At 33.4% G+C, this 57,671-nt stretch carries 39 protein-coding genes (1 of these 39 cut by a window edge); 23 read left to right on the forward strand and 16 right to left on the reverse strand.

All coding sequences use genetic code 11. The features are described from left to right. The first annotated feature begins 130 nt into the window (after positions 1 to 130). The 10 genes from ASE40_RS18505 to ASE40_RS18550 all read left to right on the forward strand — a co-directional run bounded on the left by ASE40_RS18505 (position 131) and on the right by ASE40_RS18550 (position 27,094). Positions 131 to 844, forward strand: a complete 714-nt coding sequence (locus tag ASE40_RS18505; protein WP_012024626.1) for a YebC/PmpR family DNA-binding transcriptional regulator — start codon at positions 131 to 133, stop codon at positions 842 to 844. A gap of 291 nt (positions 845 to 1,135) precedes the next feature. Beyond that, a complete protein-coding gene (locus ASE40_RS18510) occupies positions 1,136 to 5,860 on the forward strand; it encodes a hypothetical protein (protein WP_057118602.1) in 4,725 nt (1,574 codons plus the stop codon). 2 nt (positions 5,861 to 5,862) lie between these two features. Next, the gene (locus tag ASE40_RS18515) at positions 5,863 to 7,938 is read left to right on the forward strand and encodes a hypothetical protein (RefSeq protein ID WP_057118603.1); all 2,076 of its coding nucleotides are present in this window, start codon (positions 5,863 to 5,865) and stop codon (positions 7,936 to 7,938) included. A gap of 4 nt (positions 7,939 to 7,942) precedes the next feature. Then, positions 7,943 to 9,241, forward strand: a complete 1,299-nt coding sequence (locus tag ASE40_RS18520; protein ID WP_057118604.1) for a SprB repeat-containing protein — start codon at positions 7,943 to 7,945, stop codon at positions 9,239 to 9,241. Between the two features lie 123 nt (positions 9,242 to 9,364). After that, a complete protein-coding gene (locus ASE40_RS18525) occupies positions 9,365 to 10,528 on the forward strand; it encodes a hypothetical protein (protein WP_057118605.1) in 1,164 nt (387 codons plus the stop codon). Positions 10,529 to 10,533: 5 nt separating this feature from the next. After that, on the forward strand, positions 10,534 to 11,535 hold the full coding sequence (locus ASE40_RS18530) for a SprB repeat-containing protein (protein ID WP_057118606.1): 1,002 nt from the start codon (positions 10,534 to 10,536) through the stop codon (positions 11,533 to 11,535). Between the two features lie 4 nt (positions 11,536 to 11,539). Further along, positions 11,540 to 17,914: a T9SS type A sorting domain-containing protein gene (locus ASE40_RS18535; protein WP_198530128.1), complete on the forward strand. Its 6,375-nt coding sequence runs from the start codon at positions 11,540 to 11,542 to the stop codon at positions 17,912 to 17,914. Between the two features lie 93 nt (positions 17,915 to 18,007). Next, on the forward strand, positions 18,008 to 20,455 hold the full coding sequence (locus ASE40_RS18540) for a hypothetical protein (protein WP_057118608.1): 2,448 nt from the start codon (positions 18,008 to 18,010) through the stop codon (positions 20,453 to 20,455). Positions 20,456 to 20,494: 39 nt separating this feature from the next. Beyond that, a complete protein-coding gene (locus tag ASE40_RS18545) occupies positions 20,495 to 26,068 on the forward strand; it encodes a fibronectin type III domain-containing protein (protein WP_082586837.1) in 5,574 nt (1,857 codons plus the stop codon). Beyond that, positions 26,069 to 27,094: a hypothetical protein gene (locus ASE40_RS18550; RefSeq protein ID WP_057118610.1), complete on the forward strand. Its 1,026-nt coding sequence runs from the start codon at positions 26,069 to 26,071 to the stop codon at positions 27,092 to 27,094. Positions 27,095 to 27,241: 147 nt separating this feature from the next. Here ASE40_RS18550 and ASE40_RS18555 read toward each other — a convergent pair whose 3' ends face one another. Beyond that, entirely contained in the window at positions 27,242 to 28,150 is a 909-nt protein-coding gene (locus ASE40_RS18555; RefSeq protein WP_057118611.1) for a LamG domain-containing protein, read from the reverse strand. A gap of 271 nt (positions 28,151 to 28,421) precedes the next feature. Here ASE40_RS18555 and ASE40_RS18560 point away from each other — a divergent pair, with 271 nt between their 5' ends. Beyond that, positions 28,422 to 28,625 (forward strand): hypothetical protein, encoded by a 204-nt coding sequence (locus ASE40_RS18560; protein ID WP_057118612.1) that lies wholly within the window; start codon positions 28,422 to 28,424, stop codon positions 28,623 to 28,625. A gap of 111 nt (positions 28,626 to 28,736) precedes the next feature. Here the strand turns inward: ASE40_RS18560 and ASE40_RS18565 are convergent, their stop codons facing one another. The 3 genes from ASE40_RS18565 to ASE40_RS18575 all read right to left on the reverse strand — a co-directional run bounded on the left by ASE40_RS18565 (position 28,737) and on the right by ASE40_RS18575 (position 33,150). Beyond that, on the reverse strand, positions 28,737 to 29,654 hold the full coding sequence (locus ASE40_RS18565; protein ID WP_057118613.1) for a LamG-like jellyroll fold domain-containing protein: 918 nt from the start codon (positions 29,652 to 29,654) through the stop codon (positions 28,737 to 28,739). Positions 29,655 to 29,977: 323 nt separating this feature from the next. After that, complete coding sequence (locus ASE40_RS18570) at positions 29,978 to 31,018, reverse strand: PLP-dependent cysteine synthase family protein (protein WP_057118614.1); 1,041 nt, start codon at positions 31,016 to 31,018, stop codon at positions 29,978 to 29,980. Between the two features lie 71 nt (positions 31,019 to 31,089). Beyond that, on the reverse strand, positions 31,090 to 33,150 hold the full coding sequence (locus tag ASE40_RS18575; protein WP_057118615.1) for a S9 family peptidase: 2,061 nt from the start codon (positions 33,148 to 33,150) through the stop codon (positions 31,090 to 31,092). Between the two features lie 143 nt (positions 33,151 to 33,293). Here ASE40_RS18575 and ASE40_RS18580 point away from each other — a divergent pair, with 143 nt between their 5' ends. Next, the gene (locus ASE40_RS18580) at positions 33,294 to 33,614 is read left to right on the forward strand and encodes a YbaB/EbfC family nucleoid-associated protein (RefSeq protein WP_057118616.1); all 321 of its coding nucleotides are present in this window, start codon (positions 33,294 to 33,296) and stop codon (positions 33,612 to 33,614) included. 75 nt (positions 33,615 to 33,689) lie between these two features. Then, positions 33,690 to 34,616 carry an ankyrin repeat domain-containing protein gene (locus ASE40_RS18585; protein ID WP_057118617.1) on the forward strand — a complete coding sequence of 309 codons (927 nt, stop codon included), beginning with the start codon at positions 33,690 to 33,692 and terminating at the stop codon, positions 34,614 to 34,616. 16 nt (positions 34,617 to 34,632) lie between these two features. Here ASE40_RS18585 and ASE40_RS18590 read toward each other — a convergent pair whose 3' ends face one another. Then, on the reverse strand, positions 34,633 to 35,652 hold the full coding sequence (locus tag ASE40_RS18590) for a threonine aldolase family protein (protein ID WP_057118618.1): 1,020 nt from the start codon (positions 35,650 to 35,652) through the stop codon (positions 34,633 to 34,635). A 151-nt stretch (positions 35,653 to 35,803) separates the two neighbouring features. Between ASE40_RS18590 and prfB the strand changes: the two genes are divergently transcribed. From prfB to hemN, 8 genes are all read left to right on the forward strand, one after another. Further along, positions 35,804 to 36,902, forward strand: a protein-coding gene (gene prfB / locus ASE40_RS18595) for a peptide chain release factor 2 (protein ID WP_128414998.1) whose coding sequence is annotated in 2 segments (ribosomal slippage) — positions 35,804 to 35,866 and positions 35,868 to 36,902 — 1,098 coding nt in all. Because the reading frame shifts where the segments join, the coding sequence is not laid out codon by codon here. 105 nt (positions 36,903 to 37,007) lie between these two features. Continuing rightward, on the forward strand, positions 37,008 to 37,454 hold the full coding sequence (msrB, locus tag ASE40_RS18600; protein ID WP_057118620.1) for a peptide-methionine (R)-S-oxide reductase MsrB: 447 nt from the start codon (positions 37,008 to 37,010) through the stop codon (positions 37,452 to 37,454). Positions 37,455 to 37,784: 330 nt separating this feature from the next. Continuing rightward, entirely contained in the window at positions 37,785 to 38,783 is a 999-nt protein-coding gene (lpxD, locus tag ASE40_RS18605) for a UDP-3-O-(3-hydroxymyristoyl)glucosamine N-acyltransferase (RefSeq protein WP_057118621.1), read from the forward strand. A 418-nt stretch (positions 38,784 to 39,201) separates the two neighbouring features. Next, entirely contained in the window at positions 39,202 to 40,830 is a 1,629-nt protein-coding gene (locus ASE40_RS18610) for an acyl-CoA carboxylase subunit beta (protein ID WP_057118622.1), read from the forward strand. Positions 40,831 to 40,951: 121 nt separating this feature from the next. Continuing rightward, on the forward strand, positions 40,952 to 41,374 hold the full coding sequence (locus ASE40_RS18615; protein ID WP_057118623.1) for a DoxX family protein: 423 nt from the start codon (positions 40,952 to 40,954) through the stop codon (positions 41,372 to 41,374). A 105-nt stretch (positions 41,375 to 41,479) separates the two neighbouring features. Next, positions 41,480 to 41,827 carry a hypothetical protein gene (locus tag ASE40_RS18620; RefSeq protein ID WP_057118624.1) on the forward strand — a complete coding sequence of 116 codons (348 nt, stop codon included), beginning with the start codon at positions 41,480 to 41,482 and terminating at the stop codon, positions 41,825 to 41,827. Positions 41,828 to 41,931: 104 nt separating this feature from the next. Continuing rightward, positions 41,932 to 42,408: a hypothetical protein gene (locus ASE40_RS18625; RefSeq protein ID WP_057118625.1), complete on the forward strand. Its 477-nt coding sequence runs from the start codon at positions 41,932 to 41,934 to the stop codon at positions 42,406 to 42,408. Positions 42,409 to 42,528: 120 nt separating this feature from the next. After that, positions 42,529 to 43,893 (forward strand): oxygen-independent coproporphyrinogen III oxidase, encoded by a 1,365-nt coding sequence (gene hemN, locus ASE40_RS18630; RefSeq protein WP_057118626.1) that lies wholly within the window; start codon positions 42,529 to 42,531, stop codon positions 43,891 to 43,893. A gap of 136 nt (positions 43,894 to 44,029) precedes the next feature. Here the strand turns inward: hemN and ASE40_RS18635 are convergent, their stop codons facing one another. The 8 genes from ASE40_RS18635 to ASE40_RS18670 form a co-directional block, all read right to left on the reverse strand. Beyond that, positions 44,030 to 44,731, reverse strand: coding sequence for a sulfite exporter TauE/SafE family protein (locus ASE40_RS18635; protein WP_057118627.1), 702 nt, complete (start codon positions 44,729 to 44,731; stop codon positions 44,030 to 44,032). Between the two features lie 107 nt (positions 44,732 to 44,838). Continuing rightward, the gene (locus ASE40_RS18640; protein ID WP_057118628.1) at positions 44,839 to 45,288 is read right to left on the reverse strand and encodes a FixH family protein; all 450 of its coding nucleotides are present in this window, start codon (positions 45,286 to 45,288) and stop codon (positions 44,839 to 44,841) included. A gap of 14 nt (positions 45,289 to 45,302) precedes the next feature. After that, positions 45,303 to 46,721 carry a cytochrome c oxidase accessory protein CcoG gene (gene ccoG / locus ASE40_RS18645; protein ID WP_057118629.1) on the reverse strand — a complete coding sequence of 473 codons (1,419 nt, stop codon included), beginning with the start codon at positions 46,719 to 46,721 and terminating at the stop codon, positions 45,303 to 45,305. Between the two features lie 11 nt (positions 46,722 to 46,732). After that, positions 46,733 to 47,671, reverse strand: coding sequence for a cbb3-type cytochrome c oxidase N-terminal domain-containing protein (locus ASE40_RS18650; RefSeq protein WP_057118630.1), 939 nt, complete (start codon positions 47,669 to 47,671; stop codon positions 46,733 to 46,735). Between the two features lie 2 nt (positions 47,672 to 47,673). Next, the gene (locus ASE40_RS18655; protein ID WP_057118631.1) at positions 47,674 to 47,868 is read right to left on the reverse strand and encodes a cytochrome c oxidase subunit IV; all 195 of its coding nucleotides are present in this window, start codon (positions 47,866 to 47,868) and stop codon (positions 47,674 to 47,676) included. Between the two features lie 7 nt (positions 47,869 to 47,875). Next, on the reverse strand, positions 47,876 to 50,059 hold the full coding sequence (gene ccoN / locus ASE40_RS18660; RefSeq protein ID WP_057118632.1) for a cytochrome-c oxidase, cbb3-type subunit I: 2,184 nt from the start codon (positions 50,057 to 50,059) through the stop codon (positions 47,876 to 47,878). 2 nt (positions 50,060 to 50,061) lie between these two features. Beyond that, positions 50,062 to 50,253, reverse strand: a complete 192-nt coding sequence (gene ccoS, locus ASE40_RS18665) for a cbb3-type cytochrome oxidase assembly protein CcoS (protein WP_057118633.1) — start codon at positions 50,251 to 50,253, stop codon at positions 50,062 to 50,064. A 115-nt stretch (positions 50,254 to 50,368) separates the two neighbouring features. Continuing rightward, complete coding sequence (locus ASE40_RS18670) at positions 50,369 to 52,756, reverse strand: heavy metal translocating P-type ATPase (protein ID WP_057118634.1); 2,388 nt, start codon at positions 52,754 to 52,756, stop codon at positions 50,369 to 50,371. 202 nt (positions 52,757 to 52,958) lie between these two features. Between ASE40_RS18670 and ASE40_RS18675 the strand changes: the two genes are divergently transcribed. Further along, positions 52,959 to 53,642 (forward strand): Crp/Fnr family transcriptional regulator, encoded by a 684-nt coding sequence (locus ASE40_RS18675; protein WP_057118635.1) that lies wholly within the window; start codon positions 52,959 to 52,961, stop codon positions 53,640 to 53,642. Here ASE40_RS18675 and mazG read toward each other — a convergent pair. The 3 genes from mazG to def form a co-directional block, all read right to left on the reverse strand. Then, positions 53,639 to 54,409, reverse strand: coding sequence for a nucleoside triphosphate pyrophosphohydrolase (gene mazG, locus ASE40_RS18680; protein WP_057118636.1), 771 nt, complete (start codon positions 54,407 to 54,409; stop codon positions 53,639 to 53,641). The genes ASE40_RS18675 and mazG overlap by 4 nt on opposite strands. Positions 54,410 to 54,511: 102 nt before the next feature. Then, complete coding sequence (locus ASE40_RS18685) at positions 54,512 to 54,997, reverse strand: DUF5606 domain-containing protein (RefSeq protein ID WP_057118637.1); 486 nt, start codon at positions 54,995 to 54,997, stop codon at positions 54,512 to 54,514. Between the two features lie 60 nt (positions 54,998 to 55,057). After that, complete coding sequence (gene def, locus ASE40_RS18690) at positions 55,058 to 55,648, reverse strand: peptide deformylase (RefSeq protein WP_057118638.1); 591 nt, start codon at positions 55,646 to 55,648, stop codon at positions 55,058 to 55,060. A 201-nt stretch (positions 55,649 to 55,849) separates the two neighbouring features. Here def and ASE40_RS18695 point away from each other — a divergent pair, with 201 nt between their 5' ends. Beyond that, positions 55,850 to 57,671 carry the 5' portion of an FUSC family protein gene (locus ASE40_RS18695; RefSeq protein WP_057118639.1) on the forward strand. 401 nt of this gene lie beyond the right edge of the window, so the window shows 1,822 of its 2,223 coding nt (coding positions 1-1,822); it begins with the start codon at positions 55,850 to 55,852; its stop codon lies beyond the right edge, outside the window.

Genomic DNA, 57,671 nt, shown 5'->3' on the forward strand with positions numbered 1-57,671 from the left:
AACATAGGACTTGGAACCTGAAACCTGAAACTTGAAACATCAACCAAAACATTCAATAAAAAAGAGTTGTTTTGTTTTTGGAAAAATAAGGAATAACCGTATTTTTGCATCTCAAAACTAAAAATTAGAAATGGGAAGAGCATTCGAATTTAGAAAAGGAAGAAAAATGAAACGTTGGTCTGCAATGGCCAAAACATTTACCAGAATTGGTAAAGATATCGTAATGGCTGTTAAAGAAGGCGGTCCGAATCCAGACGCCAATTCTAGATTAAGAGCTGTTATACAAAACGCGAAAGCTGCCAACATGCCGAAAGACAATGTGGAGCGCGCGATTAAAAATGCAAGTAATAAAGATACTGCCAACTATAAAGAAATTTTGTTTGAAGGATATGCTCCTCACGGAATTGCAATTTTAATTGAAACTGCTTCTGATAACAATAATAGAACTGTAGCAAACATTAGAAGTTATTTTAATAAATGTAACGGAACTATGGGAACTCAAGGTTCTGTTGAGTTTATGTTTGACCACACTTGCAACTTTAGAATTGCAAAAGATGGTATCGACGCTGAGGAATTAGAATTAGAATTGATTGATTTTGGTGCCGAAGAAGTTTTTGAAGATGAAGACGGAATCTTAATCTATGCGCCTTTTGGTAGTTTTGGAGCGTTACAAAAAGAATTAGAAAATAGAGGTCTTGAAATTCTATCTTCTGGTTTTGAACGTATTCCTCAAATAACTAAAGAATTAACTGAAGCTCAAATCGCTGATGTTGAAAAATTAATTGAGAAAATCGAAGAAGATGATGACGTTATGAACGTTTATCATACAATGAAAGAAGAATAATCTTCTACAATACTTGATATTAAAAGGCTCCAGAATTATCTGGAGCTTTTTTTTTACCAGAATGTGGAAAACCGTAAAGATTTGTATTACAAAATGTTTACATTTGGCAAAAATTTAACAGTCTATTACGTTTTAAACCAATTCTATAAATTGTATGGATTAAAAAATTAAAAAACCAAACTGATTCATTTTAAACAAATTAGAGTCCCAATTGCCTGTAAATGCAATTCTTATTTGTTAAAAAGATTTACATATATCCAAAAATAATACCACAACCAAACCTACTAAAAATTGAAAAAAATTACTTCAAAGTTTTACTCTTTTGTATTAAGTATAGTTTTATTTCTCGTAAGTTTTAATAGTTTTTCTCATACTTATCTCGATACAATAAGTAATAAAAGAAAACCTATACCTGCAAAAAGCATTATTTTAAATAATGCTGCCAAACAATCAAGTAGTTCTTCCAAATATGAGTTGAATACTGAAAGTGAATTCACAAATTCATATATTCAAAAAAACTATCCAATTGGAGATCCTACAAACGGATTTTTAGATAAGGCTAAGGAAGTTTTTAAGGAAATTGATAAAACCGAAAACGTTACCGATTTTTTAGAGCCTAAAAACTTAGCACAACTTCCGCTGGGTATTAAAAAAACTATTGGAGGAATTCAATATTCTTTAGGTATCAGTAATGCAAAATTTACTCCTCAATATACCGAATTAACTGCATTTGTAAAAATTATACTTCCTCAGACTGATTCTTTAGGAAACAGAAAGGAACTTTTTTTTGGGGCAAATAACATTAAACTTTCTCACAAAGGAGGTCTAGTTGGCGACACCAATCTTGTTTTACTAGGTGATGTGCCTATTAAAATGTTTGGAGACAAAACGCTATTAGTACTAAAAGGCGGCATGGAAATGGCCACTGGAGAGGTTAAAAACAAAACCTATGTAACCATTGATTGTAATGGTTTTAAAGAATTAGGTGTTGAGGCAGATGTCATTTTCTCCAGAACAATGCTTGAGCCTGTTGATGCTACTTACAACGTCATTCCCGGCACCAGTCAAGTCAAGTCCAGTTTTAAAGCTGTTGTTGGTAACTGGAATGATATTTTAATAGATATCAATATACCTACTTTTCAACTCACTAAACACCCTGGTTATTGTTTTGAATTAAACAATGCTGTTATTGACATGAGTGACTTGCGTAACTCATCGAATGTCATATGGCCAAAAGACTATGAAAAGGATTATTTAGTTCCTGGAAATGAAAAATTATGGAGAGGATTTTTTGTCCAATCTCTTAAGTTAGTTCTGCCTTCTCAATTTAAAAAGAAAGGTACTAACGAACGAATTACGTTCAAGGCAACCAATTTGTTAATTGACAGAATGGGAGTTTCTGGAACTTTTTCTGGAGAAAACATCTTAAGTCTTGGAGAAGGAAATGCGTCTGGATGGCAGTTTTCTGTAGATCGTATTGAATTAGGTTTTAGAGCCAATTCTCTCGTTGCTGCAGGGTTTAGCGGAGGGATTGTTTTACCAGTTTCTTCAGGACAATGCACGGCAGAAGGAAGAGGTGAACTTGGCTATACTGCAGTTTTTAATACTATCGATAATGAATATCTTTTAAAAGCAGAGATCAAAAATGATATCTGTTTTCAAGTATTTAAAGGAAATGCCTCTTTAGAAAAAAACTCTTATGTTGAGTTAAAAGTTAAAGAAGGCAAATTTTTACCAAAGGCTGTTTTATACGGAACTTTATCACTTAACGCCAGTAACAAACCTGCTACAGCAGCTGATGCAATAGCTGGTGAAAAATATGTAACTGTTTATGACGACAAAGGGAATGTTGTTGTTCCAACAAAGAAAGAGACAGTAGCTTTTAAAGGTATTATTTTTCAAAATTTAACTTTACAAACAGTAGTTCCTTACATAACAGCCGACTATTTTGGATATAAAAATAATCCTGAAAAAGACGCATCAGTTAGTAATTTCCCGGTAACAATTAATGAAATTGCCTTAACCGCAGATACGCAATCTGCCAGTTTAAAAGTCGATTTAGCCATTAATTTGATGAAGGACCAATTTAATGGAGAAACTAAATTCTATGTAATTGGAAAATTTGCTCCAGAAGAAGGAATTCAAAAGTGGAAATTCGACCGTCTTAAATTTGAAGAAATAAAAGTCGCCGCCGATCTTGGAGGTGTTAAATTTAAAGGAAGTATTACCATATTAGACAATGATCCTATTTATGGAGATGGCTTTAAAGGAATGCTGGGTGCTGATTTTACAGGCGGTATTTCTGTTGAAGCAAATGCTATTTTTGGTTCTAAAAGCTTTAGATATTGGTATGTTGATGCAATGGTCGACAACCTAAACATTCCTGCTGGAGCCATTACTTTCAAAGGTTTTGGAGGAGGTGCTTATTATAAAATGAAGAAGGACGGATTCAGCAGCAGTTTTGTTGCTTCTGGATCTAATTATGTTCCTGATGAAGATTCTGGCCTTGGTGTTAAAGCCATGCTTAAGTTTGCCGGAACTGCCACTGCCGATGCTTTTTGGGGTGGTGCTGGATTTGAAATCGCTTTCAACACTCACGGTGGTATTAACCGAATCAGTATTTATGGAGAAGGCCACGTAATGCAGACTTTTGAAATACCTGGAGTTGACGAACTTAAAGATGCTTTAAAAGCAGTAACTGAAAACGAGTCATTAATGTCTAAAGTTGCATTGGAAGCTCTAAAAACTTCAAATCTATCAAAAGCAGCAGAAGATTTATACCCTACTGATGTTAAACAGCGAATGGGAATTAATGCCTTTGCTGCAATCGAATATGATTTTAGATCCAAAACATTACACGGAACATTTGATTTATACATAGATACTCCTGGAGGCTTTATTAAAGGTCGTGCTTCTGGTAACAGAGCCGGCTGGGCTGTACTGCATTTTGCGCCAGATAAATGGTATATCAGAATGGGTACACCAACAGACCGATTGGGGATAAAATTAGCCATAGCTTCTCTTGAGGTTGAAGCTGGAGGATATTTCATGATTGGTGATGATATTCCTGGCAGTCCTCCTCCACCCGCTATTGTTGCTCAAATTCTTGGAGTCAGCGCAGATTCTCTTGATTATATGCGAGATGAAAACAGTGTAGCTTCTGGTAAAGGTTTTGCTTTTGGTTCTGATTTTAGTTTAAAAACTGGAGATATCACTTTCTTAATCTTTTATGCAAACTTCCAATGTGGTTTTGGATTTGATATCATGGTAAAAGATTATGGCGAAGCACAATGTAAGGGTTCTGGACAAATTGGTTTAAATGGCTGGTATGCTAATGGGCAATCTTATGCTTATCTGCAGGGTGAGCTCGGAATCAAGATTAAATTATTCATGATTAAAAAGAAAATATCCATTATAAAAGGAGGTGGAGCCGTTCTATTGCAGGCCAAATTACCTAACCCCGTCTGGATTCGAGGTTATTTAGCAGGAAATTTTAGTTTATTAGGAGGAGCCGTTAAAGGAAGTTTCAGATTTAAACTAGAGTTTGGAAAACAATGTGAATTTGTTAATGATGCTCCATTAGGCGGTCTAAAAACAATTGCAGATATCACTCCTGCCGAAGGTGCAAAAGATGTCAGCGTATTTGCTGTTCCACAGGTTGGATTTAATATGCCTATTGAAAAAAGTTTCACATTGGAAGAAGATTCTGGTGTAAAAACATATAAACTGAAATTAGAAGAATACAGTATTAAAAAAGATGGTGTTGCCATTGTTGGAGATATAACATGGAATCCAACAAAAGATTTGTTAAGTTTTACGCCTTCTGAAGTATTGCCTCAAAATTCAAACCTTACCTCTACAGTAAAAATAAGTTTTCAGGAATATGTAAATGGAACTTGGAAAACGGTTTATGATGATGGACAAATAGCTACTGAAACTGAAGTTAGAAATTTCACTACAGGACTTGCTCCAAACTATATTCCGTTGACGAATATTGCTTATTGTTATCCGGTAATGGATCAGAAATATGTTTATCAAAACGAATCGAAACAGGCTTATGTTGTTTTAAAACAAGGTCAGACTTATTTGTTTGAATTAAAAGAGGGACAATCGCAAAAAGCATTTTATAAAACGGGAACAAACTCAAATACTGGAGCAATTACATACAATACAGCTCTTAAGAAAGTGAGTATAGATTTACCTGTTTTACAGACATCTAAGCCGTATAATATTTCATTAATGACACTTGAAACAAAAACTGATGCAAACAGTAATTTAAAAGAAAGTTATACGACACAGGATTTAGGTGAAGACGCCAGTCTTACTGTAAAAGACAACAAACTGGGAGAAGTTGTTACCGGCGGACAAGGTGTAGAATTATTACAATATAATTTCAATACAAGTCAGTACAACAGTTTCTCAGAAAAAATGGCTGCTAAAAAACCTAAACAAACGTTGACAGAAATTATTTATTCTGATGTTCATGCTTTACAATCATTAAACAGCTCTACTGAGCCTTTTGATGAAATCGAAATTATTGGTAATGCTAAAACGATGAATGTCCCTTTGATAAATGTTGAAGCAATATTAGATGACAGTTATTACAAAAATGAGATTTTCCCATTAGTATATCAAGGATATCCATTAGAGACAGATTTACAATTTGACAGAAGCACAACAACTCTTGGTGTTCCGCCTACAAAAGGTGTAGAAACATTGGCTTGGTATCAAGATTATATCATTAATAATCCGACAAGCTATATGCTAAAAGAGTATCTGCCATATCGATATAACCTGCCATTTTACTATAAAACAGATTTTGTCAATTTAAGATATAAGGTAGTAAATAAGTACTTAAACACTTTAAACCAGCAAATGATTTCGAAGTATGATTATATCATAAATGGTAAGTTCCCGTACATCAAACAAGGTCAATATAACATAAAACTGAATTACACTCTTCCAGGAGGACAATTAGGAAGCAGTTCTATATTCACATTCAATAAATCAATTTAATAATGAAGTTCAAATTTTTCTTTATCCTTTTTTTAATTTTCACTTTTTCTGGAATTGCTCAAAACAATTCTAAGGAAAACAACGACATAGAAAAAAAGAACGAAATCCAAGTAATAGCTAGAGTTCAAAAAGACCGCATTTTATTACGCTGGGCTGTTAATACTCCGATTGCTTGGAAAAAATTAAACACATACGGCTATTTAATAGAACGATTTACAGTTACAAGAGATAATAAAACGCTGGCAAAACCAGAACGTGTTGTGTTAGCACAAGCTTATAAACCTCAACCTGTAGAAACCTGGGAAAAATTAATTGATGAAAATGATAATGCTGCAATTTTAGCACAAGCTATTTACGGCGAAAGTTTCAGTGTAACTGGAACAGACAATTTAGAATCGATAGTAAATCTGTCTGAAGAAGCAGAACAACGTTTTACTTTTGCTTTGTATACAGCTGATAAAGATTTTGAAGTTGCTAAAAAAGCAGGTTTAGGTTTTGAAGATAAAGATGTAAAACAAAACGAAAAATATGCTTACCGAATCTCTTCGAATGTTCCTGAACAAGAATTGAGCATCGTTTATGGTGGTGTATTTGTCAGTTTAAAAGAATATGAGCCATTGCCAAAACCAATGGATCTTAGTGCTCACTTTACAGACAACAGCACTATGTTAAGCTGGAATTTTAAAATCTTAGCCCATGTTTATGGTAGTTATTACATAGAACGTTCAACTGATAAAATCAATTATAAGCGACTTACAGATAAACCGTACACCAGTTTAAGTCAAGAAAACGCAAATAATAACAGAATCTTTTATGTTGATTCTATTGCTAATAATACGTCTTACCATTATCGTATTCAAGGTATTTCTCCGTTTGGGGAATTAGGCCCTTATTCTGATGTAGTTTCTGGTAAAGGAAAAGCTTTATTGAAATATGTCCCACATTTGACGGTAAAAGACTTTAAAGACGATTCGACTGTTACTTTAACTTGGGAATTTCCAGAAGAAGGCAATAATGAAATCTCTGGATTTGAGCTTAATCGTTCCGATTATGACGATGACAAATACACCAAGGTAGTCAAAAACATTCCTGCTAAGGATCGTACTGTAACTTATAATAAGCTACTTGCTACAAATTATTTTACGATTACAGCTGTTGGGAAAAATGGAAACAGCCGTACCTCCTTCCCTATGCTGGTTCAGCCTGTCGATTCAATTCCGCCAGCAAAACCAATTGGTTTAAAAGCAACTATTGATTCCTTAGGAGTTGTAAAAATATCTTGGACTCCAAACAAAGAAAAAGATCTTTTAGGATATCGTATTTATAAAGGAAATACTGCTGAAGAAGAATTTAGTCAGCTGACAGTGAGTCCGCATGAGAAAAATACTTTTGAAGATAAAGTAATTCTTAAAAGTTTAAATAGCAAAGTATATTATAGAATTATCGCTGTCGATTACCGCTATAATATGTCTCCTTTCTCTGAAACATTAATTGTGAAAAAGCCAGATATTATACCTCCTGCTTCGCCTGTTTTTACCAAATATGAAATTAAAGACGGCGCCGTGTTTTTAGAATGGGCAAACAGCCAAAGTGAGGATGTAAAATCTCATCAGCTTTATAGAAAAGAAAATGATCAGGAAAAATGGGAATTAATATGGAGCGGTATTGATAAATCTGAGTCTTATCAAGATAAAAAAACGATTGAAGGTGCAACTTACAGATATGCCATTTTTGCTAAAGATGAAAGCGGATTAGTTTCAAATCCCTCACCAGAAGTTGCATTCTTTGTTCCCAAATATACCGTAAAACCAGCTGTAAAAGGTTTCTACGCACAAGCCAATACTACTACAAAAAGTATCGACTTATCTTGGAGCTATGATGAAACCGGTATAGAAAGCTTTGAAATTTATAAAGCAACCAATGCAGAACCAATGCAGTTGATTCAAATGGTAAAGCCTGAAACTAGAAAATTATCTGATCCAACGCTTACCATTAATACCACTTATAAATACGGAATACGAGCTCTGTTTAAAGATGGAAGAATGTCTAAAATGGATTTTTACACCGTTAAATTTTAATTAAATGAAAAAGATATTCATTTTACTTTTTCTTATTTCTATTCCGAAAAGTTTTGCGCAAACTTATTCGTTTGTTTTGGCATACAGTGCTCAAGGCACACTTTGTAACTATGGAGCTCACGGAGCTTATATGAAAGCTGACAATGTAAGTATTTATGATGGTGTCACTTATGGAACTTATCCAGCTAATTTTAATAATAGGGCATTTACTCTTAAAAAAAATTACACTTCATTTGAGTTTATGCTTAATGATGGATGCAATGCCAATTGTAATGATAAGCAGACATTAACTCTAATGAATTTAATTAAAAATAGAAATGTCACGTTATGGGGATGTTCAGCAACTCAAAGGTTTGCTGTTGATAATTTTGTCCCAAATGTATTTATTAAAAATCTTGATACTGCTAGTCCAAATGAAATATGTGCTGGATTTCAGTTAGGATTAGCTGCTTTTCCTACCGAATTATTACCAAATAATGCTCCAGATTTTCCAGCCGAAGTTTATCATTGGGTATACTCATTAGATAACAAACAAACTTGGGTAGACGTTCCTACATTTATTAACGGAAATCGAACCAATGATATTTCAACAACGACATTTTCTATTCAACAGTTACTTGGTAATAATCATACTAATTATTTTAATAAAGTTATCTATTTTAAGCTTGCTTACGGAGATACCAATCCACTGGCAATAACCTATTCGCCTTGCGCTCCTATTGCAGAAAATGTGACATATGCAGCGCCTAAATGTAATGGTGAAAATATTGAAAAAATTGATGTCTTTTTTGATCGAAACTTTTATTCTGGAGAAGATATTAGCATTATGTATGTGGTAAATACAGATCCAACTAAAACAACTCCACATTTTCAAAATACTGAGATAATAAGCTCTCTTACTTTAGATTCGGATTATAATAAGTATAAATACACTTTTATCAATCCTGGAACACTAGAGCATGGTGAAACTTACAATGTTAAATATCAAACAAGAAGGTACGGAGCCAATACTGGATCGTTACAAAGCGCCAGTACTCCTTTCAAATATTTAGATCCACCAAAATTATCATTTGAAATAACAAATCAGCAAAAACCATCATGCAATGGAGGTAATGATGGTTTTATAGAAATTACTATTAATAGTGGTAATGGACCTTTTCATTTTTATAAAGACGGAAATGAGATTTCGGCCGAAGTTAATAACGGAAAATATTACTTAAGAAATTTAGAAGGAAAAGATTATAACATCCAAGTGACAGATGCTAAAAATTGTATCGATAAAACAGCTAATGATCCAATTTAAACATTCGGCTGATATAAGAAAACAAGATTAAAACTAAAAAAGTAAATGCCTTAAATACTTAAAAGAGTATTTAAATTAAAGGATTAGTTAACTGTATTGATAAAAACGCAAACGAATAAAAAGATGAAAACAAAATTACTCTCTGTATTATTTCTCTTTTTTGGATTAATACACTTTACAAATGCACAAACCAAATATGGTATGCTGGTAAAAACAACATTAGATCCATTTCAAGGCTGGAATGGGAGTCATGCTGGAAATTTACGAATTTCAATAGGTTCACAATCCGTTAGTAAAGGTAGTAATACCACTGATGATGTTGTAGTAGCATACAAATTCTTGTATATAACAGATAATCCAACTCAAATTGTTTGTTCAAGCAGTACCGCTGGGAATAAAGACGGGAGTGATTGTAATTTAGACAGAAACATCCCTTACAATAAAGATACTTTTGATTCTGGTTACTTTGGAGGATGTATTGGAGATGCAGAAATGATGGGAATTTATCTGCCGCAGCCGGTAAACACAAATGTTTGTAAAAATGATGTAATCTCGTTAACGCGAGGCTGGAATTGGCAATATAGCTACGATGCCGTTAATTGGACTAATTTTGCTAGTTCATATCAGGCAAAGCGTGCAATTTCTTTTACTATGGCTGCCTTGGGAGGTTCTGACGGAAAAACTAAATTTTATGTAAGAGCTGGATACGATACAACTTTTACAGATTATATTATATATGATATTATTCCTTGCCCTCCTGGATTAGTTGGTTCCCCTTTAGTTAGCAGTACAACTTGTGTAAACAATAATGATGGGAAAGTAGTTTTTACTTATGACAGAGATTTAGTAAGTAATGAACGTTTTGAATTTAGCTTTTATAAAAAACCTGATAATATACTTATTGCAACTCCAGCTTTAACTATTGATAGTGTAAATAGAAAATTAAATTTTTCTGGTTTGGCAGCAGGAGATTATTCTATAAAATATCAAACCTTTATAGGAGCTCAGCCAACGAGTACAAATCCAGCACCTGATCCAGTATTTACCATACCTGCTGCAACTCCTTTTTATTTTCAAATCACTGAATTACAACCTCAGTGTAATAATCAACAAGGAAAAATAAAATTAACTGCCTCAGGAGGAATAGCTCCATATTATTATAAAATAGATTCAAATGCTGAGGTTCAGTTTACATCTCCAACTAATGAAATAGATGTTACTTACGGTGAACATTCTATTAAAGTAAGAGATACAAATTCTTGCATTGATTTAACAGCAAATCAATAGTAAATATGGAGAAACTTTACTATTCTTTTTTTATTGCTTTGTTACTTTTTTCGAGTGTTCATTCGCAAAATGTAAATGACAACAGAGGAAACTGTGAGACAATACAAATAACAAATTTGAGAACATATGCCAACAGAACAAATGACCGTTTGTTTTACTATTATAGTACTGATGGTATGTTTTGGATTCCTTTTGACAGAACTCAAGAAGATTATAGAGAGGGATTGATATTTAGAGCAGATCAGGACATTCATAGTTTTATAGGTATAGAAGACGAAATAACTCCTTATACAGGTCCATTATATATTAAAGGTGAATATTTAACAAATGTTGGTTCAGCACCTGATCCTTATGACGTCGTTAGAAGATGTCAGGAAGCCAATATGAATACTCCACCAAATAAACCGCTTCCTTGCCCTAACGGTGCTGATGTGATTGGAATAACATCTGCTTTTTATTATATGATTCCATGTTCTCCACTTTTAGTCGGCGAACCCATAAAAACTAATACCTATTGCAGTTATAGTAATGATGCGGAAATCACATTCAATTTTGATCGAAAGCTGGCAGATAACGAGCATTTTTTGCTCAATCTTTCAAAAAAAGTAACTGAAACCTCTTTTCAAATTATCAGAGATGCTACAGTAACTGCAAATGAATTTATAGATAAAAAATATACATTTTCTAATCTGGCACCAGGCGAATATTTATTTAGATATCAAACTTTTATCGGTGCACAGCAAAACAGTGACAACGAAAGGTCTTTTACAATTAATGCTAATCCGCCATTAAACTTTAGCATCGTAAACCAACAGCCTTTATGTCATGATGAAAATGGCCAGATTCAAATTGAAGCATCAGGAGGAACACCTCCCTATTTTTATAAAATAAACTCAGATCCCGAAGTCGAGTTTACAACACCAATAATTTTGGCAGTTGCAGGCAGTGACTATTTAATTAAAGTTAGAGATAAAAACAACTGTATTGATACAAATGCAAACGATTAAAAATATGAAGAAAATTCTACTCTTTTGTTTACTATTAACGTCCTTATTTACTTATTCTCAAACGGGAGTGAAAAAAGTGACTATTGGTAATCCTCCAGCAATTGTTATCGACGGTACACCAAAAGATGCTTCAGGTTTTGAGCAATATAATGGTCGCATCGAAAATTTTGGTATATCTGGCGGAACATTACTAAATAATGCAGATTATATCGTATCATGGAAAAAGGATGGATCAGATTTTACTCCAACTAATTTAAATGCACTTTTGGGAGGAAGCTATGTTGTAACAGTTACAGATTCTAAAAGCTGTTCTACTTCCAAAACTTTTATCGTAGGTCGACCAGATCCACTACAAGTTACTCTTTCTGGCAATACCACTATTGCGTGCTCTGGCGGTACTGGGAGTTTAATTGCGTCTGTATCAGGTGGGACTGCTGGTTACGTCTATGAGTGGCAGAAAAAAGGAGGAACTGTCCAAAATCCAACTTATACTACCGTATCTGGACAATATACTTATAATCCTTCAGGTCTGTTAACAGGTACCTATAGAGTGGTTATTACAGATAGTGCAACTCCTGCCAATACAGTTACATCAGCTGATATTTTCCTGGGAGAAAATACTAAAATAACAGTAACAAACAAAAACATTGTAGATGTAAAATGTAAAGGAGAATTTACTGGAAGTGTAAATTTATCTATTACAGGAGGAACAGGAAGCTATAATGTAACTTGGTTAGATGGTGCAACTGGCCCTAATAGAAGTGGCTTAAAAACGGGAAATTATGACTTTACTATCACCGATACAAATGTACCAACATGCTCTATATCAGGATCTGCTTTTGTAAATGAACCTAGTACAAAGGTATCAATTAATCCAACAATAATTCAGACACAACCCTCAACTCCTACTGCTTTTGATGGAAAAATCAAAATATCAGGAACTGGAGGAATTCCAGGCTATACTTATGCTTGGTATAAAGGAACCACACAAATTAATCCAGATCCTGACAATGATGGTGAAGCCGTTGGCCTTGACAATGGAACTTACCATGCTGTTGTAACAGATGCAAATGGCTGTCCGATCACAAGTGCAGACATGGTACTAAATGCATTAGCTGTAACAATTGATGCTCATACTGATATTAAATGTTACGATGAATCAACAGGAAGCATAACTGCAAGAGCTTTTGGTGGTCTTGGTTCTGGTTATACTTACAAATGGTATAAAATTAATAATGGTGTTGAGACTAATCTTTCAATAACAACACCTCAAATTAACGCTATTCCTTTTGGTACTTATAGAGTAAAAGTCAATGAAGGACAAACCCCTTCATCGTTTATTGATTATACTCTTATACAGCCAAATCAGCCATTACAAGTAACTCATACTAAAGCTGAACCAAGCTGTTACGGGGGAAGTAACGGTAGCATTATCCTTACTGTTTCTGGCGGAACCGTGGGAAGCGGGTACACCTATTCTTGGAGCAACGGAAGTACTGTAAAAGATCAAACTAATCTAACTGCGGGAACTTATTCTGTAACTGTAAAAGATGCAAACGATTGCCCTCAAACGATAAGCGGAATTCTTATTGGTCAGCCTGATGCTATTACCATTCCAACACCAACAATAACAAACGTTGCTATTTATGGACAAAGTACTGGTGCAATAACGCTTAATCCTATTAGCGGTGGAACTCCAAATAATGGAACTTACACATACAAATGGACATACGATAAAGACAATACATTTTTAAAAAATACACTAAATATTTCTGGCCTTAAAGCTGGAAAATATACTCTGGTGGTTACAGACAAGAATTCTTGTACTGCAACACAAACATTCACTATTGCAGAAAATCCTGAATTGATTGTGACTTTAAATGAATCTAAATCGATTAAATGCTTTGGAAATACGAACGGAGAAATAATAGCTAATGTAAGCGGAGGTGTTTTAAACTATACATACAATTGGTACAAAAACGGCGGCTTAATTGCTGGAAATACCAATATTATTACAAGTTTAGGATTTGGAAAATACAAACTAATTGTTACTGATAATGTTAATGCAGTTAAAGAAACAGCAGAACTCGATCTTAAACAGCCCGATCTGCTAACTGTTTCATTAACTTCAAAACTACCTGTTCTGTGCTATGGAAATAGTACTGGGACAATAGACATTACGCCTGCGGGAGGAACTTTGCCTTATACTTATGTGTGGAAAAAAGATGGTTCAGCAGCTACTTATGCTTCTACTCAAGATTTAACAGGACTTTCATCAGGATCCTATAGTGTTTTAGTGACAGATGATAATGGATGTACAATTCCATTAAATAATATTGTAATTACTCAACCAGCAGCGCCATTAACAATAAACGATGTTCAGGTAAAAGATTTAACTGGATTTGAAACTAAAAACGGAATCATAGAAGTTAATGTAACTGGCGGAACTGCTGCCTACACTTATGAGTGGAGAGTTAAAGGAAACACAACTATTATTGGTTCTGCAAAACTCCTAAATCAATTAGATGCCGGCACTTACGTTCTAACTGTAATTGACCAAAATAATTGTTCAACAAGCAAAGAATATACATTAATACAGCCGCCAAGATTAGATATTACAGGAATTCAAATGACGCCGAATACGCAGGTAAAATGTTATGGCGATAAAACTGCGGAATTAACTGCAACCGTTATTGGAGGTGTTCCTGCTTATATTTATAAATGGTACAATGTTTTAGCCCCAGCCACTATCTTATCAACCACAAAAACGGTTTCTAATTTAGGAGCAGGAAAATATATCGTTGCTGTTACAGATCAAGAAAACAACATCTTGTACGGAATTAACGAATACACTATTACACAGCCTAACCCTTTAGCTATCACCAATACAAAAACAGAGGTTTCTTGTAATGGCGGAAATGATGGAACAATTAATCTAACCATAACTGGAGGTTCTTCTGATTACAATATTATATGGGATTACAATTCAGCAAATAATAACGGAAAAACTAGTATTACTGGCCTTCCCGCTGGAACTTATAACGTAACGGTATCAGATAAAAATGCTGTCAACTGTTCAATTAGTAAAACAATTACAATTACAGAACCAACAGATGCATTAACAATAGCAAGCGAGAATGTTAAAAATGCTTCTGGATTTGGCTTGAGCAACGGAAAAATCACTGTTCAAATTTCTGGAGGAACTCCTGCTTATTCTTATAAATGGTTTAAGAATAATGTAGAAATCATGGGTCAAACTACAGCTATTTTAGACAATCAATTAGCTGGATCATACAAATTAGTGGTAACCGATAGTAAAAATTGTTCTATTGAAAAACCTTATACTATTATTGAACCATTAGAACTTAAAGTAAATATTTCAATCACCAAAACGATTGATTGTTTTGGCGCAACAGGTATTTTAAAAGCAAAAGCTGCTGAAGGAACTGGTGTTCCAAACGCACAAGGATTTTATACTTACAAATGGTATAAAGAAAATGGTACCTTAATCAATACAACTTTAGATGCTGAAGCAGCAACAGGAAACATTGTAACAGGTAAATATTATGTGACTGTTATAGATTCAAACAACAATCAAGTAACTTCTCCTCTATTTGAAATTAAGCAGCCAACTCAAATTATTGTTACAACAGCAAACAAACAAGATGTTACTTGTTATGACGGATTTGATGGAGTAGTCGAAATTAATGTTACTGGAGGAACTCCAGATATCGTTGCGGGAGCCCCTGTATATACTTATTTATGGAGTAACGGAAGCACAGCCAAAAACCAATACAGCTTAAGAAAAGGCACCTATTCTGTTTCGGTTTATGACGGAAATTTATGTGTGGGAACTTTAAGCAATATTATAATTGATCAGCCGCAAGATTTCGGATTTGATTTAGACAAAATCGTACCAACTATTCCAACCGCTGGAAATAGTGACGGTGCACTGCATATCGAAATCGTAGGTGGAGTTGCTCCTTACAGATATGTATGCAAAGACAGCAACGGAACTATTATTAAAGATGTTCCAAATTCGACATTAAAACAAATTGATTTTACAAATCTTGCTTCAAGCATATATACAGTTTCTGCAACAGATGCAACTGGATGTACAAAATCAACAGAATTTGATTTTAACAATAATGTATTAGAAATCAGCATTAGTCAATCGGCAGAAATTACTTGTAACAATGGTCAGAATGGTTCTATAACTGCAGTGGTTAATGGCGGATTTGGTATAAGAACTATTTCTTGGTACAAGAACGGAATAAAAATTCCAAACGAATCTAGTGCACTATTAAACAATCTGGAAATTGGAACTTATTATGCAATTGTAAAAGATTTTAATAAAGTAGAAGTTACTAGTAAATCAATTGTAATTACACAGCCAGATGCTATAGTAGTAACAAATACACAAAAAAATGTGAGCTGTCTAGGTTACAATGATGGTACAATTACTCTTACTGCTTCAGGCGGAAGCAATATATTTCAATACCGTTACAAATCGCAAGATTCTGGATACAGTAATTGGGTAGCTTTTGATAATTTAACCGCAGTAATTCCTAATTTAAAAGCAAACACTTACGACATACAAGTACAAGACAGTAAAGGTTGTAATTACACTTCGATTGTAAATGTTGAAATTACAGAACCTAAACAACTTGTAATAATTCAAAACACAGTTACTCCTGCTACAGGTTTTGGACTTTCTAACGGAAGCATCAGCATCACTGTTCAAGGCGGAACAACAGCTTATAACTATAAATGGTTTACAAGTTCAAATGTTCAAGTAACTGGGACAACCTCAACAGTATCAAATCTAGCAGCAGGTAAATATTATGCAATTGTAACAGATGCTAAAGGATGTTCTGTAACTTCAGAACTTTACGAAATATCACAACCTGCATTATTAGTAGTAAATATTACGCCAGTAAATGCAGTTTTATGTAACGGAGATAAAAATGCAAGTCTTAGAGCAAACGCAGCTGGTGGTCTTGCTGGTTACACATATAAATGGCATGCTGTTCCAGATACAGGAGTTTTAGGAACAAATGTAACTTTAGGAAATCTAGGAATCGGAACGTATTATGTTGAAGTAACCGATACCAAAAACAACGTTTCTAAAAGTGATTCGTTTATCATTAATGAACCTCAAAAATTAGACAATACACTTTCTGCTGATTACACATTGTGTGGTGACGGAAATGATTGGACAATTGCTCAAACTCCAGTTGGCGGAACTAAACCATATAATTATTTATGGAATACTGGAGCAACAACAGAAATTCTAAAAAATGTTGCACCAGGAACTTATGCTGTAACAGTTACCGATTTTAACGGCTGCAGCTTTACTAAATCTATTTCGTTTGTTGCTCCAGCGCATCTTGATGCTTCAGAAACCATCAAAATGCCAACATGTTATCTTGGTTCTGATGCAAAAATTGTTGTAACTCCAATTGCTGGTACTGCTCCATATACTTATTTATGGAATACAGGCGAAAAAACAAATACACTTAGCAATGCATCTGCGGGCGAATATTCGATAGAAATTACAGATTTCAGAGGTTGTAAAATCACAAGAAATTACACTGTTGTTGATCCTCCAAAAGATGTGATTTATCTTGGAGAAGATGTTACGCTCTGCTACAAACAAAGTCTGACAATCAATGCAACAATAGATGATGATCAAGCAACTTATTTGTGGACTTCTGATAAAGGTTTCAAAAGCACGAATGCAATGATTACTGTTTCTGAACCTGCTAACTATACTGTTGTGGTAACAAACAAATTAGGATGCCAGGCAACAGATACTATTAAGATATCTAGTCAGGAATCTGACATTAGCGCTGAGTTTGCGATGTCTTCTCAAGTATTTGTAAATGAAAAATTCATTATCGTTGATATTAGTAATCCAAAAGCAGATAAAATCGAATGGATATTACCTTCAGAAGCAGTTGTAAGTACCAATAACGGAGATTATGCCGAAATGAGTTTTGCAAAAGCAGGTGAATACGATATTACTTTAAACACAGAAAAAGGAAGATGTACGGCTAATCAAACCAAAACAATTTTGGTTACAGAAGGAGAATATGTCGATCCGGATGAAACAGATTTACAGAAAAAATTCGACTTGAAAATTTATCCAAATCCTTCTAACGGAGTATTTACCGTAGACGTCACATTAGATAAAGTAATGCCGGCAAGCATAAAAGTGTATAACCTAAATAATAATGTAGTAATTGCTTCTAAAAGTGAAAATGGAAAAGATGCATATTCGTTCAATTTTAACTTAAGCGGACTTTCATCAGGGATTTACTTTGTATTGTTTGAATCGCAGCAAGGAACTAAGCTGAGAAAATTAATTATACAATAAGCCCAGTCATTAAACCAAAAAGTCAATTTTTAATAAAATAGTTCGAAATATAAGGTTAGCCCTTCCCTATTTCATTGCCCTGAATTTATCATAATGAATTTAAAAAGAATATTATTTTTTAGCATCGTATTGTGTAATGCCTTAGGATTTGCGCAAAATTTCAATGTTGAAGAATTAGGAAAAGCCAAACTAATAAATGTCTCCGGTGGTGCTTCTGCCAGCGGAGTATTCTATTCTGGAAATGCAGCCAGAGAGCCTTTTACCTATTTCTTAAACGGAAATATTAATGTGAACGTCGCAGGTTTATATAATATACCTTTTTCATTTTCGTATACCAGTCAAAAATTTGGGTACAATAAGCCTGTTCTTATGAATCGCTTAAGTATTCATCCTTCTTATAAATGGATTACAGGGCATATTGGAGATGTGAGCATGACTTTTTCTCCTTATACTTTAGCAGGACATCAGTTCACAGGTTTAGGTGTTGATTTAACGCCGCAGGGAAAATTTAAGATTAGTGCAATGTACGGACGTTTAGTTCGAAGCAGCGAATACGATGTTTTAAACACCGAACTTGTTCCTACGTACAAAAGATTTGGTTACGGATTTAAAACCCAATATTCTTTAGAAAAAATAAATATTGGACTTACCTTTTTTAAGGCTAAAGACGAGATGAATTCGCTATCAATTCCAATTCCGTATGAATTAGGTGTTTCTCCAAAAGAAAATGCGGCAATTAGTTTTGAAACTTCTTTTAAACTATTCAAAAAATTACAAGTTTTAACGGAATTTGCCAATAGCAGTATTACCGAAGATACAAGAGTACTCGATAATAGAAAAGCCGAAAATGTTGCTTCTTTATTTTTAAACTCTAACTCAACAACAGCAAGTTATAAAGCCTTAAAAGGACAGTTGGTTTATCCTGCCGGCAAAGGAACTTTAGGTTTAGGCTACGAACGCATTGATCCAAACTACAGAACATTAGGAGGTTATTATTTTAATAATGACTTAGAAAATGTTACCGTAAATGCTTCTCAGACTTTATACAAAGATAAATTGAGTTTAAACCTGAATTTAGGTTTACAGAAAGACAATTTGGACAAACAGAAACAAAGTCAGATGAAAAGACTGGTTTCTTCTATCAGTGCCGATTTTAGAGCCAACCAAAAATTAAACTTCAACCTTAATTACTCTAATTTTCAATCGTATACCAACAGCCGAAATCAATTTGATTACATCAATCAAACCTCAGAATATGAATTTTTAGATACCTTAAATTTCAGACAAGTCAATCAAAACGCAGCCATTACTATTAATTACCTTCTTAAAAATGATAAAAAGCAAAAACAAGCTTTCAATGCGACATTCAGCATGCAAGATGCAGTAAATCAGCAAGAAGGAAAAACAATTACAGGCGGTGCAAGTACTTATTACAATACAGGACTTTCCTATATTATTGGTTACCCGAAAAAAGACCTAAATCTAACCGCTTCTTTTAACAGTACTATTGGAAAACTAGATGCTGGTGATAATTTAATTTTAGGACCAACAATTGGAGCTACTAAATTATTTTATGACAAAAAACTAAATACCTCGTTTTCTACTAGTTACAATACCAGTTTTAATGATGGTGAAAAAGTAAATGACGTTTTTAATATCCGCTTAAACGGATCTTATATCTATCTGCAAAAGCATAATTTCGGATTGAACTGTATAACACTTTTTAGCAGCTCTCAAACTGTAAGAAATAATGATATAACAGCAACTTTATCATACACGTATTCTTTTGATAAAATAAAACTTCGTCCAAAAAGAGTAGAAGAAAAACCAGCAATTACGGCAAATGAAACACCAGATAATATTCTCAAAATTTCATCCAAAGATGTTGTTTTGGAAGGAACAAAAAGTGAAATTATCACAAAACTGGAACAGCTTCAAAATGATTTAAAGCCAGTTCCTGAATCAGAATCAGAAAAACTGAATCAACTTCTTAATGTTGTTCGAATGACATTAGACGACAAAGAATTCAAAGAAAAAGTATTGGATTATCTAGATGCCTATAATTTAGACAAAGAAACCGCTGCTCAATATAACGCTATACTTTTTGATATTGTTCAGCAATTAAATCGCGAAATAGCAGCAAAAGATCAAAATATCGAACAGGTTTATGTGGCCGCAATTGGCCGTGTCAATACAGATAAAATGCACGGAGTAAACAGCGAAGATGCAAAAGATAAAGCCGCTTACAACAGATATTTAAAATTAGTAGAAAGAAGTAAAAAAAGTGAAGAACAGCTAATCCATCACAGATGGATGATGAAAGAGTTTGCGCTTCTTGCAAAGTTACCACAGAGCGAACTGCAGAATAACGAATCATTCGCTGCTTTCAGTAAACAGGAAGTCAATACATTTTTTGATTTAAATAATGACAAAAAACCTGCTGCAGAAATCAGTAAAGAATTAGAAGAAAAAATGATTCCATTTTATCATCAATTAGCGGTAGAAAAAGCAGTAAACGATTCAATCGAATTAAAACATTAAGAGAAGATTTTAAAGTATAATAGTTATAAAAACACCCAAATGCTAAAAAAACTACAATTTCAACTATTTCTAACCCTTGGGTTTTGGCTTTCGGCAATGGTTTCTGGTATGGCACAGACTTTTCCAGTTACTATCAGTACGCAGATTACACAGCCATCTCCAATCTACTTAAACAATTATGCCGATGCGACTACCATAAATAGTCCTATTAAAGTGCAGATTACCTTAAACGATTTAACGATTTCTAATCGCCAGATTCGATTAAAATGTTATTTCCAAGGACAGTCGATTTCGCTGATGACAAACGATTTTGTAGTTGGAGCGAGAGATCTTTTTCTAGAAGGTGGAGTTCCGCTTCAGTTGACCAACGTAGATTTAGCACCATACTTTGAATATCAAAATCTTCTTGGAGTTAACCCAAATCAATATGCTCAGGCACTTCCAGAAGGCATTTATACTTTTTCTGTTGAGGTTTATGATTTTGCGACCAACAAAAAACTGTCTAAAAAAACCAGTGTAACAACGATCATTTTTCAAAATGATCCACCGTTCTTGAACCTGCCATTGAACAATGCTTCAATAATGCAGCAGAACATTCAAAACATTATTTTCAGCTGGACACCTCGACAAATCAATGTCAGCAATGTAGAATACGAATTTTCATTAGTTGAAATCTGGGATAAATATACTCCAGTTCAAAATGCATTTGCTTACTCACCTCCTCTTTATACAACCACAACACGTTCGACTACACTGCAATATGGCGTTTCAGAACCGCAATTACTTCCTGGCAAAAAATATGCTTGGAGAGTAAAAGCAAAAGCTCTCTTGGGAGCTGAAGAAGTTGGTGTTTTTAAAAATAACGGATACAGCGAAATTTTCTCTTTTACTTACGAAACCTATTGTACGGCGCCGCTGGCAATCACTACCACAGATATCAGCCAAGATCAAGCTAAAATAACGTGGAGCGGTGACATTGACAATTTTGATTATCAGGTAAGTTACCGTGAAAAAAATGCAGATTCAGATTGGTATAAAATAGTTACGCCAAGAGAATTTGCAACTATCAGCAATTTAAAACCAAATGCAACTTACGAATATACTGTTGGTGCATCTTGCGAAGTTGGTAAATATACCCACAGTACAATTCAGGAATTTACCACAATGGCAAAAGACGAAATTGCTTTTGTAGGCTGTGGTATTAAGCCAGATCCGGCAGATTTAGCCAACAAAAATCCGCTTCCAGAATTATTTGCTAATGATGTAGTAAAGGCGGGAGATTTCCCGATTGTGGTATTGCATGCGAACGGAAGCAATGGTAAATTTAGCGGAGACGGTTATGTTACTTTGCCATTCTTAGAAAAATTCAGAACTCTTATAGATGCCGCAAATGCTGCAGGTGGTCCAGATATTGGAAAATATTCTCGTATCAGAATCACTTTTGATAACATTGGTGTCAATACCGATTTTAAACTGATTTCAGGAGAAATTATCGCGAGTTATGATCCTACATGGAGCAACATGGCTGATGGTGATAAAATCCTTACCGATATTTTAGGAAGTGACGGAAAACCAATTGAAGGAAAACTAGATTATGTTGTAAAATCGGCGACTTTAAATCCTGATGGAAGTACAACTATCATTGGAGAAAATGGAGCTAAAACAACGCTTCCAAAATCTCCATACGATCAGGTTTATACGGATAAAAACGGAACTACTGTTACAATTCCTGCTAACGGAAGTGCTGCGCCAACTATTGGTGCTCCTGCCCCTGGCGGAAAAGCAACTGCTTCTAATACAAATGGAATGTCATCTAGCGGAGAAGTTGCTCAAATTTCATCTCCAGATGTAAAAATTACTTTTGAAGATAGTAAAGAAGCCAAATATGCTTTTGACCCACAGCCTGAAAATGGATCTGCAAAACTTAAAAGCAGTTACGAACTTATTCCAACAGGTGACGGAAAAGTTTATAAAGTTAATTACAAAGCAGTATCAGACTTAAAAGGAGACGATTATGTTATCGCAAGAGCAGAATTCTCTAATGGTAAAAAAAGCTCTGATATTGTCTTTAAAACAAGCTCTGGAGGAAAAGTTGATGCCGAATGGAACACATCAGACAATACCGCAAAAATTTTACTGAAGAAAACGCTGAATTTTGGTAAAGATGCCATTATTGCAACAGTAAAAGGAGCACCAGTAAAATCGGCACAAGACACAACTAAAACTGTAGAAGGAAAATCTGATGTTGCAGGTAAATTAAATGTTTGGCATTTAACCAAGAAAACGCCAATTAGTGTAACCTTATTAGGAATAAATGGAGCAAAAACTCCAGATAATGCTGATGCAGCAAAATTCCTTAATGATGTTTACAACAAAGCTGGTATTGAGTTTACAGTAACCTCTCAAAATGTAAAAATTAACGATCTGCCATCTGAAATAGAAAGTGGCAACAGTGATCTTTTAAATGTTTACACAGACGGCCAGATAGATATAATAAGTCAAATAGAAGCTAATGCCGATTTTAAATACAACGATAAAACGTACTATGTTCTATATACTGGAAAATCGGGCCAAAATGGTTACGATGGTTTTATGCCTTTAGGCGGTCAGTACGCCTTTGTATTTAATAACGGAAATCTAAAAACTGCTGCACACGAATTAGGACACGGTATTTTTGGACTAAAACATCCATTTTCAACAGAAGCAGAATCAGGTAAAACTAATCTTTTAATGGATTATGGAAACGGTACTGTTTTATCTCACAACGATTGGGACATTATTCATAGCGGCGGATGGAAATTCTACGGTTTCCAGAAAAGTTCTTCTGGGGCTTTGGCTGGTGGATATGGAATATCTCCAATGTTTGAATTTGTCAAAACTCAATTGACAAGTGTCTATTCAGGAGATTATATTGCAGATGATGGTTTTACATCTGGTTTTAGTGACTTATTAGATAAAGAGATCGTAAATTATGTTTGGGATGATAAAAAACATGAGTATGTCTATATTCATGAACTAAATGGTATTGAAAAAAGAGAAATTCACGCAGTAACAAAAACTGTAACGGGTAATCCTTGGATCTGGTTATTTGCGAATAATAAAGGTGAATGCAATGTAGATAAAAAATACATTAGGACTAAATACGAAAACATAAAATCTTTCATTAGTTCTGGAAATACTGCTGGTTTACAAAGATATATAAAATCAATACTTGATGACAAATTTAAAAAAGAAGGAGTAAACGATTTTAGAGATCAAGTATGGGGTATTTTAAATTGTACATCTGATAAAGGTACTACAGGTGGAACTGGTACTGATATAGCGTATAAAGATTACTTGGGTGGCTTAGGTAAACAATCAAATAAAGGATATAAACCAGACGCAACAAATGTTAATGCACAAGAAAATCATACATATGATTATTCCGGTGTTATTTCAGAGAAAGAGAAATTAAAAATAATTTCTCAAATGAAGAATATCAGCACTGAATCTGGTCTGATTGCTAAAATTTTCATTACTGATGTCAAAACTCTTCCAGAAAAGAAAAAAGAAGTTAGCGATTATTTAGCAAATTTATCAGGTTCTCAAGTAGCAGTTTGGATAGATTTTAACGCTAATGGAGAAGCTACGGTAAAAACCATTATAGGATCTGCAGTTAATGGTAGTGGAAATGGAGATGTGAACAAATTTTTGGCTATTGTAAGTGCTGTAATTCCAAAATTCGATGGTACTTACAATTATTTCAATCCACTAACAGCAATTTTAGATGGTATTGCTAGTATAGTTACTAAAGCCAAAATTCCAGAGCGTTTTTATAATCCTGAAATTACTACTAATGATTATAATCCTATTTTGTATTATGCAGGCTTGGTAGACCCGTTTGCATGGTCTGCACTACTTGGCGATCAAATGTTGCAACAAAATAATATTACAATTACCAATTCAAAGTTGGTAAAAATTAGTCATGTCCATTTTGCTTTTAAATGTGGTGTATGGAATGGTTTAGTAGATCAAGTAAAAGGACTCGCAGAAATGACTGCAATAGTTACCAATCTTATTGATGGAGGTGATCGTGCTGGAGAAATGTGGGAAGGAATTAAGAAATTAGACATTTGGTGTACAGAGAGTAAAGATGGAAATGTCTGCATATGGAGTCTTGTTAAAAAATCGCACACAGGACAAACATGTCAAATCGCAGAAACTGTTGGCTACGATGTCGCTAATATTATCACAATTGCTATTTCATTTGCTAAAGTTGGTAAAGTTGCACAAATAGCAAAAGTTATAGAGTCTTTAGATATGGTAAGCCAAACTATGAAACTTGCAGGAAAACTTATCAAGATTACTGTTAAAGGAACTGGTACAGCCGCCAGATTTAGCTTTGCTGTTTCTAAAGCTTTTATTGCTCCTGGTTTAAAATTCGCAAAATTAAATAAAACATACTGTGCATTATTTCCTATTGCAATAGATTTAACAGAAAACGTTGATAATGCTGTTAGTAAAGCCAAAGAATTACTTAAGAAAAGTCCAGCAGATTTTGAGAAAGCAGTGACAATATTAACTGAACCAGATGTAGATGGAAACGTAATTGCGGAAATTGTTGAGAATGGAGAAAAAATCAAAATTTTATTAAATGAAAGTGAGGATAAATTAAGGAAAAGTGCAAGCGAAATTGTTGAAGATGCAGGTGAAGCTATTGTAGCACGTCTAAAAAAATTAGGTTTAGTTGAAGATGATATAAAAAATGCACTAGAAAAAATAGGTAGTTCGCCTACAGATAGCAGTAAATTATTAGAAATTCTTGAAAAAGCTCCATTTAAAGATGATCTTTCTAAATTAAAAGATCTTCTTAAAGATATAACTGCAAGTACTGATCTACAAGATTTTGTAAAACAAGGTAAAGATTTTACAAAAGAATGGTTAATTTTAGAAGCATATCCTAGTTTTAGAAAACTAGGTGTACATATTGACAAAATAAGTTCTATTTTAGCTAAGGGACATGTTAGTGTAGATGATCTAACAACTATCTTAACGGTGAATAAAGGATTAGGTAAAAGGGCTACTGATTTAACAAACTTTTTAAATGATTTAGATCATTTTGCATTATATGCGAGACAAGATGGTTTTGGATCAATTATTTCTGGCCTGAAGGCACATTGGTTTAATGGTGCTGGGGCAGATGGTGCTAATTGGGTAATTGCTGTCATACGCAAAGAAGGTGATAATGTTTTTGTACCATCTAGAACTAATTTTGAAGTCTCTGCATTAGCAAATACTCGAAGATATGATGCAATAGTTGGTGAAACTGGTAATAAATCAGCAAAATATTTTGAATTTAAATCATATAGCAAAGTACCTCCGACTGATTTTGCAAAACAATTTTTGGGGGATTTAAGTAATGGGGATATAGTTGATTTAAAACAGTTGCAATGGCTATTCGATGCAGGCAAAAACCCTCCCGATTTTGCTTCTAACATGAAAAAAGCAATAGATAACTTAGAAATTACAGATGATATGGCTAAAAAATTCTTGAAAGATGTTGAAAATCCAACCGCTTCTAAACTAAAAAAATATTTAAAGGAGGATTTTGATGAAATATTTAAATTGAAATAAATGAAAATATTAGCTAAAATAGATAATGTTAAAAACAACATTTGGAATATAGATAATAATATAATTATCCTAAAAGATAACACATTAATTAATCTAGATACTAAAAGAGAATTAAATTATAAAAACGATGTTATTAGATGTTTTTACAGCAATAACTATATATATTTTATAAAAAAAAATGAGTTAGTCCTGTTAAATGTTGATTTCACCATTGTAAATACAATAAATCAAAGTAATGCAACAGGTTTAAGTATTTTCGATGAGAATAATTATGTGATTTGGTTTGAAAATGAAGATGGTGATGAATACTATAGTTTTTATAAGGAAAATAATGCAGAGGGAACTGCAGATTCTTTTTTTGGAAAATTTTTAGATATTAGTTATAGTTATAGATTTAAAAAAAGAAAAGAACGAAGCTCATTTGTACTTTCTAATTTATTAAATACTAATACATATTTTGAATATAAATGTGAACCACATGAAGAGATTGCGGGAGATATAATTAAATATAAAGGAATTTTAACTTTTTATACAAGAGAGATTGAAAAAGAGTTATATGATTCTAAGTATTGGATTAATGTACTGGATATTAAAACACGGCAAATAATTTATAAAATTCTTGTTGAGCATTATGGAGCTAATTTTAATTACAAAAAAGGGCAATTTGTCTCCATACAAGCAACAAATCAAAACAATAAAATAGTAAAAAGTTATGAAATTTTAAATATCAATAATGGCGTAATTCAAAGGGATAATTTCAAATTCAATGAAGAAATGTTTTCAGTAGGTACGGCAGTCCAATACATTGACAACAATAAATTATATTTTGTGGATAATGTATATTCTTACGAAGAACAAAAGAAAAAGTCTCCAAAAATTGGTTGTTTTAATGTAGAAACAAAGCAAATAGACTTTTTTGAAGAATTAAAAGAAGCAGAAGGTTTTTCAATAAATCAAATTATAAGCAAAAACGATTTAATATATGTAAAAACTGATAATAATGAAGTGTTTACTCTAAAAATTTAATTTTATTATAATTCAAATCATGCAAACCTCAAAAATAACAAGATACGCCATAATATTACTAGTAGTTTTATTCGTAGTAATTAGCGTATTAAGCTAAAAATAAAGCCTTTTGAAATTCAGAAGGCTTTATTTTTTTGAATATGTAACTTATTTTTTTGGAGAACCATTTGTAACCTTAATCAAATAAGTTCCTTCGGGTAGATCGGCAATATTAGATCCGTTGGAGTCCATTATTTTTTTGCCTTGTGAGAAAACCTCAATATTTTTTCCACCTCTATTGGTTTCATTTGAAGAAGAAGCAACAACAATAGGAGCTGGTGACTTTACAGGTGTAGGTGTTGTTTTCTTTACTGTGTTAGCAACAGGCGAGGCTTGTGCTGGAGCAGCAATAGCAGCAGTTGCTTTAGAGCTGTTATAGGCTTCCCTAACCTGCTCATCTGTCATAGCAACAGTATATAATCTAAGATCGTCAATATCTGCATTGATACTTGTTGCGGTATTTAATTTTCCTATATTTAAAATATAACCCTTTGCCGAACGCTGAATTCCTTCAACAGATTTTAATAATTCTCCATTACGGTAAATTTTAGAGACATTTCCATCATAGGTTATGCTATAGAAATACCAAGTTTCCTTTGCGAGCGGTACAGAAACTACAACATTATTGGCATCTCCCCAGCCAACTAAACTTAGATCCGAATTACCTGAAACTGCTGGCTGCTGTATTAATCCGAAATACTGTCCATTTGCTGCAGCCCCATATCCTAAAATATAATTGGCTGCAGTTACAGCATTAAATTTCACCCATACAGATATCGTCTTTGGCTTATTATCCTGCGGAAGATCGCCCACCACAGCCTGATACGCTTTATTCGTAAGACGTAAAGCACTTTTAGGACTTCCCATTCTGTCATTTACAAAAACAGGGGCACCTAAAAACGAAACTGAATTATCTGCACTATTTAAATTTCCGTTGAAATTAAATTCCTGAACCGGGTTTTGCGCGTTGGTATTTAAAAAACTTACAAACATTAAAGTGAGTAATATTTTTTTCATATGTATAGATTTTTTTCAGAATATTTAATTTGAGACAAAACTTGGATGACAGCTATCTAAATGACCAGATTGTGCAATTTCAAGTTTCATTTATTTTTTTTTATAAATTTTGTTAAAACTATAAATTTAATTCAGCATCACCAAACAATTCCTACATACAAATAAAGAATTCTCACAAAATAAAAGAACAAACATTGATAAACATTATTCCTATATTCTATTTTAAAAAATTATATTTGCCAGTAATAAATCTAATTATCAATAATTCAATATGCAGACATCGAAATACACTAAAATTGCAGTAATAGCTTTGGTACTACTATTTTTAGTCTTAAGCGTTATCAGCTGTAGTACTCATGTTCATACTACTTCGCAAGCACCAACAAGTAAAAAAATACCACCAGGACAAGCCAAAAAAGCTTCAGGAAGCAAAAGTGCAAAAGCGTATGCTCCAGGCCAGCAAAAAAAGTATTAAATGATAAAAGCCTTTTGAGATACCTCAAAAGGCTTTTTCCGTACTATTTCAAAAAATTAATTGCTTGCGCAATGTAAAAAATAACTAATATTAAAAACTAAGTAAAGACTATTATTTTGAAGTGATTTTTTTGGATGGAGCATTTGTAATTTTTAATAAATAAGTTCCCTCAGGCAAATCATTAATATTCATTGCATTGCTTCCCACTATTTTTTGACCTTGCGAATAAACCTCAATATTTTTAGTTGTTCCATTAACATCACTCGATGTTATAATTGTTCCGCCTGCCAATTTACCTGACGTCTTCCCTTTTGTTGCAACAGTTTTTGAAGTTTTCATTTCCAATGCTGGTTCTGAAGCAATTACAACAACTGGTTTTTCTTTTTCATACAATTCACTAACCTGTTCTGGCGTCAAAGCAACATCATAAATCTTTAAATCGTCTACATCTGCATTGATTCCGATAGTGGTATTAATTTCGCCCAATCTAAAAATATTTCCTTTTGTAGATCGTGTCATGCCTTCTAAATATTTTAATAACTTTCCGTCACGGTATATTCTCGATGTTGTTCCTTCATACGTAATTGTATAATTGTACCAGACATATTTTTCTAGTGGAGTAGAAACTATAACATCATTAGAAGCTCCCCAAGCAGCTAAACTTAAGTCTGAGTTAGAAGAAGCAGTTCCTTGCTGTAATAAACCACAATATTGGGCGTTATAAGCATTACCATAGCCCCAAATATAATTAGCATTAGAAATATCGTTGAATTTAACCCAAATGCTAATTGTTCTAGCGCTCTTACCTTGAGGTAGATTATCGATTACGGCTTCTAAAGCTTTATTAGTTAATCTTTGGGCTCCTTTGACCTCACCTGCTCTATCGGCAACGAAATTATCAATTCCCATAAAAGAAGTTGTATTTGCCGTATTATTCAAAGTACCATTAAAGCTAAATTCCTGAATCGGTGTTTGTGCATTTATATTTAAATAACTTACAAACAAGAATGTTAGTAGAAATTTTTTCATAATAATAGATTTTAGGGATTAAATAACTTATGTCATTTTAACACCACTAAACTAGATTATTACAAATGTGAGCGAAAATTTTTCCGACAACTTACCTAAATACTCGTTAAAATAACCAAATCTGAACATTTTAACCGTCGAAATGTATTATTAAGTTTTCAATAAGATTAGCAAAATAACACTCATTATTTAATCAACTTAATAATTTCTTACGTATAAACACGGTATTTTAACAAATAATCTTTTTCACTTCTTATTTAGAAACCATAAAAAAACTCCATTCGCAATACGAATGGAGTCTGATATTTTAAAAAAGTAGTTAATTACTTTACGAATTCAATTTTTTGAGCTTCTTCCTCGTTAACACTATCAAAGAAACCTTGTTCGTTCATCCAGTCATCGCTGAATACTTTACTCATGTAACGTGAACCGTGATCTGGGAAAATTGCAATAATGTTGCTTTCTTTTGTAAACTCACCCTCTTCTGCATATTGTTTAATTGCCTGCATTACTGCTCCAGAAGTATATCCAACAAATAAACCTTCTTTTCTAGTGATCTCTCTTGCAGAGTGAGCACTTTCTTCGTCAGTTACTTTCATGAATTTATCAATAATATCAAAATCTGTTGCCGATGGAATTAAGTTTTTACCTAAACCTTCAATACGATAAGGGTAAATCTCTTTGCTGTCAAATTCTCCTGTTTCATGGTATTTTTTTAATACTGAACCAAAAGCATCAACTCCTAGAATTCTAATATTTGGATTTTTTTCTTTTAAGAATTTAGCAGTTCCTGAGATAGTTCCTCCTGTTCCGCTGCAAGCAACTAAGTGCGTTATTTGTCCTTTTGTCTGTTCCCAGATTTCTGGACCTGTAGTGTTGTAGTGTGCATCAATATTCAATTGGTTAAAATATTGATTAATGTAGACTGATCCTTTTGTTTCTTCGTGTAAACGTTTTGCTACATTATAATATGATCTTTCATCATCTGCAGAAACGTGGGCCGGACAGACATACACTTTAGCTCCTAAACTTCGCAGCATGTCAATTTTATCTTTAGATGATTTTGAGCTTACTGCTAATATACAATTGTAACCTTTAATAATGCTTACCATCGCTAAACTAAATCCTGTATTACCAGATGTTGTCTCTATAATGGTATCTCCCGGAGAAAGAATTCCTTTTTTCTCGGCTTCTTCAATAATATATAATGCTATTCTATCTTTTGAGGAATGACCTGGGTTGAAAGCTTCTACCTTTGCGTAGAAATTTCCTTCTAACTCTTCGGTGATTTTATTTAGCTTAATAAGCGGGGTGTTACCTATTAACTCTAAAACATTATTATAAGCGGTTATTTCTTCTTTCATAAAAAAATAGTTAATCAAAGGCCTTTTTAAATTAACCTTGATAGGTTGCAAATTTAACAAAAAATTTCTAATTAGCTTTTAATTTTTTCTAAATCTAATAAAAAACTAAATTCTTTTGCTAAGTCTTTTAAAGCCTCAAAACGTCCCGAAGCCCCGCCATGACCTGCATCCATATTGGTATCTAAGAACAAAAGTTTATCATTTGTTTTTAAATCTCTCAATTTTGCAACCCATTTAGCTGGCTCCCAATATTGTACCTGCGAATCGTGTAAGCCGGTAGAAACATACATATTAGGATATTCTTGCGCTTTTACATTATCGTATGGTGAATACGATAACATATAATCGTAATATTTTTTGTTGTTTGGGTTACCCCATTCATCATACTCTCCAGTTGTAAGCGGAATACTGTCATCCAGCATCGTTGTAATTACATCTACAAAAGGCACCTGAGCTATGACTCCATTATATAATTCAGGGGCTTCATTTACAATAACTCCCATTAATAATCCGCCGGCAGATCCTCCCTCCGCATATAAATGTTCAGGAGAAGTATACTTTTGGTCTATTACAAATTTAGAGCAATCGATGAAATCTGTAAAGGTATTTTTCTTTTTTAACAGTTTTCCGTCCTCATACCATTGCCTTCCCAAGTCCTCTCCTCCTCTAATATGCGCAATAGCGTAAATAAATCCGCGGTCTAGAAGCGACAATCTTGTAGAAGAAAAATAAGTATCCATTGTAATTCCGTATGAACCATAAGCATACAGTAATAAAGGATTTTTACCATTTTTCTCCAGTCCTTTTCTGTAAACCATCGAAATTGGTACTTTTACACCATCTCTAGCCGTTGCCCAAACTCTTTCTTCTATGTAATTATTTTTATCAAATTTTCCTCCTAGAACCTCTTGTTCTTTTAAGACTTCCTTGGTTTTAGTCTTCATATTAAAATCAATTACAGAAGACGGCGTTGCCAATGACTGATAACTGTAACGTAAAATATCCGTATCAAAATCAACATTGGTTGTTGTATACGCATTGTATGTTTCGCTGCCAAAAGGAAGATAATAATCAGGCTCATCATTCCACGGCATAATTCGAATATGATTTAATCCATTCGAACGTTCTTCTACAACTAAATAGTTTTTAAAGATCTCGATATCTTCCAACAAAACATCTTCTCTATGCGGAATAAGATCTACCCAATTTTTCTTTCCGGTCTTGTTTTCAGGCGTTTTCATCAACTTAAAATTGGTCGCTTTATCCTTGTTGGTCAAAATATAAAACGAATCCTCGTAATGAGAAATACTGTATTCTAATCCGCGAACACGAGGTTGGAAAACAGTAAATTCTCCATCCGGATTATTAGAATTAAGGATTCTGTATTCTGTTGTCAAGGTACTCCCAGAACCAATAACAATGTATTTTCTTGATTTTTCTTTACTGATCGACACATTAAAAGTATCATCAACTTCATCAAAAACCAAAACATCATTTTCAGATACTGTATTTAATTTATGTTTAAAAACTTTATCTGCCCTTAGCGTTACTTGATCTTGTCGTACGTAAAAAATGGTATTGTTGTCGTTTGCCCAAACAGAAGCCCCAGTAACACTTTCTATTTTATCTGCTAAAATTTCACCTGTTTCTAAGTTTTTAATTTGAATGGTATAAATTCTTCTTCCAACAATATCTACTCCAAAACTGGCAAATTTATTGTCGGGACTAATACTTAAACCTCCTAATTTGAAATACGCATGTCCTTTTGCCATTTCGTTGCAATTGAACAGAATTTCTTCCTCTGCAGAAAGACTTCCTTTTTTTCTTGCAAAAATTGGATAATCCTGCCCTGTTTCAAAACGAGTAATGTAGAAGTATCCATTATAGAAATAAGGAACTGAAGAATCATCTTCTTTAATTCTTGCTTTCATTTCTTCAAATAGACTATCTCTTAAATTTTGAGTATGAGAAGTCATATTCTCGTAATAAGAATTCTCTTGATTTAAATAATCAATTACCTCTGGATTTTCTCTGTCGTTAAGCCAGAAATAGTTGTCAATTCTAGATTCTTTATGTTTTTTTAATGTTTTTGGAATTATTTTGGCCTTTGGAGCCGATATATCATTTTGCATTGAATTAGCATTAATTTTTAATATGAAGACGCAAAAATACTACAAACACAACAGAACAAAATTAATTTTTTCATAAAATATTCTATTGAATTAACACAGCAATATACTAATTTTGTCTGTAATAATTTAAAAAATCAACAAAAATGGATTTAATGGGAATGATGGGCAAACTTAAAGAAACCCAGCAAAAAATTGAAGATACAAAAAAGCGTTTAGATACTGTTTTGATTGATGAACAAAGCGCTGACGGATTATTGAAAATTACTATTACAGCTAGCAGAAAGATAAAATCGATCTCTATTGATGATTCTTTGTTTGAAGATAAAGAACAACTAGAAGATTATTTGATTGTTACACTAAACAAAGCAATCGAAAAAGCTACAAATGTTAACGAAAGAGAATTAGACGCAGTTGCCAGAATGGATATGCCTTCTATTCCTGGAATGGATAATTTGTTTAAATAATATTATATCAATAATGAGTTATGCAGTTATACAATCTATCAATAACTCATAACTCATTTTCTAATTAACTACAGAATGGAATTCTATAAAGATTTAACTTATTATTCCAAACTTCATTTTGAAAATGCCTTAAACATTGGCTGGATCAATGAAACTAATACATTTATAAAAGGAAAAACTCCAGACTTATTTCTTCAAAAATTAGAAGAATATATATTAGAACCATTTAATACAACTAGGGGATATTTAAAGTGTGATTTATGTAAATCTGATTCATTTAAAATTTCAATTTTAAATCAGGATATTAATTTAGGATTTTCTGAAATTAGAGTTATTAGTGAAGATGGCAAACAAAGATTTGCAGCTCCTGATATGATTTATCATTACATTAAAGATCATAACTATTCTCCTCCTATAGAGTTTATAGAAGCAGTAATAAATGGTCCAAAACCAAATTCTAAAAAATATCAAAGATTTATTAAAAGATATAAGAAAGAATTTCTTTGGGGAGAAGACGAAGAGACTGTAAAAACTACTCTAGAAATTGAAAACAAAATACTATCAAATAATATCACAGCAGAAAAAATACTAAGTAAAAATCCAAATTTTATAAACTTAGTCACAAAAAATGGATCATTATTGAATGTTGCTATAAAGGCAAAAAATTTAAAATTAGCTCTGTTTTTATTAAAACAGAATCTAGATATTAATAAATTTAATGGTATTGAATTAACCTCAGCAATTGATGTTTTTGAGAACCATTTAATAGAATTTTTAATATCAAAAGGCATTAAAATTGATTTAACAACATGGTCAAATCCTTTATTTAAAGCAATTAGTATTGGAAATATTGATGCTGTCGAAATTTTAATCAAAAACGGAATTGATTATCAAATTGAATATTCAAATCCCTATGTCAAAAATATGAACGCCATTAAATTTGCTGCTTATTGTAAAAAAGACGATATCGCAAACTTCTTAAAAAACATATCAGTCAAATAGAGTTTGCACCTTTCTCCTAAAACTTCGAAAGCGTTTCCAACACATAAGTATGCATTACTTCTTTGTAATCTAAATGCGTAACAATTCTAAGTTTATTATGTCCTAATGAACTTATTAATATATTTTTTTGTTTTAATTTTTCAATTAATAATTGATCGCTGTAACCTTCGGCTAACGAAAAAATTAAAATATTAGTTTCTACAGGTTCAATAGATGCAATCCAAGGTTTAGTACTTAAGATTTTCGCAATTTCTTTAGCTCTGCGATGATCTTCTGCCAGTCTTTCGATATTATGAGCCAAAGCATATAATCCAGCTGCCGCTAAATAACCCACTTGACGCATTCCACCACCTAATATCTTTCTGATTCTCAACGCCCTATGAATATCAGCTTTACTACCCAATAAAACTGAACCTATCGGAGCGCCTAAACCTTTAGATAAACAAACTGAAATAGTGTCAAAAATAGCCCCAAATTCCCTAGGATTTTGTCTTTTGGCAACCAATGCATTCCAGATTCTGGCGCCGTCCATGTGAAATTTCAAATTATTGGCATCACAAACCTTTTTGATCTCTCTTAAATCTTCTAATTCGTAACAGGCTCCGCCTCCTTTATTCGTAGTGTTTTCAACACAAACCAAACTTGTTAACGGGCTATGATAAAACTCAGGATCGTTTATTGCTGCTTTAACTTGTGCTGCTGTAATCATACCGCGGTTTCCATCCAATAAGCAACAAGAAACACCACTATTAAAAGACACACCTCCACCTTCATAATGGTAAACGTGCGCATATTTATCAGCAATTAACTGCTCTCCTGGTTGTGTATGCAGTTTAATAGCAGTTTGATTTGCCATAGTTCCAGACGGAAAGAAAAGTCCAGCTTCCATACCAAAAAATTCTGCAGTTCTATTTTCCAATTCAATCACCGTAGGGTCCTGTTTGTATACATCATCGCCAACATGAGCGTTAAACATATACTGCAGCATTTCATAAGTAGGCTTTGTTATGGTATCGCTGATTAAATTTATTTCCATATTCTAAAAACTATATCTTATTTTTGTATGCAAAATTACGTATTACAAATAGTTATTCTGAGCAAGTTTCAGTAAAATTTAACTTGCTAGTTTCTATAGACCAAATTAACGTAATAATTCTAAAAAACATATAAAACCAATTAATTAATTTATGACAACAGCCGAACAAGTAAAAGGTATTGTGGAGCGCCTTGGTGCGTTGAGGAGGTATCTTTGACGTTGATGCCAAACTAATCGAAATTGCAAACGAAGAAGAAAAAACTTTTGCACCAGATTTCTGGAACAACCCGAAGGAAGCCGAAAACATTGTAAAAAATCTTCGAAACAAGAAAAAATGGATTGAAGATTATGACAAAGCCGTATCGCTTACAGATGAATTACAGCTGGCTTATGATTTTTATAAAGAAGGCGAACTTTCTGTCGAAGAATTAGATGAACAATACAATACTGCACAATCGCATATTGAAAACATCGAATTTAAAAATATGCTTTCTGATGAAGGTGACAGCTTAAGTGCTGTAGTACAAATTACTGCAGGAGCCGGCGGAACTGAAAGCTGTGACTGGGCAGGAATGCTGATGCGTATGTACATGATGTGGGGAGAAAGTTATGGTTACAAAATAAAAGAACTTAACTTTCAAGAAGGTGATGTTGCTGGAATTAAAACAGTAACGTTAGAATTTGAGGGAGATTATTCTTTTGGGTATCTAAAAGGCGAAAATGGTGTTCACCGATTGGTTCGAATTTCTCCTTTTGACAGTAACGCTAAACGTCACACTTCATTTGTATCTGTATATGTTTATCCGCTTGTTGATGATAGTATCGAAATTGACATTAATCCTGCCGATATTGAAATCACAACTTCTCGCTCAAGTGGTGCTGGAGGACAGAACGTAAATAAGGTGGAAACGAAAGTTCAATTGGTTCACAAACCAACTGGAATTCAGATTCAGTGTTCTGAAACGAGATCTCAACAAGATAACAGACAGCGTGCTATGCAGATGCTTCGTTCTCAATTGTATGAAATCGAATTGAAGAAACAACAAGCACAGCGTGCCGATATCGAAGCTGGAAAAATGAAAATTGAATGGGGCTCACAGATTCGTAACTACGTTATGCAGCCTTATAAATTAGTAAAAGACGTTCGTACTGGTTACGAAACCAGCGATGTTGACGGTGTAATGAACGGAAATATTGATGCATTTCTTAAAGCCTATCTAATGATGATGGGACAGAAAGAGGAAGAGTAAAGTTTTTCAGTCGCAGTAAACTTGAAACTTGAAACCTGAAACTTGAAACCTGAAACTTGAAACCTGAAACCTGAAACTTTAAACGTGAAACTAAAAAAACAAATTATGATAAAATGGGCAGATGTAATTCATTTTACAAATAAAGGAAATCCAACTCCTGATAAAAGAGTTGAGAAAACGGAGGAAGAATGGAAACAAATTTTAACTCCAGAAGAATTTCAGGTGACACGTTTAAAAGGAACCGAAAGATCTTTTAGTTCTGAATTATGCAGTTTGTTTGATCCTGGAATTTACGAGTGCAAATGCTGTGGAACGGTTCTTTTTGATGCCAGCGAAAAATTCGAATCTGGAACAGGATGGCCTTCTTTTACACAGCCTGTAAAAGAAAGCGTCGTTGGTTACCACGCCGATAAATCATACGGAATGATTCGTGTTGAAGTGAGATGTAATGTATGTGATGCGCATTTAGGACACGTTTTTCCAGACGGACCGCCTCCAAGTGGTTTACGATACTGCATTAATGCCGTTTCACTATCAAAAATCAAAGAATAAATTACAAAAGCGATTCCTTTTTAGAGTGAATCGCTTTTTTTTAATCATCACTCAGTTAAACAATTAACAGATCAAATGTAAGTGAGTACTTATCAATTAAATATTTTTTTTCTGAATAGGCTATTTATGATCAATTCAATCTAAAAACATAGCTACAGTTTACTTAAACATTAAAAAACATTCAGTAATTTAATAGTTAAAATGTTAATTTTGTAATATTTAGACTTCTATTTTAAATATTTATTAAGAAACTTAAAAATTTTATTAGGTAATTAAAATGTAATTCAGTTTATTTGGCAAAAATTAATCCCCTAGTCTATTAAACTGTCAATGAGATCGTATTCAATTCAAGAAATTAATGAAGTAATTAATGGCGTAATTTACGGCACTACTTCACAAAGCATAACCGCAACAGAACAATTAGAAAAAGCTACAACTTCAGAAATTTCTTTTATAGGAAATAAAAAATACGAAAAATACTGGTCGACATCAAATGCATCAATTGCGGTAGTTAATGAAGACATTTCGATCGAACCTGGTGAAAATCGCGCTTTTATTAAAGTAAAAAATGCCGATTTGGCCATGTCACAAATTCTTGCCCTTTTTGCCCCTCCCACTCCTATTTTCCATAACAATATTCACAGAACTGCGACTATTGACGAAACAGCTATAATTGGAGAAGGCGCTAAAATTGGTGCCGGATGTTATATTGGCCCAAAAGTAGAAATTGGTGCCCATGCAACTATTTATCCAAATGTGACTATTTTGGACGAATGTACTGTCGGAAAAAACACCATTATTTGGTCTGGAACAGTTGTACGTGAACGCTGCCATATAGGAAGCGACTGTATCATTCATCCAAATGCAACAATTGGCGCAGATGGTTTTGGATTTCGTCCTTGTACTGAAAAAGGTTTAGTGAAAATTCCACAAATTGGAAATGTTATTATTGGCAACGGAGTTGAAATTGGAGCAAATTCTTGCGTTGACCGCGGTAAATTTAGTTCTACAGTTCTGGGAGATGGCTGCAAAATTGATAATTTAGTGCAGATTGGACATAACAGCAAGTTAGGTAAGTTCTGTATAATGGCAGGAAACAGCGGTTTGGCGGGTTCTGTAACTTTAGGAAATGGCGTTATTATTGGCGGAAGCGCTTCCATAAAAGACCACACAACTATTGGAGACGGAGCTATCGTTGGTGCTGGATCTGGCGTTATAGGTGATGTCCCAGCAGGAAAAACAATGCTTGGTTATCCAGCTGTTGAAGCGCGTGATGCTTTAAAACAATGGGCAACACTAAAGAGAATGGCTTGTGCTATTAAAAAATAAATTAAACATTACATATATAAAAAAACATCCGCTATAACGGATGTTTTTTCATTTTATAAAGCTTCAAATTTAAAATCTATATTTTTGAATTAATCTTAAAAGAAAAATTTACCACGGAGAATGCAAAGTTTTTTAATACTTAGGTATAATATAAACACAAAGTCCACAAAGCTTTGCGGGCTTAGATAGTGTAAAACAACTCAAATCTTAGTGAACTCTGCGAAAACCTTTGTCCCCTCTGCGTTAAAATATTTTACGACTATGCTGCTTTTAATTTTTCTATATAACATTTAGAGTTAATCTTTACTTGTATGCGAAATGAAAGTTAAATGCCCTTTCTTAATTCATAAAGCAACCCTTTTATTTCAATTGATTTTGTAAATTAGCCAACACTATTTTACAAAATCAATACAATATTATGGATTTAAACTTCAATAAAAACGAAGATCACAATAAACTGCTCCTTTCTGAATTAAAACAAAAATTTGCCAAAGTAAAATTAGGCGGAGGCGAAAAAAGAATCGAAAAATTGCATTCTGAAGGCAAAATGACAGCCCGTGAAAGGATTGCATATTTATTGGATGAAAATGCAAAAAGTATTGAAATTGGCGGTTTTGCAGGCGAAGGAATGTATGCAGAACATGGCGGATGCCCTTCGGGAGGCGTTGTCGTAAAAATTGGATACATCAAAGGAAAACAATGTATTGTGGTTGCCAATGATGCGACAGTAAAAGCTGGAGCATGGTTTCCGATTACAGGAAAGAAAAACCTACGCGCACAGGAAATTGCAATGGAAAACAGACTTCCTATTATTTATTTGGTAGACAGCGCGGGCGTTTATCTTCCAATGCAGGATGAAATTTTTCCAGATAAAGAACACTTCGGCCGCATTTTTAGAAATAATGCTCAAATGAGCAGTATGGGTATCACGCAGATTGCCGCCGTAATGGGAAGCTGTGTTGCGGGAGGTGCCTATCTTCCTATCATGAGCGATGAGGCATTAATTGTAGATAAAACCGGAAGTATTTTCCTTGCCGGAAGTTATTTGGTAAAAGCGGCAATTGGAGAAACTATTGACAACGAGACTTTAGGCGGAGCGACAACGCATTGTGAAATTTCTGGAGTAACCGATTATAAGGCTAAAGACGACAAAGATGCTTTAGATAAAATCAAAAATATAGTAGACAAAATTGGTGATTATGATAAAGCTGGTTTCAGCCGAATTAAAGCTGAAAAACCTGCTTTAGATCCAAACGAAATCTACGGAATCCTTCCGAAAGCAAGATCTGAACAATATGATATGATGGAAATTATCAAACGTTTAGTTGATAATTCAGAATTTGAAGCGTATAAAGATGGCTACGGTCAATCGCTTATTACAGGCTACGCCAGAATAGACGGCTGGGCGGTTGGTATCGTTGCTAACCAGCGAAAAGTGGTAAAAACCAAAAAAGGAGAAATGCAGTTTGGCGGTGTTATATATTCTGACAGTGCCGATAAAGCTACTCGTTTTATTGCCAATTGCAACCAGAAAAAAATTCCATTGGTGTTTTTACAAGATGTAACAGGTTTTATGGTCGGTTCTAAATCAGAGCATGGCGGCATTATAAAAGACGGCGCCAAGATGGTAAACGCCGTAAGTAATTCTGTCGTTCCTAAATTTACAGTTATTGTCGGAAATTCTTATGGCGCAGGAAATTATGCCATGTGCGGAAAAGCGTATGATCCTCGATTAATATTTGCCTGGCCAAGTGCAGAACTTGCCGTTATGGGCGGAACACAAGCGGCAAAAGTATTGGCACAAATTGAAGCTTCTTCGCTAAAAGCAAAAGGAGAATTGGTAGACGAACAAAAAGAAACAGAATTATTCAATAAAATAAAAGCACGCTACGACGAGCAAACTTCGCCTTACTATGCAGCAGCAAGACTTTGGACAGATGCCATAATTGATCCTTTAGAAACTCGTAATTGGATTTCTTTAGGTATCGAAGCAGCAAACCATGCCCCTATTCAAAAACCATTTAATTTGGGTGTAATTCAGGTGTAGTAATTTAAGAATTCTCAAAACACGTTAAAAAAATAGTAAAAAACTCAATTTCAAGCTGTTAAAAATAAATATCATACTAAAATTTAGTAACTTAGTATATAATTTTTAATCACACAGCATCATGGAAAATGTAAAAAGTTTAAATAAATGGGCGAATTCGCACACTTATTTACCAGTTGATTTAGTACGTATTGTTTTGGGTGGATTTTTATTTATGAAAGGTGTATCATTTGTCACCAATATTCAATACCTGCATGATTTAATTTCCCCGATAGATAAATTTGGCGGAGGTATGTTTATGCTGCATTACATTGCTCCTGCACATATGATTGGCGGTATCATGATTATTTTTGGATTACTAACGCGTTGGGCAATTGCAGCTCAATTACCAATATTATTTGGTGCAGTTCTCATCAATTTCATGGGACAAATGCACTCTGAAAGTTTAATTTTAGCTGTTGTCGTTTTATTAATCTGCATCTTCTTCTTATTTTACGGAAGCGGCAAACATTCTGCAGATTATTATTTTAAAATGCAGCAATAACTTAAATCCTCAGCTTTTTACAGAAAAAGGTTGAGGATTAGTTTTGAGTGTTAATTAATTCTATAAAATTTCTTTAATTGTGTTTTATGACTTAAATTCGCCGACATGAATTGGATTCGTAAAACCGTTATTTGTATTGCACTTTTGATTGCAGGTTTGTTTGCTTATCAGGCGGACACAGCTTCTGTGCATATAATTGAAACGCAAAAAACAGATTCAAATTTCTGCAAAGACATCACAGATTCTTCTGCATTTATTCAGCCTCAGGGAAGTTATCAGTTTGCAGCAAACATCAAAACAAATCCTTCTGGAATTCTAAAATGTTTTGAGTCTCTATTACCGCTTATCCCACAGCATCAAACTGTTACAAATACTACCGTATATACTAAAATTTTTACAACTCAAAGTAAAAAAGTCTTAGTTATACTCTATGCTTTCCATTTTTTCTGGTAAATAAATACTTGATTTCACCTGAAGATTTATTCTTCAATTACAACTAGACCGTTTTCTATTTGAAAACTGTTTTGTACATCATTTATTTATTTCATTAAAACATTATGGAAACTACTACAACAATAATGGGTATTGTGATTTTAATTATTGTCGCAATTCCAGTATATTTTTCTGCCCGCACAAGTGCTGCGAGTAAATCAAGAATTTTGAATATTAAAAAGCGTTTTAATCCATCAAATCCGGAAAGTTTTGATTTGACAGAATCGATCAACAATAAAACATTAACGCTGGATCAAAAAAACAACAAATTCATTCTAATGAATTTCAATCCGAATCAGCAAGAATCAACTTTTGTCGATTTAAACACAATTGCTTCCTGCAAGCTGGTTCCAACAACAGATGGAAATTCAGACACCATTATTAAAATTGATTTTGAATTTCAAGATAAAGAAACATCCAAAAAAATAATAATTCCATTCTATGATTTTGATGATGACCGCATCAAACAGATAAGCGTTTATCAAGATCATCAGTTTGCAAAAAAATGGCATAAAATCATCCAAGATTCTATTTCACGTTAGTTATTTAATTCAGTAAAGAGGCTCAAATTTTGAGTCTCTTTTTTTTGTTTGTTACATGATATTTGTCATTTTATGTCTATCAGTGATGTTTTAATTTTGATGTAAACTAAATCCGTCATTATGAAAATCTCTTTGACTCAAAAGTACAATGTCCCAGGTCCAAGATATACCAGCTATCCGACAGTTCCGTATTGGAATGAAGCTGCGTTTACAACAGAAAAATGGATCACTTCTTTACAAAAATCCTTTTCGGAAAGTAATTCAAAGAACGGAATTAGTTTATACATTCACTTACCTTTTTGCGAAAGCATGTGCACTTTCTGCGGATGCAACAAGCGTATTACAAAAAATCATTCTGTTGAAGAAACGTATATAAAAGCACTTTTAAAAGAATGGAGTTTATATTGTAAAGTATTACCAGAGAGACCCGTAGTTAAAGAAATACACTTAGGCGGCGGAACACCCACCTTTTTTTCAAAAGAAAATCTAGAGCATCTTATAAACGGAATTTTCAGTTATGCTGTAAAAGCAGAAAATCATGAATTTAGTTTTGAAGGACATCCCAACAATACCACTTATGAACAGCTTAAAAAATTATATGATTTAGGCTTTCGCCGAGTAAGTTTTGGGGTTCAGGATTATTCTGCTAAAGTGCAAAAGGCTATAAATAGAATTCAGCCTTTTCATAATGTTGCCAAAGTAACATTTTGGGCAAAAGAAATTGGTTACACCTCAATTGGTCATGATATAATATTTGGTCTTCCTTTTCAAACTGTTGAAGATGTAATTGATACAGTTGAAAAAACAAATTCTCTAAAACCAGATCGCTTAGCTTTTTACAGCTATGCTCATGTGCCTTGGATAAAAGGAAATGGACAACGCGGTTTTAATGATGAAAATCTCCCAAGAGATGCCGAAAAAAGAAAACTGTATGAAATTGGCAAACAGCTTTTAACTATAAATGGTTATCACGAAATTGGAATGGATCATTTTGCATTAGAAAGTGACAATTTGTACAAAGCGGCACACAATGGTAATCTTCATCGTAATTTTATGGGCTATGGTGCTTCTAAAACTCAGGTTATGATTGGTTTGGGAGTTTCTTCTATTAGCGACAGCTGGTATAGTTTTGCACAGAACACTAAAAATCTAGAAGATTATTATCAATTATTAGAATGGGATAAATTGCCTGTTGTAAAAGGTCATATTTTAAATGATGAGGATCTAATCATTAGAAAACACATTCTAAATTTAACTTGTGAATTAGAGACTTCCTGGACAAAAGATTTTTTAAATTTTGCAGAACTTCCAGAAGTTTTAACTGCTTTGAAAGAAATAGAAAATGACGGTTTGATTGTTATTGAAGATAATAAAATCAAGATTACGGAAGAAGGAAGACCTTTTGTGCGTAATATTTGTATGGCTTTTGATTTACATTTAAAAAGAAAATCACCAGAAACTAATTTGTTTTCAATGACTGTGTAGTTACAAAAATATTAAACACAAAGGAACATAGTTTTTAGTGCTAATAAAGAAGATAAAGCGAAATACATTTCCAGCACATAACTAAAGTGACATCGAAATTTTTATGTGCCTAAAATTGCATCCATCTTTGATTATCCTAATGACAGTTTGGAGTCTGCTGTACAAATAAATTCATATTAGAAGGAGAAATATACGGAATTCCCAATCCTAATCCTCTAAGGATAAATAAAACTCCAATTATCACCGCAACATACGGAATTGCTTTTTGAATTTTATTTCTAAATGGTAATTTCAACAACGTATTTACAAATACTACGATCGTCATTAGCGGTATAGTTCCTATGCCGAATAACAACATGTAAAAAACTCCATAAGAAGCGCTTTGCATCGCAATTGCTCCAAATAAGGCAACATAAACCATTCCGCATGGCAAGAAACCATTTAATAGTCCAATTGTAAAAAGAGATTTGTAACTTTTGTTTTTAAATTGACTCCCTAAGTTGGTTTTAATTTTAGAGATAATTTTATAGACTGGTTTAGAAAAATTATACTCGGCAAATTTTTTCTCTGGAATTAAAACAACGATAATCATAATTACACCTATAATTATTGACATTTTTTGCTGTAATCCAGCTAGGAAAAAACCTCTTCCTAATAATCCAAAAATCAGTCCGATCGTGGCATAAGCTGTTAAACGACCTAAATGATAGGTCATAATCTGAGTCACTTTTTTTGCTTCATTTTGTCTGTCTACAGGAAGCATCATAGCAATGGGTCCGCACATTCCAACGCAATGCAGACTACTGATGAGACCTAAAAAGAAAGCTGAGAATAACATCTTTATTGAATTTTATGGCGCAATTATTAATTTTCATGTATCCCGATTGGATACTTTTTTATATGATATATCTTTTCTACCAATTAAATGTTCATAGCGGAGCATTATTAATTTACGTAGATAACTTCTTTGCTTAAATATTTTTTGCCTTCGTACTGCCATTCCATATTGACATCCCAGCGGCCTTTTATTAATTTTTTCTGCGGAATAATCAATTCTGAATTGGTTAAGGCAATCTGAGTATTAAAATCAAATTTTTTGTTTGAAGGTCTGTATAGCAGAATATTGCCTTTTACTTTATTACTTTCAAATCCAGTAGGAAAAGTTACTGCTACACCATTATCTGTATATTTGATTGATGGCTTATGCTGCAAATCATGCGCATTTTGAATTCGGGCCATTTCCTCCTGAAAATGAGTATCATGTTTGTAATATTCCTCGACAACCAAATCATTATCGTATTTAGAATTTGATTGTACTTCAAAAACAAAATATAAAATAAACGTCATAAACAATCCAAATGCAATGACAATTCCGGTACCCCAATTAATTTTCATACTATTTAATTTTTTTAATTAAAACTGCGTGGTCCTAAGAAATTTGTAGTTGTTGTTTCTATGAGTTCAGAACCATTATAAACTCCTATTTTTACTTTTGTTTTATCGCTTTCCAATAAAACTTCATTTATTTCGATGAATATTGTTCCTTGAGAAATTCCTTCTTTAGCAACTTTAAAATGCTGTTTTCCAACATTTTTAATTTCTCCTTTTTGATCGATTAATTCGAAATGAATATCGTTGTAATCTTTCATTGTTTTGTTTACAATTTTATACGTGTAAACATTACTGATTTTATCTCCTTTATGCTGGAAAAGCTGTCCTGGCAAACGTAAAACAACTGCCTGAACATTAGTTCTTAAAAACAACATCCCAACAAAAATGCTCAACAAAATAAATAGGACTGCTGTATAACCTTTCATTCTTGCAGTGAATTTGAAAGGTTCTTTTTTAGCAATTTCATCTTCAGAAGCATAACGAATAAGGCCTTTTGGCAAACCTACTGAATCCATTATATGGTCGCATTCATCAATACAAGCTGTACAATTTGTACATTCTAACTGCGTTCCATTTCTAATGTCTATTCCCATTGGACAGACGTGAACACATTGAAAACAGTCGATACAGTCTCCTTTTCCATTTAAAACCCTATCTTCTTTTTTATTAAATTTCGCTCTGCCTTCTTCTTTTTCACCTCTAACGAAATCATACGCCACATTGATTGATTTATTATCTAAAAGAACACCTTGCAGTCTTCCGTAAGGACAAGCAATAATGCATACTTGTTCGCGAAACCAGACAAAAACAAAATAGAAAACTCCAGTAAAAATAAGAAGTGCAATAAAATTACTCGCCTGCTGAATTGGACCTTGCTCAATCATCAAAAAAAGAGCGTCACTTCCAACCAAATACGCTAGGAAAACATTCGCGATACCAAAAGAAATCAGAAAGAAAATTGTCCACTTGGTTAATCTTTTTCTAATTTTTTCCGCATTCCATTCCTGTCTTGCTAAACGTGACTGCGAACCGCGGTCTCCATCTATCCAATATTCGATACGACGGAAAACCATTTCAAGAAAAATGGTCTGCGGGCAAATCCAGCCACAAAATATCCGGCCGAAAACAACTGTAAATAAAATTACAAATACAACGCCGACAAGCATTGATATTACGAAGAGGTAAAAATCCTGAGGCCAAAAAGGGAATCCAAAAATATTAAAACGACGTTCCATTATATTGAACATCATAAACTGATTCCCATTTACCTTAATAAACGGATTTATGACTAAAACTGACAATAAAATATAGCTGACAATTTTTCTGTAATTGTAAAATTTACCAGACGGTTTCTTTGGGAAAATAAATTTCCGTTTACCAACTTCATCTATAGTTCCAATGGTATCTCTAAAAGCTTCGTCTGGTAAATTTGACATGGTATTATTTTTTATTTTTTAATTGCTGCAGTTTCTATTGATGCACTTGCTGGAGCATCTTTAGCTGGAGCACTATCATCAACCCAAATTTCTCCATCGGGAGCTTTTGGATCTTTAGGATTACTTCCTTGAAGAGACAAGATATAACTAGCTACTTTTTGAATTTCTTTTGGTTTCAGAGTTCCTTTCCATGCAATCATTCCTTTTCCGTCTCGGCCTCCATTTGTAATTGTGTGGAATAAGTTTTTAATTCCGCCTCCTAAAATCCAGTGATTATCTGTTAAGTTTGGACCAATCTGTCCTCCTGCATCTGCTCTGTGGCACGCTGCACAATTGGTTGTAAAGATTTCTTTTCCAGCAGCTAAACTTGGCTCATCAGTAAGTAAAACAACTGTTTTTTCATCCATTAAATCTGGTGCTGTTTTTAAATATTCTTCAACATCAATTTTTGCCTGAGCCATTTCTTTTTTCAACTCCATTTCTTGATTGTCGGCTCCGAGAACTTCGTAACGAACGACATAGATTACTCCAAAAATGATACAGATGTAGAATAAATATACCCACCATGGCGGTAAATTATTATCAAGTTCCTTGATTCCATCATAATCATGATCCATCAGCAGCTCGCCTTCTTTTTCAATTGGTGAGGTTTTGGTCAATTTTTGCATTAGGTTTTTAAACCAAGTGCTTTCTTTTAAACTTAAACTTTCTTCATGATCTAATTTTGCTTTTTCTTCTGGTGATAATAATTGATACATCACTCGGTTAACAGCACTTAATGTTATTTCAATTGCAATTAAAATAAATAAGAATACAAACAAAAAGAGTGATACCATCGGATATTTTATAAAAGCAGGTCTATCGCCTGAGTCTATAAAATATTCCATCAAAGCAAATACGATGAAGAAAATCAACGGTACTCTAACATATACTGGGAAAAACTTTTTCATTTTTATCTATCTTTTGTAATTACAACAAGTCCTTCATCTAAAGGTATACTACTCATTTCCTGAATTTTGTCTTTTCTATAAGAGAACACCCAAAAGCCTAATCCTACGAAAAAGAAGAAGAAAATCAAGAGGGAAAGAATCGGGTAAATTTCTATACCCGATATTGTTTCCATATTGTGTTTTATTTGTTCGAACATAATGCTGTTATTTAGTTTCTTTTACTTTAATATCAGTACCAAGTCTTTGAATATAAGCAATCAAAGCAACGATTTCTCTTTCGTTCATAGGAATGAACTTTTCTCCTTTTGCAGCAGCTTTTTTCTTGCTGTCTTCATAACTTTTTACAAAGTCAGGATCGTTTTCTAAGCTTTTCTCAATTTTTACAGCCTGCTCTCTTAAAGTTTTTTGTGCGTTAGCTACGTCTGCTTCACTATAAGGAACTCCAAGCGAAATCATAGCCTGCATTTTTTTCTGTGTTAATGAGATATCCATTGCTTTATTATCAAATAACCATTTATATCCTGGCATAATTGATCCTGCAGAGATACTTTGCGGATTCCAGAAGTGGTTAAAGTGCCAGTTATCATTGTACTTACCTCCTACTCTTAATAAATCTGGACCTGTACGTTTTGATCCCCATAAGAATGGATGATCATATACAAATTCTCCCGCTTTAGACTGTACTCCATAACGCTCAACTTCACTTCTGAAAGGACGAACTGACTGCGAGTGACATCCCACACAACCTTCTCTGATGTATAAATCGCGTCCTTCTAGTTCCAGCGGTGTATAGGGTTTTACACTCGAAATTGTTGGAATATTTGATTTTACCATGATAGTTGGTACAATTTGAATAATACCTCCAATTAAAATAGCGATTGTAGCTAAAATTGTTAATTGAATTGGTTTTCTCTCTAACCAAGAGTGGAATTTCTCACCTCTAACTCTTCCACTGCTGATTCTTTGTAAAGCAGGTGCTTGAGCCAATTCATCTTCTACCGGATTTCCAGCTCTAACTGTCATTATGATATTGTAAACCAATGTCAACATTCCTATTAAGTACAAAGTACCACCAATAGCTCTCATCCAATACATTGGCATAATAGCAGTTACCGTTTCAAGGAAGTTTCCGTAAGTTAAAGTACCGTCTGGATTAAATTGTTTCCACATAGAAGCTTGTTGAAAACCAGCTACATATAAAGGAATTGTATACACGATAATACCCAAAGTACCAATCCAGAAATGGAAGTTTGCTAATTTTTTAGAGAACAAATTCGATTTTGTCATTCGAGGAATTAACCAATAAATAATACCAAATGACATGAAACCATTCCAAGCTAAAGCTCCAACGTGCACGTGTGCAACGATCCAGTCTGTATAATGCGCAATAGCATTTACGTTTTTCAAAGAAAGCATCGGACCTTCAAAAGTTGCCATTCCGTAACCTGTAATTGCTACAACGAAGAATTTTAAAACTGGTTCTTCACGAACTTTGTCCCAAGCTCCTCTTAAAGTTAAAAGTCCATTGATCATACCTCCCCAAGATGGTGCAATTAACATTACTGAAAATGCAACTCCTAAATTCTGTGCCCAGTTTGGCAATGCAGAATATAATAAGTGGTGTGGTCCTGCCCAGATATAAATAAAGATTAAAGACCAGAAGTGTATAATAGATAATCTATAGGAGTAAACAGGTCTGTTTGCTACTTTAGGAATAAAATAATACATTAATCCTAAGAACGGTGTCGTAAGGAAAAATGCTACTGCATTATGTCCGTACCACCATTGTACAAGCGCATCTTGAACTCCTGCATAAACAGAATAACTTTTTAGACCAGAAACTGGAATTTCAATATTATTAAAGATATGAAGTACTGCAACCGTTACAAATGTTGCTAAATAAAACCAAATTGCAACATATAAGTGACGTTCTCTACGACGCAACATGGTTCCAATCATATTGATTCCCATTACTACCCAAATCAACGCGATTGCAATATCAATTGGCCATTCTAATTCTGCATATTCTTTAGAAGAAGTATAACCTAATGGAAGTGTAATGGCTGCAGCAACAATAATAAGCTGCCATCCCCAGAAATGAAGATTACTTAAAAAATCACTAAACATTCTGGCTTTTAGCAATCTTTGCAGCGAGTAGTACATACCAGCAAAAAAGGCATTACCTACAAAGGCAAAAATTACTGCATTGGTGTGTAATGGTCTTAAACGGCCATAACTCAGCCACGAAATCCCATCTGTCATGTTGGGAAAAAGGTACATTACCGCAAGGGTAAGCCCCACTAACATACCCACAACTCCAAAGAGGATTGTGGCGTAAATGAATTTTTTTACAATTTTGTTGTCGTAATAAAACTGTTCCATTTCCATAATTATACTTGTTTTTCTTCGATTGGTGAATTATTATTTGGGGAAATAATTTTGGTCTCATCGTCAAAAAGAATTCTGACTGAGGGTGTATAATCGTCGTCGTACTGGCCGGATTTGACAGCTGCAATGAAGGCAATAAAAAAGCAAATTGCCACGAAAATACTCACTGAAATTAATAGATAAATAACACTCATACCGTAAATTTATGTTAACAAAATTACTAGGTGATTGGCGTTTAAAATATGATAATTATCATGATCAGAGAAGAATACTAAAATAATATAGACTATTCTATCTCACCAATGAAAGTCATTTTAAATCCCTGTTGCTAAAATAGTTAGACATTAAAGTCACGAAGCTCACTATAGTAATTGTACTCAAAGGCATAATGATAGCTGCTACTATTGGAAGCAGATTTCCTGTAACTGCAAATGCAAGCCCAACAACGTTGTAAAGCAATGACAAAGCAAAACTCATTTTGATTACCAATATTGCTTTGTGAGAGAGTTTTAAAAAGTAATTGAGCCTTGAAAATTCAGAAGCATCCAATATAGCATCACATGCTGGTGAAAAGACATTTACGTTCTCTGAAATTGATATTCCAACATTACTTTGTGCCAATGCTCCAGCATCGTTTAGTCCATCGCCTACCATCATAACATTCTTTCCTTTTTCTTGAAGTTTTTTGATGTATTCGAGCTTTTGTTCTGGTTTTTGATTGAAGATTAATTCGGTATCTTTTGGAAGGATAGCTTCTAAATTTCCTCTTTCTCCATCATTATCGCCAGAAAGTACTTTAATTTCATATTCTCTGCTCAACATTGAAAAAAGATCTTCTAATCCTTCTCGATATTGATTTTGAAAAACAAATTTTCCAAAATAAACTCCATCAATTTTAATATGTAAAGCTGTTTTTTCGATCTCTGAACTATTTGTAACTATATCATCTACAAATTGCCCTGACCCTATTTTAACTTCTTTATCAGCAGCAACGGCTAAAATTCCTTTTCCTGTAATTTCTTGAAAATTATCGACTTGTATCCGTTTTGTTTCTGGAAGAAAATCATAAAGCATACGGCTTAAAGGATGGTTTGAACCGCGAAGCACATTTTTAATCAATATATTATCTGAATCAGAAATAGCATTTCCTTCATATAATATATTCGATTTTTTATTGGTTGTAATTGTTCCCGTTTTATCAAAAACAATTGTATCAACTTTAGCAAGCTGTTCAATTACCACAGCATTTTTTAAATAGAATTTCTTTTTACCTAAAATTCTCAAAATATTTCCAAAAGTAAATGGAGCTGTAAGAGCGAGTGCGCAAGGGCAAGCCACTATTAATACCGCTGTAAAAACATTAAAAGCTGTATTAGCATCTATAAATATCCAATAACCAAAACCAGCAAATGCAATCAGCAGTAAGATTGGGGTAAAATACCGGCTTATTGCATCTGTTATGGTTTTGTGTTTTTGGTCTACTTTTTTCTGAAATATTTCATTACTCCACAACTGCGTCAAATAACTTTGAGAAACAGAATGCAGTACTTCCATTTCAATCACTTTTCCAATTTGTTTGCCGCCTGCAAATACCTTATCTCCCGACTTTTTAGTTATCGGAACAGCTTCCCCAGTGACAAAACTATAATCAATTTCTGCACTTTCGCTGATTAAGATTCCATCAACCGGAATAAGTTCTTGATTTCGAATCAATAAACGATCCCCTTTTAAAACATCATAGATTGCTACATTTTCTTCAGAAGAATCTTTGTTGATTCTGGTAACCGCAATTGGAAAATAAGATTTAAAATCCCTTTCGAAACTTAAAAAACTATAGGTTTTAATTTGAAACATTTTACCAAGAAGCATAAAGAATACTAAACTTGCCAAACTGTCAAAAAAACCTGGACCGTGATCCATTAACATATCGTATGAACTGCGAATGAACATTACAATAATCCCTAAAGCAATAGGAATATCAATATTCAACATTCTGGTTTTAATGCTGTGATAAGCAGAAACATAATAACCACTTGCTGAATATAAAAAACTTGGAAGAGCTAAAAGAAAAATCAGCAATCTGAAAAAAGGTTTGTAACTATCGAGCCAGAATTCTTTCATTTCGAAATATTCGGGAAACGAAAGCAGCATAATGTTTCCGAAACAAAAAAAGGCCACGCCAAGTTTATAAGTTAAACTTCTGTCTACTCTTGCTTTTGCTGTTTCGTAATTTTCTAAACTTATATAAGGTTCGTAACCAATTGAACATAAAAGATTAACGATTTCTTTTAAAGAAACGACATCAGAATTAAAGGTAATTCTAACTTTCTTTTCATGGAAATTAACTTGTGAAATACTAATTCCAGGCTGTAAGCGGTTTAGATTTTCTAAAATCCAAATACATGAACTGCAGTGAATATGAGGAATATTTAAAGAAACAATAGCTGTATTTCCTTCTTGAAATTCTAGAATCTTTGAAAGTATAGCATCGTTTTCTAAAAAATCATATTTGCCTGCAATGTCCTGCGGAGTAGCACCAGGCGATTTTTCGAAATCATAATAAGAGGTTAAGTCATTACTGCTGAAAATTTCGTAAACTGTTTTACAGCCTGTGCAACAAAACTTCTTATCATCAAAATCAATTTCTTCATTTTGTTCAATAGTTAAACCACAATGAAAACAACTTTGCTCCCTCATAAACTTGTTTTTATAGGGTACAAATTTCCGATTAAACACCAGTCATTAAGATGATAATTATCATGTTATATTCGGATTCACTTTTACTGAAATAAAATTATAATTATCAAATCATTACGAATCCTTATTTATAATAATTTTACCTGATAAAAGTGCCTAAAAACTTTAATTATCCTTAATTTTGCAGCAAACAAATATTGTCATGAATAAATGTGATCAATGCATTGTACGCCAGCTAAGCTCTTTAAAAGCTCTTAATAAAGAGGAAGTTATAAAACTAGCAAACAGCAAAACCACTTATAAAATTAAAAAAGGTGAAGCCATTTTTGAAGAAGGTGAAGTAACCAATGGTGTTTTTTGCGTGAAAGACGGCGTTGGTAAACTATCTAAATTGAGTGCAAACGGAAAAGACCAAATTGTAAAATTGGTAAAATCTGGCGAACTTCTTGGGCAGCGTTCTATGATTAGTAATGAGCCGGCAAACTTAACTGCTAAAGCTATTGCAGACATGGAAGTTTGTTTTATTCCTAAAACCGAAATCATTAATTTCTTTAACAGCAATAATCAGTTTTCTTTAAATATGATGCAGTCTGTGTGCGAAGATTTAAAGGAATCTGAAAATGAAAAAATTGCTTTGGTTCAAAAAACAGTGAAGCAAAGACTAGCAGAAACCTTACTTCATTTACACGAAGCGTTTGGCGAAGACACCGATAAAACCCTAAAAGTTCAACTGACAAGAGAAGAACTTGCTGGAATTATTGGCACTGCGACAGAAAGCTGTATTCGTTTATTATCTGATTTTAATAAATCAGAATTGATCGAATTGGTTGGTAAAAAGATTATGCTTAAAAATGTTCGCGCCTTAAAAAAATTGGCCGATAATTAAAGTTTTTTAGCTTCGTTCCAAAAAACATCCATTTCGGTAAGCGTCATATCCATCAAAGGTTTCCCTAATTCGTTTGCTTTACTTTCTAAGTATTGAAAGCGTTTGATGAACTTTTTATTAGTTCTTTCTAAAGCGTCTTCTGGATTAACATTTAAAAAACGGGCATAATTGATCATTGAAAACAGTACATCACCAAATTCGTCTTCAATTTTGTCTTGGTTTCCAGATTTTACCTCGTCTTGTAATTCTTGTAATTCCTCCTGTACTTTGTCCCAGACTTGATGCGGTTCTTCCCAATCAAATCCTACACCTTTTACTTTATCCTGAATTCTACTTGCTTTAACTAAAGCTGGAAGACTTCTAGGAACACCTTCTAAAACAGATTTTTTGCCTTCTTTAAGCTTTAATTTTTCCCAGTTTTGTTTGACTTCTTCTTCATTCTCCACTTTAACATCTCCATAAATATGAGGATGACGGTGAATTAGTTTTTCACAGATTTCATTGCAGACATCCGCAATATCAAAATCGTTTGTTTCACTTCCGATTTTAGCGTAAAAAACAATGTGCAGAAGCAAATCTCCCAATTCCTTTTTAACTTCATTTAAATCATTGTCCAGTATAGCATCGCCGAGTTCATAAGTTTCTTCGATTGTCAAATGTCTCAATGTCTGCAGGGTCTGCTTTTTGTCCCATGGGCATTGTTCACGAAGTTCATCCATGATATTTAATAATCTCTCAAATGCTTGTAACTGGTTTTCTCTATTCATCTTGAAGTTCTTTTAAAATTTAAAACTCGATCTTGTAAAATTAAAAAATCCTGTCAAGAAAACTATCTTAACAGGATATTATATAATTAAAAGAATAACTTACTATTCTTCTTTTTTAGCTTTTGCTTTTTTAGCTGCTGGAGCTTTTTTAGGTTTTTCTTCAGCAACTGGAGCTTCTTCTTTAGTTTCTTCAACAGCTGGAGCTAAATCTGTAACTAAACCTTTTGCTTGAAGTGTATTATACCAGTTTAATACTTTTTTGATGTCTGATGGATAAACTCTTTCTTCGTCGTAATCTGGAAGAATCTGCTTAAAATAGGCAGCTAAAGTAGCGTTGTCTTCTTTATGAGAAATCGCTTGACCTTTGTTCTCTTTAACGGCAATTCGCTGCATTACTTCAGTTAATGGTTTTTCACCTTCATAAGTATAAATCGAAATTTCAGACAATAAACTTACATTGCTTTTTAGATTTACAGTAATCTTCTTCCCATCAATTAATGATTCCGCCACAAAACCTGTACGAGTTTGAACTTTCAATTCGTATAAACCTGGTTTCCCTGAAATGGCTAAAATTTTCGTTAAATTCATTTTTATTAAAATTAGTATTAAGAATTTGATTTATTTTTTGTTTCTAAATATTTAGAAAACTTATCTCCCTTTTTTGGCTGCAAAAAACTTCATTCTATATTCCTGAGATGTTTTTCCCTCAGTAATATTTTTTAGTTTCTTTTGAATTAAACGTTTTTTAAGAGACGAAATTTTATCTGTAAATAAAATTCCTTCAATATGATCGTATTCGTGTTGAATAACTCTCGCAATTAAGCCATCAAAAACCTCTGTTTTCATTACGAAATCCTCGTCACAATATTCAATTGTAACAATTGGTTTTCTGTAAACGTCTTCACGAACGTCTGGAATACTTAAACAGCCTTCATTAAAACCCCACTCTTCACCTTCTTCCTTAACGATTTTAGCATTGATAAAAGTTCTTTTAAAACCTTTCAAATCTTTTTGTTCCTCTGAAGGAAGATCTTCATCATCACTAAAAGGCGTTGTATCAATAACAAACAAACGAATTGGCAGTCCAACCTGCGGTGCTGCAAGTCCAACTCCGTACGCATTATACATAGTCTCGTACATATTTGCGATCGTTTCTTTTAGGTTTGGATATTCTGGTGTAATGTCCTGCCCTACTTTTCTCAAAACAGGATCACCGTATCCTACAATTGGTAAAATCATTTGTTTTTATTTATGTTTTTTATGTGCTGCAAAACAGAACTAAACTTCTCATATTTCAGCTGGCAAAAATAGTAAAAAATAGTCAATGAATAATTCTATTACTATTTTATATCATATTTTTTCAAAACCGTTAAAAATCTCAGCTATAATTATGCCAAAATCACTCGTACAATTCTTACCTTTGCTAGTAAACCTCTTTTTATGTTTGATAAAATTTCGAAATTTACCAACAGCACCTCTTTTTTCAATGCTTCTAAAGTAACCATTGCTTCTGTTGTTCCTGTTTTAGTTTTAAATTTTTTAGGTCATTTTGAAATTGGTTTTACAATAGCATTAGGAGCTTTTTATACTTATCCAAGCGATATTCCTAGTTCGCTGAGTCATAAAATTAAAGGATTAATTGCTGCATCTTTTATTGTTTCCGGCGTTAACCTTTTGGTTAATCTGGTTTATCCTTATCCCGTTTTATTTTATCCCTTTTTAGGATTTTTATTATTTCTCTGTTCTATGATTTCGGTCTATGGACAGCGTGCAACTTTAATATCTTTCTCTGCTTTATTATCAATTTCTCTTTCATTCGGGCACCTGCACGAGGGCTGGCAGGCATTTGAATACTCCGGTTTTATATTTATTGGAGGAATTTTATACTTAATTGTTTCGCTTATTTTTCATTTAGTACAACCTTATAAATATGTAGAATTACAAATTGCTGAAGGTATAAAACTAACTGCCAAATATTTAAAATTAAGAGGCGATTTATGGAGTCCCGAAGCGAATAGAAAAGCAATTATCGAAAAACAATTGGCCGTTCAGGTAGAATTAAATCTTATTCACGAAGATTTGAGAAAAATGCTGATCGGAAATCAGAACGCATCTGGAATTACGAGCCAGAACAGAAAAATGCTTTTGGTTTTTATCACATTGGTCGAAATTCAAGAACTTGCACTTTATACCTCTTTTGATCATAGTAAACTTCACATCAAATTTGCAAAGCATCCAGAGGTTTTAAGAACATATCAAAATGTGGCTTATAAATTGGCTTCGACTTTAAAAAAACTTTCAAAAAATGTTCGCCACATCAGCGTGTATGTAGACAAAAATGATTTAAAGAACGAGCTTGATGCCCTTGAATTTGCAATTTTTGATTACGAAAAAACTCTAGGAAAAGACGAAGCAGCCGAAGGAGTTTTGATGCTGACCAATATGCTGAAATATGCGAAAAATCAGGTTGGAAAAATCAAGATTATTCAACGTGCATTTTCATTGGCAATGCAGTCTTATAAATTAAAAGACAAGGATAAGGAGCTTGAAAAATTCCTGACGCCGCAATATTATCCGCTTCGAACTTTGATCGAAAATTTAAGTTATTCTTCTTCTATTTTCAGGCATTCGCTGCGCTTAACAATTACAATTCTAATTGGTTTTTTTCTAGGTCAGATTCTTCCATTTCAAAACGTTTACTGGATTTTGCTGACTATTGTTGTAATAATGCGTCCTGGTTATGGCTTAACAAAAGAGCGATCTTACCATAGAATGTTCGGAACTGTTTTGGGAGGTATCATAGCTTTCGGAATTGTATCTATTATTCAAAATCACGTTGCTTTAAGTATTTTCTCTATTATTTGTATGCTTTTGGGGATTTCGTTTACACAAATCAACTATAAGATCAGCGCAACATTTGTTACGATGTATGTTGTTTTTATATACGGAATTTTAACTCCAGATATTAATGAAGTTATTCAATACCGAATTTTAGATTCACTCGCAGGCGCAGTTTTAGCTTTTATTGCCAATCAATTTTTGTGGCCCGCATGGGAATTTATTAATACTCCTATTCATATTGAAAACGCAATTCGTGCCAACCGAAACTATCTCAAGGAAATTGCTGATTTTTATAATAAAAAAGGAGAAGTTCCGACTTCTTATAGATTAGCCAGAAAGAATGCTTTTGTTGAAATAGGAAATCTAATGACTTCATTTCAGCGTATGATGCAGGAACCAAAATCGAAACAGAAAACAATGC

The sequence above is a fragment of the Flavobacterium sp. Root935 genome (assembly GCF_001429295.1).
GTDB lineage: Bacteria > Bacteroidota > Bacteroidia > Flavobacteriales > Flavobacteriaceae > Flavobacterium.

Coding starts and splice junctions, on each gene's coding strand:
- ASE40_RS18505 (WP_012024626.1), top strand. CDS start 131: ATGGGAAGAGCATTCGAATTTAGAAAAGGAAGAAAAATGAAACGTTGG.
- ASE40_RS18515 (WP_057118603.1), top strand. CDS start 5,863: ATGAAGTTCAAATTTTTCTTTATCCTTTTTTTAATTTTCACTTTTTCT.
- ASE40_RS18520 (WP_057118604.1), top strand. CDS start 7,943: ATGAAAAAGATATTCATTTTACTTTTTCTTATTTCTATTCCGAAAAGT.
- ASE40_RS18525 (WP_057118605.1), top strand. CDS start 9,365: ATGAAAACAAAATTACTCTCTGTATTATTTCTCTTTTTTGGATTAATA.
- ASE40_RS18530 (WP_057118606.1), top strand. CDS start 10,534: ATGGAGAAACTTTACTATTCTTTTTTTATTGCTTTGTTACTTTTTTCG.
- ASE40_RS18535 (WP_198530128.1), top strand. CDS start 11,540: ATGAAGAAAATTCTACTCTTTTGTTTACTATTAACGTCCTTATTTACT.
- ASE40_RS18540 (WP_057118608.1), top strand. CDS start 18,008: ATGAATTTAAAAAGAATATTATTTTTTAGCATCGTATTGTGTAATGCC.
- ASE40_RS18545 (WP_082586837.1), top strand. CDS start 20,495: ATGCTAAAAAAACTACAATTTCAACTATTTCTAACCCTTGGGTTTTGG.
- ASE40_RS18550 (WP_057118610.1), top strand. CDS start 26,069: ATGAAAATATTAGCTAAAATAGATAATGTTAAAAACAACATTTGGAAT.
- ASE40_RS18555 (WP_057118611.1), bottom strand. CDS start 28,150: ATGAAAAAAATATTACTCACTTTAATGTTTGTAAGTTTTTTAAATACC.
- ASE40_RS18560 (WP_057118612.1), top strand. CDS start 28,422: ATGCAGACATCGAAATACACTAAAATTGCAGTAATAGCTTTGGTACTA.
- ASE40_RS18565 (WP_057118613.1), bottom strand. CDS start 29,654: ATGAAAAAATTTCTACTAACATTCTTGTTTGTAAGTTATTTAAATATA.
- ASE40_RS18570 (WP_057118614.1), bottom strand. CDS start 31,018: ATGAAAGAAGAAATAACCGCTTATAATAATGTTTTAGAGTTAATAGGT.
- ASE40_RS18575 (WP_057118615.1), bottom strand. CDS start 33,150: ATGCAAAATGATATATCGGCTCCAAAGGCCAAAATAATTCCAAAAACA.
- ASE40_RS18580 (WP_057118616.1), top strand. CDS start 33,294: ATGGATTTAATGGGAATGATGGGCAAACTTAAAGAAACCCAGCAAAAA.
- ASE40_RS18585 (WP_057118617.1), top strand. CDS start 33,690: ATGGAATTCTATAAAGATTTAACTTATTATTCCAAACTTCATTTTGAA.
- ASE40_RS18590 (WP_057118618.1), bottom strand. CDS start 35,652: ATGGAAATAAATTTAATCAGCGATACCATAACAAAGCCTACTTATGAA.
- msrB (WP_057118620.1), top strand. CDS start 37,008: ATGATAAAATGGGCAGATGTAATTCATTTTACAAATAAAGGAAATCCA.
- lpxD (WP_057118621.1), top strand. CDS start 37,785: ATGAGATCGTATTCAATTCAAGAAATTAATGAAGTAATTAATGGCGTA.
- ASE40_RS18610 (WP_057118622.1), top strand. CDS start 39,202: ATGGATTTAAACTTCAATAAAAACGAAGATCACAATAAACTGCTCCTT.
- ASE40_RS18615 (WP_057118623.1), top strand. CDS start 40,952: ATGGAAAATGTAAAAAGTTTAAATAAATGGGCGAATTCGCACACTTAT.
- ASE40_RS18620 (WP_057118624.1), top strand. CDS start 41,480: ATGAATTGGATTCGTAAAACCGTTATTTGTATTGCACTTTTGATTGCA.
- ASE40_RS18625 (WP_057118625.1), top strand. CDS start 41,932: ATGGAAACTACTACAACAATAATGGGTATTGTGATTTTAATTATTGTC.
- hemN (WP_057118626.1), top strand. CDS start 42,529: ATGAAAATCTCTTTGACTCAAAAGTACAATGTCCCAGGTCCAAGATAT.
- ASE40_RS18635 (WP_057118627.1), bottom strand. CDS start 44,731: ATGTTATTCTCAGCTTTCTTTTTAGGTCTCATCAGTAGTCTGCATTGC.
- ASE40_RS18640 (WP_057118628.1), bottom strand. CDS start 45,288: ATGAAAATTAATTGGGGTACCGGAATTGTCATTGCATTTGGATTGTTT.
- ccoG (WP_057118629.1), bottom strand. CDS start 46,721: ATGTCAAATTTACCAGACGAAGCTTTTAGAGATACCATTGGAACTATA.
- ASE40_RS18650 (WP_057118630.1), bottom strand. CDS start 47,671: ATGAAAAAGTTTTTCCCAGTATATGTTAGAGTACCGTTGATTTTCTTC.
- ASE40_RS18655 (WP_057118631.1), bottom strand. CDS start 47,868: ATGTTCGAACAAATAAAACACAATATGGAAACAATATCGGGTATAGAA.
- ccoN (WP_057118632.1), bottom strand. CDS start 50,059: ATGGAAATGGAACAGTTTTATTACGACAACAAAATTGTAAAAAAATTC.
- ccoS (WP_057118633.1), bottom strand. CDS start 50,253: ATGAGTGTTATTTATCTATTAATTTCAGTGAGTATTTTCGTGGCAATT.
- ASE40_RS18670 (WP_057118634.1), bottom strand. CDS start 52,756: ATGAGGGAGCAAAGTTGTTTTCATTGTGGTTTAACTATTGAACAAAAT.
- ASE40_RS18675 (WP_057118635.1), top strand. CDS start 52,959: ATGAATAAATGTGATCAATGCATTGTACGCCAGCTAAGCTCTTTAAAA.
- mazG (WP_057118636.1), bottom strand. CDS start 54,409: ATGAATAGAGAAAACCAGTTACAAGCATTTGAGAGATTATTAAATATC.
- ASE40_RS18685 (WP_057118637.1), bottom strand. CDS start 54,997: ATGAATTTAACGAAAATTTTAGCCATTTCAGGGAAACCAGGTTTATAC.
- def (WP_057118638.1), bottom strand. CDS start 55,648: ATGATTTTACCAATTGTAGGATACGGTGATCCTGTTTTGAGAAAAGTA.